Below are 57,260 nucleotides of genomic sequence, written 5' to 3'. Positions count from 1 at the left end.
CTTTTCAGCGGTGATGCCAGGCTGGCTCTGGTCAACCCATCCCCCGCTGGACGTCCGGATTCGTAAAGTTGACCCGGAATGGGATGGTAACTACCTTGAACCTCAGCCCTCGCTGCGTTCTGCTGAGGCGGATGTTGATAAGATTATCAAAGCAAACTGTCCGAATGCGGAGGTCATTGATGCGCTTATCGGTACACTGGCGGGTGCCGAGTTGATGAATGATACGGAGCAGGATCAACCCCCCGGGAGCCCGCATACATCAGACAATGATCTGTATAACCTGGCGCGAGATCCCTATGATGCCAGGATCGTTTTACTGGGCTTGCTGATGGATGGTGATAGCCGGGTCAGGGAGAAGCAGTTAACACTGATCGGTGCTGAAGATGCAGCGCTGGAGGATCGTCTGTGTACCTGTCTGAAGCGTTTTGAACAACTCTCCCGGGCTGAATATCTGCAGTTGATTGAGTTGGCATTACCTGCTCTGAAGTCGCAATCAGCGAGTCAGTATAAATCGTTTAAGCGATTGCTGCTCAGGGTGGTTCAGGCGGATCAGCAGATTGATCTGTTCGAATGGGTATTGTATCAGCTGGTGAGTCGCTACTGTGATGCCCACTTTGGCGTTAGACGTAAACGGCAAAACCGTTACGATAGTATCAAAGCACTTGGTGATCATTACGCTGTGGTTATCTCAATGCTGGCTTATCATGGTGAGATGCCGGATGACCTGACTCTGAAAGCCTTTAATCGGGGAGCTGGCGTGGCTGGACTCTATACCCTGGCCCTTTTGCCCCGCGCTGAATGTACCCGTGAGCGGTTTGCCGCATCGGTGACTGAGCTGGCTGCGGCGACTCCATTTATTCGGCAGCGGATGCTGAAGGGGATGGTACAGGTGGTGCGTCATGATGGCGAGATAGTGCCGGTGGAGCGAGAGATGATAACGGCCATTGCCGCCGTGATGGAGAGTCCGCTGATCGGCCTTGATGAGGCATAAGGCTGTTTGTTAACTGCCGTTCAGCCTTCGCTTAAGTTAATGGCTATAAAGTGATTTTCCGCCATCGACTGCGATGATCTGGCCGGTAATGTAATGCTGGCCTGCCAGAAACAGCACTGTCTCAGCGATATCTTCGGGTGTTCCTGCCCGCTGCAGCAAAGTTTTCTCCAGAATTGCGTCTTGCTCCGCAGGACTCACTGCCGCTTCCTGCTCGGGCCAGAGAATGGGGCCCGGAGCGACCCCATTGACCCGGATTGCAGGGGCCAGCTCTTTGGCCAGGCTGAGAGTCATCATCTGCAGACCCGCCTTCGCGATTGAGTAGATCGGATATCCGGGAAGTGCTCTCTGAGCGTGGATGTCCACCAGGTTGATAATGTTACCCTGCTGCTGCTTCAGAGCGTCAGCCAGCTTTGCTGAAAGAAAGTAAGCAGCTTTCAGGTTGCTGTTGATCAGATCATCCCATTGTTGGTCGCTGCTTTGTTCAAGCGGCGTTGGATAGAAGGATGATGCATTGTTGACCAGCAGATCGATCTGTCCCCAGCAAGCCAGTGTCTGATCGGCCAGTTCCGATACCTGTTGGCTGTTGTTGAGGTCAGCCTGTAATACTCTGGCGCTGCCCGGCTTTAATCCGTTGAGTTCGTCTGCCAGCAATTCGGCGGCTTCGGTGGAATGATGGCAGTGGATAATAACCCGGTAGCCTTGCTGACATAACTGTCGTGCTATGGTTGCACCGATTCTTCGGGCGGCACCGGTAATCAGTGCAACAGGCTGTGTCACTATAAAACTCCGTCGATCTGTTGTTGGCAAACAGCCAGCTGAGTGCGGTAAAGCGCTTCACCCAGTGCTTTGCCTTTGAATCCCTGATCCATCAGCGCTTTCGGGTTGATTTTCCGGAGCGACTCAAGCAGTTGGGGTAGTTGCTGTTCTACGGCCAGGGTTTCTTTGCAGATCACTGAACACCCCTGAAGTAGCAAGCTGAGGTGCTCATCGCGTCGCAACAGATCAAGCTGTCTGACCAGCTCAAGCCGTTGTTCGGCGTCCAGTTGTGAGTAGTGACACAGCTGATCTGACTGACTACAAAACTGTAATGCCAGATCCCGGTATGCATTAGGCGTGCGGTGATCGTCGCAAAACTTTTTGATGTATTGATTGCGTTGCGCCAGAGGGATTTTCGCGAATGCGCTGCGCAGTAATATGGCAAACCGGACCCGGGGGTCGACCGGCTGGCTTATCGCCGTGAGGGTTTGTGTGTCACGCGCTGCCGCTATGAGTTCAGGAAACAGTTTTATCAGTGCATTGGCCTGAAGCAGGGTAACCAAAAACTGCTGAGGAGAGTCCTCGCCCAAGGCTCGCTGAAACTCCTGCCATACCCTTTCGGCTGTGAGGTGCTCAAGTTCATCCCCTTGCGCCAGCTGTTGCATCAGTCTGAGAGTCTGCGGCGCGATCGTGAAGCCAAGGCCAGCATAACGGGCCTGAAAACGAGCTACCCGGAGAACTCTCAAAGGATCTTCGGAAAAGGCGGGTGAAACATGACGTAGCACCTTTTGTTGCAGGTCGCGCTGGCCATTGTAGGGGTCGGTGATATTGCCCTGGTCGTCCATTGCCATGGCATTGATAGTCAGGTCCCGGCGGATCAGATCCTCCTCCAGGGTGACGTCAGGGCTGGCGTAATAGCGGAAACCGGCATAGCCTTTACCGGACTTGCGCTCGGTTCTGGCCAGGGCGTACTCTTCACCACTGTCAGGGTGGATAAAAACCGGGAAGTCTTTGCCTACTGGTCGAAACCCCTGTTGCAGCATCTGCTCGGGTGTTGCGCCAACCACAACCCAGTCCCGGTCATATACCGGATAGCCCAGCAAGTTGTCTCTGACTGCGCCGCCAACCAGATAGGTCTGCATCACTCAGCTGTTGGAGCAGAGGTCAGGACGGCTGGCTTGCCAGAGTTCAAAGCCACCATCGAGGCTGTATACCTGGTCAAAGCCTTGCTGGATCAGGAAGCCCGCTGCGGACTGACTGCTGAAACCGTGATAGCAACAGACAATCAGCGGAGTGTCCATATCTGCCGACTGGATGAAATCATGCAGGGTATCGTTGCTCAGGTGAACGGCGTTTTTAATGTGGTTTTGCTGATAACTCTGTGGGTCACGGATATCAGCAATGATGGCGCCCTCAGTGATCAGTTGTTCAGCGCGGACGATATCGATACATTCAAAATTATCCATCAGTTGCCGTACCTCATTTTGCTATTTACAGAAAACAGTTGCTGATCCTCGAGTCGTAGTGCTGTCAGTTTACCGCCCCATACGCAGCCGGTATCAATAGCATAGACGTTTTGCCGGTCTGCTTTGCCTTCCAGTGCGGCCCAGTGGCCAAAGATAACCCGGCTTTGCTGAAATACTTTACCCTGATGGATAAACCAGGGCAAAAAGCCACTTGGCTGGCTGGACAGTGCGCCTTTGGCGGAAAACTCCATGCAGCCCTTGCTGTCGCAGAAGCGCATTCGGGTAAAGTAATTGGTAATAGTTCTGATGCGGTCAAATCCTTCCAGTTTACTCGACCAGCAGGCGGGCTGATTACCATACATCCGCTTGAAGAACTCCGTTGCCAGAGTGCTTTGCAGTACGGTTTCTACCTCTTTCGACCGCTTTTGAGCTTTTTTCAGCGACCATTGAGGCGGTATGCCTGCATGCGCCATGGTAAACCCCAGTTGTTCATCGGTAACCAGCAGGGGCTGAAAGCGTAGCCACTTCATCAGCTGTTTTGCATCAGGGGCCTTTAGCAGATCCTGAAAAGTGTCGGAACGTCTGGGTTTGATGGCGCCACTGTAAACGGCCAGCATATGCAGGTCGTGGTTGCCCAGCGTCACGACTACCTGATCCCGGATGCTGTAAAGAAAACGCAGGGTCTCAAGGGATTTGGGTCCCCGGTTAACCAGATCACCCGCCAGCCAGAGCTGGTCGGTATCCGTAAAACCGATATGATTCAGCAGTGCCTGAAGCTCGTCGTAGCAGCCCTGAATATCCCCGATTGCATAGGTTGCCATTTGCAGAGTCCTCAGTGCAAGGCGTTGGGAAGAGCGAGCGTAAAGGGCTCTATATCAGCATTAAATGTGTCGCCCTCACCGGTTTTCATCAGGTAGTGTCCCTGCATGCTGCCCACCCGTGTTGCCAGTACTGTACCACTGGTATAGCTGTAACTTTGCTGTGGTTCAATAACCGGCTGTTCGCCTATAACGCCTTCGCCTTCAACTTCCTGAACCTGCTCATCACCATCGACAATCAGCCAGCGGCGCCTTAACAGCTGAACTGGCTGGGGATCATTGTTGGTAATGGTGATGTGATAGGAAAATACATAGCGCTTTTTCTCGGGGTCAGATTGCTCCGGCAAATAGGCTGTTTCCACATGGATAGCGATGTTATGAGATATATCTGAGAGGATCATATAGTTTCGTTATAAATTGTTATTTACTGCTCAGATAATCACTTATCCGGATGAAGTCGATCAGGGCGAGGCGCTCCGGGCGCAGGCCCGGATCAATGCCCAGAGCTTCAATCTCATTGGCATCAAGCAGGGGTTTAAGGTTATTACGCAGGGTTTTCCTGCGCTGACCAAAGGCTGTGCGGACAACGGTCTCCAGCTTACTGATATCCTGTGCTGGATGGGGTAATTCTTTATAGGGTATCAGTCGAACGATAGCCGAATCAACTTTGGGTGCCGGATCGAATGCATGGGGCGGTACGAGAAATAGCGGTTCCACCTGGCAGTAATATTGCGCCATGATCCCGAGCCGGCCATAAGCGCTGTCGCCAGGCTTGGCTGCCAGTCGGTCCACCACCTCTTTCTGTAGCATAAAGTGCATATCTTCAATCTGATCAGCATAGCTTAGCAGGTGAAAAATCAGCGGCGTGGAGATGTTATACGGTAGGTTACCAACCACGCGTAGCTGCTCATCCTGTTGCTGCAGTGTGGCGAAGTCAAACTTAAGCGCATCACCCTCATGGATAGCGAACTTTTCGGCGTAACTGAAGAATTTAGTGCGCAGAATTGGCACCAGATCACGATCCAGCTCTACCACATCCAGCCGTTGGCACAGATCCAGTAACTCTTCAGTGATGGCGCCCAGACCCGGGCCTATCTCTACCAGGTGCTGTGTTTCACCTGGCGCAATGGCTCTGATGATCCGGCGGATAACGCCCTGATCCTGAAGAAAGTTCTGACCAAAACGTTTACGTGCTTTATGGCCTGCGGGTTTATTGCTCATTCAGTGTTCCGGTGGTGTGACGGTTAGCTGACATCTCGGCAGCATAATTAATAGCGGTTAGCAGGCTGCCGTAATCGGCGCTGCCGGTTCCGGCCAGATCGAGCGCCGTACCGTGATCCACGGAGGTACGGATAATCGGCATTCCCAGAGTAATATTCACGGCCCGGCCGAAGCCTTTGTATTTCAACACTGGCAGCCCCTGATCATGATACATCGCCAGTACCGCATCTGCTGTATTAAGCATCTTGTCGGTAAACAGCGTATCTGCCGGCAGTGGGTCGCTCAGATTGTAACCCTTAGCCCGGAGCCGGTTGATGACCGGTTGAATCACTTCAATCTCCTCGCGTCCCATGTGGCCTCCTTCTCCGGCATGGGGATTCAGTCCGGCAATCAGAATTCTTGGATTCTTCAGGCCAAAGCTCTGCAGAAGGTCCTGTTGTAATACCGTCAGAACCTCCTCTAGCAGCGGTTGGGTTATCGCTGCAGGAACCGCTGCAAGTGGCAGGTGTGTTGTTGCCAGCGCGACCCTTAGACCCTCGGTTGCCAACATCATGACGACCTTATTGCTGTGGGTCAGCTGTTCCAGAAACTCGGTATGGCCGCTGAACGGAATGCCGGCATCGTTGATCACCCCTTTATGGACCGGAGCGGTCACCAGAGCGGCGAACTCGCCACTCTGACAGCCCTGAGTGGCGCGGGTCAGGGTATCGAGTATATAGCGGGCATTAGCCGGATTCAGTTGCCCGGGCTGTGCTGTTTTAACCAGGCAGACCGGCTCTATCCATAATGTGCCGGGCGCGGTTGGGCAGACCGGCTCATCGGCATTATAGGGAATCAGGGTGATTGGCAGATTGAGCAAGCGGGCTCTGGCCTGCATCATTAGTGGATCCGCGATTACCACCAGTTGGTGGTCGTGCCCCTGTTGGGCGATCTGAATGCATAGGTCAGGCCCTATCCCGGCGGGTTCTCCCGGGGTCAGGGCCAGTCTGTGGATAGACATCTGAATTACTTAATCTCGATATATGCCTGAGAGCGGATTTCCCTCAGCCAGTTTTGCAGCTCTTCGTTAAACTTACGCTGTCGGATGGTTGCCCTGGCCTGATTGGTCTGCATCTCTTCGCCCATATCCTGCTGTCGACGATCTTCGACTTTGAGAATATGCCAGCCGAAGCGGGATTCAAACGGGGCGCTTATTTTGCCAGGCACGGTATTGAACATCACTTCTTCAAATTCCGGCACCATCTGACCGGACTGTGCCCAGCCCAGATCGCCTCCCAGTGAGCCGCTGCCCGGGTCGTCACTATGTTGTTTGGCCAGCTCTTCGAAGGGAACCCCTTGCTGTAGTTGTTGGTAGATTGATTCTATCTCGCGACGGGTCTGAGCCGGGGAGCGGATCTCATTCGGGGTGAGAAGGATATGCTTTACCTTAACCTGATCAACCAGCTGAACAGAGCCACCTTGTTTATCATTGAGCTTCAGAATATGAAAACCACTGGGGCTGCGAAGGGGGGCGCTGAATTCGCCGGGATTAAGTTTTTTAACAACGGCCGCAAACTCTTCCGGCATCTCATTCAGTTTGCGCCAGCCAATCTCTCCGCCTTTCAGGGCGTTTGGCCCTTTGGACTGAGCAACAGCCGTTTCAGCAAAATCAGCGCCGTTTTGCAGTTCTGCAGCGATCTTTCCTGCTTGCTGCTCGGCTGTCTGAATCATCTGTGGAGTCGCCTGTAACGGCACTGCAATAAGGATCTGTGAAAGGCTATAGCTTTCGGCACTCATCTGCTCTCCCTGCTGGGAGCTGAGGTAGTTATCAATCTCCTGCTGAGAGACGTTAATACGACTGTTAACGATACGCTGCTGAATACGCTGAATAAGCATTTCGTTGTGTATCTGCTGGCGGGCCTGAGCATAATCCTGCCCCTCCGCGATCAGTGCTTCACGGAACTGTTCCAGCGTCAGGTTGGAGCTGGCAGCGATCCGTTCCATTGAAGCATTCAGTTCGCTGTCGCTGATGCGGATGCCCCGCTCATCACCGATCTGTAGCTGGATGTTATCCAGAATCAATCGATCAAGAACCTGGCTCCGCAGGGTTTGTTCATCCGGCAGGGTGCGCCCCTGCGCGCTAAGGCGGGACTTTATCATCGCCTCCCGATCATTCAGTTCGCTTTGCAGAACGATATCGTCGTTTACAATCGCGATGATCCGGTCCAGAGGAATATCTGCGGCGCTGGCCGAGACAGAGAAGCCCAAAAGAAGGGCAGCCATACCTGGCTTTAGTTTTTTTATGAGATTAGTAGTCATCATTCTCTTCACGTTCTTTAAAGCCAATAATATCTTCTAGCGCTGCAGTGCCGCCGCCAACTGTGCCAAGGCCTTTCAGGATAAATTGCAGAAACACTGCACTGTCTTCCCTTCCACCGCTATCATCCTCTATCCACTTGCGGGCAGCAACCCGAACTTTCCAGCAGCAACTTGCATATTCAAATCCAAGTAGTGCTTCAGGTGTTTGAGAGTTCTCCATATCTTCCTGCCAGCGTCCCATCATCGTCCACTCTGGTGACAGTGGCCAGATAAATGAGATCTCAGCCTGGCTCCGAAGGTCTTCCCGATACCGGTAACTAAAACCGATCACTTTATTGAGCGCCGGAGTGTAGCGCACTTTGAAGTTGCTCTCTAACGGATTAAAGGCGCTCCGATCCAGCTCGGTATCGACCGATAACCGCAGATACGAATAGGGGTTCCAGTAAGCTTCAGCGGCGAAGTTAGACTGATGTTCGGTATCGACACTGGTATCACCGTTAAGTTGCACCCTGCGGTCAGCAAAATAGTATGCCTGCGCCAGTCCGACACGGGCGACTTCGCTGCCGTCGTTACGGACCAAGGCCGAGCTGAGTCCGATTGATACCTGCTGATTATCACTGACTTTATCCAGACCGGTAAAACGGTTCTCCCGGAAAAGCCCCTGATAGCTGAAATCTGCTTCAGCGGTATCGAAATCAGGGATGCCTTGCTGATCTTCCCGTTGGCTATACAGGGTGAACAGACGAGGCTCAAACGTTTGTGTGTAATTGTCCAGTTGACGTTCAAACACCAGACCAGAGTTAATACTGAAAACACCGGTTGCCCTGTCTATCTTGTCGTCCTGACCGGCGACCTGATCCTGCAGGTCGTAATGGCTTAACCAGTAACTCATTTTGGGGGTCAGGTAGCCCCAGGACCAGAGCATCGGTACGCTGATAGCGGGTTGTATATGTACCCGGCTACCGGTGACCCGGTCAATGCCACTCAGATCGTCGATTTTCCGGTCAAAGCGGGTTGCGTCGGCGAGGTAGCTGAATACGACCTCCTGTCCCAGCTCATAACCGTAGTTACCGGTTACCTGTAACTGCGGCATACGCTGGTAGGGGGATTTGCTGTCATTGATCGTCTGATAGCTATGGGCTCGCAGGGTGGCAGCCCAATGCTTGCGGCTATAAGTTGCTTCGGCTCGTTGGTCTAAATGAGTGGAACGATCAACTTCCAGGCTGGATCCGAGATCATCGAAATAGTCATCATCGCTGACTGCCGTGTAGTCCACCTGGCTGCTCCAGGCACCCTGACTTCCTGTGTGATCTACACCAAGCAGCCAGCGATCACGGTCTGCCTGTATATCATCAATTAATAGTCCGGTACTGAGAGCTTGCTGACCATAACTGTTCAGATGACGAAACTCATTTTCCAGCAACAGTCCGCGTTCGGTGAAAACCTTTGGAGTCAGGGTATCGTCGTAATTGGGTGCCAGATTGAAATAGTAGGGTGCTGCTACCTCAAGGCCATCTTCATTGGAGTACCCGAGGGAGGGGAATAAAAAGCCTGAATGTCGCAGGTCGTCAATTGGAAATTCGATATATGGGAAATAGAATACCGGTGTATCGGCCACTTTCAGGGTGGCGTGACGTGCCGTACCAAATCCCCGGTTTGGGTCCAGCACCAGAGAGCTAGAGGCAATTTTCCAGCTTTCATCGTTCGGTGGACAGGTGGTATAGCTGCTATCTTCCATCCGTATCCGATTATCCTTCAGGCGGATAATACGTTTGGCTTCACCCCGCAGAGACTGTTCATGGACTACGTAATCGGCGTTACTGACCACCGTTTCGCCGGTGATTGCATTGGTCTGTGCCTGGGAACCGCGTAGTAGCAGGCCGGGCTCGCGATACTGAATATTGCCGTTCATGGTGATCTGATTGGAGATCTGATCCACCTCAGCAGAATCGCTGCGCAGGAAGTGCCCGCGCTGGCGTAATTCAACATTACCCTCTAGCCGGGTAAGACCACCCAGTTGGGTTTCAGAGCTATCAGCATCAACCGTCAGGTTTTCGTCAGCTTCCGATGGTATCTCAGAGTCAGGTTCTATATAGACGCCATAACACGCTTTTGACGCGCCGGTTATGGGGTACCAGTCCTGAGCCGCATAACGGGTATCGTTGAGGTCTGCTTTTTTGGCCTGATCTTCGATAACCGGTTGATCGCTGTCCTGATTGACGACAGGCAGTGCTGCAGATGCGGTGCCCCGGGAACTTTGTTTCGCTGGAGGGGCTGTCGTGTGCTGATTATCGAGGCAAGACCAGCCGCCGGAGGCGTTTGCTTCGCACAGCCAGGCACCGCTGATCTGCTGCATAGGCCCCAGGTCGGGTGTCAGATCAGCAGTGTCCGATCCGGTATCGGTTGCACTACTGCTCTCTGATACCTGCTGAGGACCTGCAGGAACAATCAGATCTGTCTGTGTATCCTGATCCGCGAGCGGGTTGGTCCGATCCGGCTGATCACATTGCCAGCTCTGACCATTTTCCATGGTGCAGGTCCAAAGCGCATCGTGGATATCGGAATCCATTTCGGCGGCAAACAGGGCTGCGGGCATGGCAGCAACAACTGCCAATGTAAGTGTGTATGAAGAACGTCTTGAAAACGGCATTCAGATTGTCCATTAGGAAGCGCAGAAAAAGCGTCTATTTCCCTTATCGCTAAACCTTGATTCGAGTAACATACCCTATAGAGCATGGCATGATAAAACATTCAGCTATAACAACGCTAGGGGATTGATAGATATGGGACAAAGGCTGGCCGGGCTGAAACAGTGGGTCGTGCAGATTTTTACCGAACTGAATATAGATCTGGCTGAGGACTGGCAGTGTGTTCCGGTCTCCGGTGATGCCAGTTTCAGGCGTTATTTCCGTCTTAAAAGTCATGGTATGAGCTGGATCTTGATGGATGCTCCACCGGAGAAGGAGGACAGTCATCCCTTTGTCTGTATTGCTAAAGCGTGGGAACCGCTGGAAATACATGCACCGGTGGTACACGCCGTGGACTTTGAACAGGGCTATATGCTGTTATCCGATCTGGGGGATGATCTGTATCTGGGGCAGTTGAATGATGATAGTGCTGATGAACTCTACAGCCGGGCACTCTCTGCGCTGACCCGATTGCAACAGTGTCGGGATATTGCCGGACATCCATTGCCCTTATATGACCGGGCGTTATTGCAGCGGGAGATGGATCTGTTCCGTGACTGGCTGGTGGCTGACCTGTTGGCCATAAAAGTAGGGCCGGGCGTCACACAGCTGTTCGCAGAGGTATCGGAATATCTGATCGACGCTGCATTGGAACAGCCTCAGGTCTGCGTGCATCGTGATTACCACTCACGGAACCTGCTGGTTGATGGCGAAAACACACCGGGAGTGATCGATTTTCAGGATGCAGTGATCGGCCCGGTGACTTATGACCTGGTTTCCTTACTGCGGGATTGTTATATCGAATGGCCGGACATGCGGGTCTACAGCTGGGTGGATCAGTTTGGAGAACAGCTGGTTGCGGATGGTTTGATCGATCATTACGACCGTGAAACCTTCTACCGCTGGTTTGATCTGATGGGCGCTCAGCGGCACCTCAAGGCCGCGGGGATTTTTGCGCGGCTGTGGCTTCGGGATGGAAAACCGGGCTATCTTACCGATATCCCCCGGACGCTTAATTATATTATCCGGGTGGCGGGGCGCTATGATAGCCTGCTGACCTTTGCCGCCTGGTTGCAGGAGGTCGTTGTGCCAGCGATGTATGCCAGTGAACACTTCGATAATCGGCATCTGGATAAGTGGTTTAGCTGATGAGGGCGATGATACTGGCGGCCGGACTTGGCACCCGGATGAGGCCGCTGACGCTGACAACCCCAAAACCTCTGCTGCCGGTGGCGGGTAAACCTTTGATTGAATACCATATTGAAGGACTGGTGGCCGCCGGAGTCTCTGATATAGTGATTAACCATGCCTGGTTGGGCGAGCAGTTGGAAGCTCATATCGGAGATGGCGATCGTTTTGGTGCCAAGGTGCACTGGTCAGCTGAATCAGAACCACTGGAAACGGGGGGCGGGATATTTAAGGCGTTGCCGTGGCTCAATGAAAGTGGAGAGGCGTTTTTGCTGGTGAACGGAGATGTGTTTACTAACTATCCATTTGCACGCTTGACGAGGAAGAGCCTGTCAGATGAGTGTCTGGCTCATTTGGTTATGGTGTCAAATCCAGAGCATAATCCAGAGGGAGATTTTGCCCTGCAACAAGGGATGGTCTCTGAAACGGGCAATCAAAAGCTAACCTTCAGTGGTCTCAGTTTGCTATCCCCACAACTGTTTAATGGCTGTTCTGAGGGGAAGTTTCCTCTGACACCTCTGCTGCGCAGTGCAATGCGGTCAGGGCGAGTGAGTGGCGAACACTATTCAGGGTATTGGCGGGATATAGGAACTCCTGAACGGCTTCAGGACGTCAGTGAAGATATTAAAAAAGGTCGGGTAGATGTCATTTAGTAGTGAAAACGCAGGTTTCAGTCTTGGCAGACTGATCAGGAATAACCGTACGGCACTGATTGTTGGTGGTCTGATCGGTCTTATGAGCGGCGGCCTTGTTGGTTTAGTGTTCGGGGCAGGCATCGCTGTGGCGCTGTCATCAGCGCTGAAGAAAGCGCTGGGTAAGGCGCTTAACCCTCAGGATGCTTTTTTCCGGGCAACCTTTACGGTTATGGGCAAACTGGCTAAAGCGGATGGACGGGTTAGCGAAGAGGAGATCCGCTATGCCCGCGAAGTGATGAACCGCATGGGACTCAGTGAGGCGCGCCGGCTTGAGGCGATGGAGCTCTTTTCACAGGGTAAAGAGAGTGATTTTGATATCGCAGAGGTACTGCGTCCTCTCAGTGCGTTGATCCGTTTCCGTATCCCACTGAAACTGATGTTTGTTGAAATTCAACTGCAGGCGGCGATGGCTGATGGTCAGGTCAGCGAAGCAGAAACCATCATCATTCGTGAAGTTTGCCACTTATTGCAAATGTCGCAGGCGGAGATGGCCGCTCTGATGGCTCGCATGCAATCCCAGTTTTCTTATCAGCAGCACAGCTACCAGTCTCATCATGGCGGTTATGTTTCTGAGCAGGAACTGTTAAAAGAGTCTTATGGCGTATTGGGTGTCGCTGAGTCTGTTTCTGATGCTGAACTTAAAAAAGCGTATCGTCGTTTAATGAGTCAGCATCATCCGGATAAACTGGTCGCCAAAGGCTTGCCCGAGGATATGATGCAACTGGCGAAAGAGAAAACACAGGAGATTCAGGCGGCTTACGACCGGGTCAGAGAAGCCCGGAAAAAAAGCTGATACAGCTGAGTTTAGCTTAGTTGAACTGCCCGGAACCCGGAGTGAGTTCCATCGCTTCAGCTGCGGGCTGCGCTGGTTTTTGGGCATCGAGGATATGGGTTTTCAGAATGCCCCTGAGTTGCCGGGTGAGCCACAGCGGTTCTTTGCGAGGGTCATTACTGCGCAGGTTCAGGCGGATCTGCCGGTACCCTTGGTTGCCATTTCTGCGGGCGGTGCGTTTACGCAGCTCGGCTCGTTGCTGCCTGATGCTGTTGTTGTCAAACCACAGATCCAGTATCGGTACTTTCGCCTCAGAAATCATCTGTAGCAGGTTGGGGGCGTGCTCATCCATGACCAGAGCCGGGTCAAGCAGGACCAGAAAACGATCTGGCTGGGTTGTATCCTGCATAAAGTAATGCATCGCCCAGGTGGCACCTTCGCCAACCCCCAGAACGATTTTTATATCGCCCTCTACATCAGCCAGTTGGCTGGATGCCTGCTGACCCAGTTCAGCGACCAGTTTTTTGTAATTTGCCATGTTTTTTTCTGCGGTTGCAGCATCAGAGTTTGATGCTTCGTTCTCGCCGTTTGTCTGTGCCGGATCAGCAGTTGGCTCACTCTCACCGCCATTCGTCAGGTTTGGTGATGTCTGAATCTGGCCGTTGTCCTGCAGTGCGGGGAGTGTCCGTTGCGGAACTACTTCGGAGGGCAGGCCGGGCAGGGTGATGCTCAGTGTATTCCAGTTATATTCGGGGAGCTGAGTCCGAAGTGGGTGCACAATCGAGGGCCAGTCTGCACTGGTTGACCGGTCAGGAAAGATCAGAATGCTGCCAGCAGGACGTGAGGTGATGGCGCGCTGCAGTAAAGCCAGCTGTTTTTGTCCGCCTGACTCCAGCCAGATAACGTCTGTTTCTGAATTCTGTGCCTGGGCAATATCTTTCTGCTGTTGCTGCACCAGGTCTGGCATAACCCGATCAGCGGGATCGGTTTTACTATTAACCGCTGTGGTCTCTGAATTTTCGATACTGTTTTTATCGATACCATTTTCCTGTGCCGCAGGCAGGGCAGCAGCTGAGGTCAGGAATAGTGTGAAAATCAGCGGTTTATTCAGTTTCATGGTGGGATTATTCAAGAGCGTGATGATATTAGCAAGGGCGAAAGTCGGTTGAGTTTCAAAGCGTGCAAAGTACAATAGCCGGATTCCTCTTCCTAACACTTTCCGAGTTACGTTAATGGCTGATTATAAGATTGCTCCATCAATTCTTTCTGCAGACTTCGCCCGCCTGGGTGAAGAGGTTGAAAATGTTCTTGCAGCGGGTGCTGATTATGTCCATTTCGATGTGATGGATAATCATTATGTACCTAACCTTACGATCGGCCCAATGGTTTGTAAGGCACTGCGTAAACATGGTATCCAGGCACCGATTGATGTTCATCTTATGGTTAAACCGGTCGATCGCCTGATCGGTGACTTTATTGAAGCCGGTGCCAGCATTATAACCTTCCATCCAGAGGGTTCTGAACATATCGATCGCTCCCTGCAGATGATTCGTGATGGTGGCTGTAAATCAGGTCTGGTATTTAACCCGGCGACACCGCTGAGCTATCTGGAGCATGTCCTGGACAAGGTCGATATGATCTTGCTGATGTCGGTAAACCCGGGCTTCGGTGGTCAGAAATTTATTCCAGCCACGCTGGATAAGCTCAAACAGGCTCGTTCAATTATTGATAAAAGCGGCTACGATATCCGTCTTGAAGTGGATGGTGGTGTCGGTATCGGTAATATTGCTGAGATTGCTGCTGCTGGAGCCGATACCTTTGTGGCCGGTTCTGCAATCTTCAATACTGACGATTATAAAGCGACTATCGATAAGATGCGGGCTGAGCTGGCAGCGCTCAGTTAAGAAACCATTGGAAAGCCTGGCGCGGATTGAACCATTCTGATGCAGTTAAGCGAATTTTATAACGCCGGTTTACCCCGACTGGTTCTGTTCGATCTGGATGGTACCCTGCTGGACAGTGTGCCAGATCTGGCGCTGGCTATTGATCGTATGCTGGCCGCTCTGGCGCTGCCGTTAGCGGGCCAGTCGCAGGTGCGCAACTGGGTTGGTAACGGTGCCCAGATGCTGGTGAAACGAGCATTGGCTCACAGCGTTGCCTCGTCGGATAATGAAACTGAGTCCGATCTGTTTGATCAGGCATTTGCGCTTTTTCTGCATCATTATGATCAGTGCTGCGCGGAACAAAGTCGGCTGTATCCGGGAGTGCAGGATCTTTTATCTTTTCTGAAGGATAACCGGATTTCCATGGGGTTGGTGACCAATAAACCGATTAATTTTACTGAAAGTTTATTGGACGAATTCGACCTGCGACACTTTTTTGCTATCGTTCTCGGGGGCGACAGTCTGACGGAGAAAAAGCCGCATCCCATGCCGTTGTCATATGCGATGGAGCAACTGGACGTTTCGCCGCTGCAAACCCTGATGGTGGGTGATTCCCGCAGTGATATCAAAGCGGCGCAGGCGGCTGGCTGCAGAGTCGCTGCTGTAACGTACGGCTATAATCATGGAGAGCCTGTTTCCGCTTATCAGCCAGATCTTATCGTTGACAATCTGGCTGAACTGATCAGTTGATCAGCGGCTTCGGACAGGTCTGTTTAGCCGAATCAATTTCATCAAAAAGCGCCATTCTTGCAGCATTACACACCGCGAGCACCCCGGGATGACTCACCCGGCGCTCCAGCGATATAGCATAGAAACGTTCACGTATATCATCCATCCGTCCGATCACCTCTACGCCATATTGTCGGGTCATCTGCTGTTCAATCACAGTGGGAGCGCAAAAAATACCGGCTCCGGACAGGCCAAAAGCTTCTATGAGTGCGGTATCAGCACACTCAACCTGAATGTCCGGTTTTATTTTATATCGCTCAAACCAGCGCTTCAGTCCCATACCTCGCTCAGTATCGGCAGACGGCATCAGCATCGGGGCTCCTTCAAGCGCAGCAGGAAAGTTGGCCCGGTAGGTTGCTGCGACATCTCGGGTGGCAAAAAAACTCAGGCCGCACTCACCCAGAAGGTGGTTATACCCGCGAATATGAAAGCTGGCATCCAGTGGCCGGTCTGCCAGCACCAGGTCAAGCTTCTGGGTTGCCAGATCTGCCAGCAGGCTGGGTAATGGACCCTCTTCACAGATAAGCCGGCTGGCATCATTAAGTTTTAGCGCAGGCTCCAGCAGGTGATAAGCGATCAGCTTAGGCAAGACATCGGCAATACCAATGTTGAAACGCTGCTGTTTGAGTTTCACCGGGTTGTGAATGCTTTGCTTGAGTTCATCGCCCAGCAGGAAGATATCTTCGGCATAGTTAAGCGCGTGCTGCCCCGCTTTGGTCAACTTAAGATTTCTGCCCCGTTTTCTGAACAGCGGAGTCCCCAGTTCGTGTTCAAGCAGCTTCAACTGACCACTGATTGTTTGTGGCGTCAGATGCAGTTTCTCGCTGGCCTTGTTGATGCTGCCTTCCTGAGCTACCACGAGAAAGTATCGCAGGTGTTTGTAATTCATGGATATACCTGGCTGTTATTATAATAGATCGAATAAATCTTACTATATTGCTAGTAAATTCGTATTTTATTTGTGGTTTTGCTGACTATACTGTGACTTATCGGGTTTGTCATGATCCCTCAGGTTCTCCCCTACAGGATCACGGTGACCGAGTTGTTGATAGGTTGTTATGTAAGTTAAGTTGTAAGACTCTCCTCCAGTCTTAAGTAAATGGACTCTCATCCAAATATTCACCCGGCGCCCAAGGCCGGGTTTTTTTTGCGTGGAGATTATGATGAAGAAAATAATCAAAGAATTTTTCCAGTTTGAAGCGGCGACCGGCATTCTGCTGATCGTGGCGATGGTTCTGGCGATGATCTTTGCTAATTCGCCCTGGTCAAATGAGTATTATGAGTTCTGGCGTATCAAGGGCGAGGTACGAATTGGCTCGCTGGGACTGGAGAAATCGTTACTCCACTGGGTCAACGACGGTCTCATGGCGATGTTTTTTATGCTGGTTGGTCTGGAACTGAAGCGGGAGATTCAGGGGGGGCAGTTGTCGAGCTTATCCCAGGTCAGTTTGCCGGGGATTGCTGCTATCGGTGGCATGGCTGTTCCTGCGCTGGTTTTTTATCTGGTTAATATGGATGGCAGTGCGACTGATCTGCGGGGGTGGGCGATACCCACTGCGACCGATATCGCTTTCGCTCTGGGTATTCTATCTTTGCTGGGACCCCGGGTGCCGGCATCGCTGAAACTCTTTCTGATGGCTCTGGCGATCATGGATGATCTGGGCGCCATTATTGTCATTGCACTGTTTTATACCGAGAATCTGGCAGCCAATTCATTATTGATTGCTGCGGCAGCAATCTGCGTGCTTATATTGATGAATCGCATGGGAGTGGTTCGAGTCGCTGCCTACGTGATTGTCGGGGTCGTGCTCTGGGTCAGTGTGCTGAAGTCAGGTGTTCATGCGACGCTGGCGGGAGTGGTACTGGCCCTGGCGATCCCGAATAAAGATACTGATGATGGGGAGTCACCACTTAAAAGTCTTGAGCATGCCCTCCATCCCTGGGTTTCGTTCGCAATAATCCCGTTGTTCGCCTTTGTTAATGCGGGGGTAGATCTGTCGGGTATCTCGTTCACTCAACTCTTTAGCACAGTCCCTCTGGGGATCCTGCTGGGCTTGTTTGTTGGTAAGCAGGTGGGCGTCTTTCTGTTTTCCTGGTGCTGGATTAAGCTGGGTATGGCCGAAAAACCACAGGGGGCAAGCTGGTTGATGCTCTATGGTGTTTCAGTGCTGACGGGAATCGGTTTTACCATGAGTCTGTTTATTGATGCGCTGGCTTATGAAGGCGTAGAGGATCTGTATGGCGCTGCTGACCGTCTGGCGATCCTCGCAGGTTCAGCTATATCCGCGGTACTGGGTTACCTGATACTTATCTTTGCATTCCGCAAAGAGGCTATCGATGAAAACAGAGATGCAAACAGGCCGTCCGTTTAAAAAATAAGTCGCAGAGCAGTGGAGTCGGTTGATTCAGAGAGAGGGCTGCTATAAGGTTGGATCTGTGAATTAACGACTGTCTGGAAACATTGTGTCAGATTTGGTATCCCTGATTGAGATAAAACTCTGCGGCCTCTATGTTGGAGAGCGCTGGCGATGGCGTAACTGAGCCCTGCTTTTCAGTTATTGCGCCCGGGCAGGTATACGCTTTATAAAAATCGCCCGGAATAGATTTCAAAACTCTGTTAAACAATATGCAGAGTAGTTATGAGAACAGACCATGACACCTGAACAATTTGCTGAGCTGTCGGCTCAGAATTTCAATCGCATTCCTGTAGTCCGCGAAGTATTAGCGGATCTGGATACCCCCCTTTCCACCTATATGAAACTGGCGAATCAGCCCTACAGCTACCTGTTAGAGTCTGTCGAAGGCGGGGAAAAGTGGGGGCGATACTCAATTATCGGCTTGCCGTGCCGGACGGTCCTTAAAGTGTTTGGCCACAGTGTTCGGGTTGAGACCGATGGTGAGATTGTAGAGCAGTCAGAGGTGGCCGACCCGCTTGAATTCGTTGAGCAGTTTCAGGCGCGTTATCGGGCAGCCGAGCTACCCGGCCTGCCTCGCTTTAATGGCGGCTTAGTCGGTTATTTTGGCTATGATTGTGTCCGTTATGTGGAGCAGCGGCTGGCAAACAGTATTCCCGAAGACGTTATCGGTACGCCAGATATTCTGCTAATGGTCTCCGATGAGGTAGTCGTATTTGATAACCTCAGTGGTAAGTTGATACTCATCAGTCATGCTGACCCCGGTGAGGAGGATGCTCTGGGTCAGGCTCAGTTACGTCTGGATGAGCTTGTCAGCCAGCTGCGGTTTTCTGTGCCGTATCAGGATACCCAGCCGACGGAGCGTCGGGAGGTGTCTGAATCGGAGTTTAAATCCAGTTTTGGTGAGCAGCAGTTTAAAGACTCTGTGAATCGCATTAAGGAGTATATCCTCTCCGGAGATGTGATGCAGACGGTGATATCTCAACGGATGACCATCCCGTTTACCAGCAGCCCGTTGGATCTGTACCGCGCATTGCGCTGTCTGAATCCTTCGCCCTATATGTATGTTTTACATCTGGGGGATCATCATGTGGTCGGTTCCTCTCCGGAGATCCTGGCGCGGGTGGAAGACAATATAGTAACTGTTCGGCCAATCGCCGGAACCCGTCCCCGGGGTGAAACTGAAGCAGAAGATCTGGCGCTGGAGAAAGATCTGCTGGCAGACCCTAAAGAACTTGCAGAACACCTGATGCTGATCGATCTGGGTCGCAACGATGTTGGACGGGTTGCCGAAATCGGTAAAGTAGAGCTGACGGCTCAGATGGTGGTCGAGCGCTATTCCCATGTAATGCATATCGTCTCTAATGTCATTGGTCATCTGAAGCCTGAGGTTTCGGTGATGGATGTACTGCGTGCGACACTGCCCGCAGGCACCTTAAGTGGTGCCCCTAAAGTGCGGGCCATGGAGATCATCGATGAGCTTGAACCGGTTAAGCGTGGCATCTATGGCGGAGCTGTTGGTTATCTTTCCTGGAATGGAAATATGGATACAGCAATCGCTATCCGTACCGCTGTGATTGAAAACGGTCAGCTGCATATTCAGGCGGGCGCGGGTATCGTGGCTGATTCGGTGCCAAGTTCCGAATGGGATGAAACAATGAATAAAGGCCGTGCTATATTCCGCGCTGTAGCGATGGTAGAGCAGGGGCTGGATAATCTCTGAGCTGAGCTAATATGATATGGCCTCCGCAAGGGGGCTTTTTTATGCCATTTAAGTACTTAGCTAAAGGCTCAGAATTTCGGCTTTTGGAAATTACTCTTTTTCCCGCAGCTGTCTGGTTGGTTAACTTTACCCTGATAATTATGACGCATTGAAATTATTTTGTTATATTGTAACAAAATAAGCCATTTAAGATCTCATCGATGTTCAGTCAGATTCCTACCAATATTATTACCGGTTTTCTCGGCGTGGGTAAAACCACAGCCATCCAATATTTACTAAACCACAAGCCTGCTCATGAGCGTTGGGCGGTGCTGGTGAATGAGTTTGGCGAAGTGGGAATTGATGCCGGATTGTTAGCCAATGAGCAGCAGGCGACCGGGGTGTTTATGCGGGAAGTGCCGGGCGGCTGTATGTGTTGTGCTGCAGGCATCCCGATGCAGGTGGCGCTGAGTCAGCTGATTCGTCAGGCTAAACCCGATCGTCTCCTGATTGAACCGACCGGCCTGGGGCACCCGCTGGAGGTGGTTCGGGTGTTGCAGCAGCCACACTATCGGGATGTGCTCGATTTGCGTAGTACTATTACGCTGGTGGATGCGCGTAAACTGGCAGATAGCCGCTATACCGGGAACGAAACCTTTAATCAGCAACTGCAGGTTGCGGATCTGGTCGTTGCCCATAAGACCGATCTGTACACAGCGACTGAGACGGAGCAGTTGACCGAATATCTGCAAACACTCGGTAGTGATGCTCCCGTACTCAGCTGTAACGAGGGTCAGCTCAGTCTCCAATGGCTGGACGCGGATTCAAAACATGATCGTGTGACTGATACAGAATCGTCGCATCAACATCATGATCATTTTCAGACAGATGAGCCGATGCCGGATTGTGGCTACCTGCGTAAAGATAACTCTGGTGAAGGGTATTACAGCAGTGGCTGGATCTTCAGTGCGGAGTTTGAATTCAGTTTTACAGCCCTCGAAACGCTGCTGATGGGAGTTCCGGCGGAACGCCTTAAGGCGGTCTTTATTACCGATGAGGGAATCTTTGCTTTTAACCTGGCCGATGCCGTGCTTAAAGTGCAGGCGCTGGATGAGGTGATGGATAGCCGCATAGAGGTGATCGGTCAGCAACCGGCTGAGTGGTCTGAACTTGAGCAGCAGCTGCTTGCAATTACCGTCCGCTACTGACTATTTTTCTACGAGTTCGCGAGAAGGCGCGGCGATGTCCAGCAGTGGTGCCGCATCAAGGGATTCTGCATCCATCATGCCGGCAATCTGTTGCAGAGACGAAAAAATATGCTGTTGTTGCAGACTTTCGAGGTTTTCAAACCGCTGAATGAAGGATTCGTGCAGCAGAGACGGTACTGTTTGCAGCACCTGATTCCCGCTCTCTGTTAGCCGTGCGTTGACGATTCTTCGGTCTGTATTGCTGCGGATACGCTGCACCAGTTGACGCTCTTCCAGACGGTTCATGATGGTTGTGACTGTTGCCTGGCTCAGGGATACATCATCAGAGATTCGTTTAACCGTAACATCTCCCAGTTCTTTGATAGCACGCAGTACCATCACCTGTGGAATTGTCAGGCCGCAGGCCTTCACAACACGCTTGGATTGAAGGTCGGTTGCCCGAATGATCTTTCTCAGTTCGATCAGAACATCCTGCCAGCAGGGAATGTTGTCTGTCATCTTAATCTGTACACTCATGTTAATCCCTTAACGGGATATTTCAGAAAAACGGCAGCCTTAAAAAAGTTGAGCGAGTATAGCTCAGACTGTATGCAGTACAAACAAGTATAGAAATAATGGTTTGAGTTCTAAATATTAGAAGACTAATATATATAACTCAAATTATATTGGCTCGAAATATCATGGAGGCGTCATGAGAAAACTGTTAGCGGCATCAGTAATGGTGTTAGCCTTTGGACAGGCACAGGCGGCGGATGATTGTGGAAAAGTAACCATTGCGGATATGAACTGGAGTTCAGCAACGCTGATCGCCAATGTGGATAAGTTCATTCTTGAATATGGGTATGGCTGCGAAGCTGAGCTGGTCCCTGGGGATACCATGCCGACCGGTACTTCTATGATTGAAAAAGGCGAGCCGGATATTGCGCCTGAGATGTGGAGTAACTCCATGCGGGACGCTCTGGATAAAGGTGTTGCTGAGAAACGTCTGCGCTTTGCCGGGAAGTCACTTTCCGATGGTGGCGAGGAAGGGTTCTGGGTGCCGGAATATCTGGTTAAGCAATACCCTGAGCTGGCGACCATTGAGGGTGTGAAAAAACACGCCAAACTCTTTTCTCATCCTGAAGATGATACCAAGTCTGCTTTCTATGGTTGTCCCGCAGGTTGGAACTGTCAGATCTCTGCCGGGAATCTGTTCAGGGCGTTGCATTTAGCGGATTCTGGTTTTGAGCTGATCGATCCGGGTTCCGGGGCCGGTCTGGCAGGCTCTATCGCAAAGGCATTTGCCCGTGAAGAACCCTGGTTCGGTTATTACTGGGCACCCACCGCGGTACTGGGGAAGTATAAAATGGTCAAGGTTGATTTTGGTTCCGGAATCGATAAACAGCAATATATAAACTGTATTTCGGCTAATGAATGTGTTGATCCTAAGCCAACCATGTACCCACCTTCACTGGTGCAAACGGTGACTACTGAGAATTTTGCCGCTAACTCACCTGCAGCATATAGCTATGTAGCCAACCGTTCTTTGACCAATGATCAGTTAAACAGTCTGCTGGCATGGATGGAAGATAATCAGGCTGATGGTGAAGTGGCGGCTGAATACTTTCTGCTAGAACATGAAGACCTATGGACCCCCTGGGTTTCTGCAGAGGTTGCTGCCAAAGTTAAGCAAGCCTTGCAGTAAACGTTTAATGGAATTGTTGCGATAAGTCACTGCCCGATTGCCTCAGGTAATCGGGCAGTGCTGTTTCTGAAAGAGGTTTAATATGGCTGATTCAGGCTGGTTAAGTGAGGTACCCCAGCTAAGCAGGGGAGAGTTACGGGATATCCGGAAATTTCTGGACACCGAGTACCGGGATTTTTCACGGGAGTATGGCGAGCTGATAGAAGGTTTTTTTGACCCGCTTTTGTCATTTCTTGTCTGGTTTGAAAAACTGCTGTTAGCAACGCCCTGGTGGCTGGTGATCGCGATAATTGCTGGGCTGGCTTATCTGTCCAGCCGGTCATGGAAGCTCAGCCTGGGTGTGGTGATCTCCTTCTTTATGATCGGGTATTTCGGCATGTGGGACGATACTATGCGGACCATGAGCATTATTCTGGTCTGTACTCTGATGGCGATTGTGCTGGGGGTTCCCATCGGTATTGCGATGGCGCGTTCGGACCGGGTTCAGTCGGTGGTGACACCGTTGCTGGATATTATGCAGACCATGCCGGCCTTTGTTTACCTGATCCCGGTGGTCATGTTGCTGGGTATCGGTAAAATTCCCGGTGTGATAGCCGTGGTGATCTATGCCATACCGCCGGTTATTCGTCTCACTAACCTGGGTATCCGGCTGGTGGATAAAGATGTTCTCGAAGCCGCGACCGCCTATGGTGCCAGTTCATTTCAGCGTCTGATGGGGGTGCAGTTACCCCTGGCGATGCCAACTATCATGGCGGGTATCAATCAGACCATCATGATGGCCCTCTCAATGGTGGTTATCGCTTCAATGATCGGGGTTAAAGGTCTGGGCCAACCGGTGCTGAAATCTATCACCAATCAGTATTTTACGCTGGGATTATTAAATGGTCTGGCGATTGTCGCACTGGCGATTATCTTTGACCGGGTTTCTCAGGCATATGCCAAACGGAGTCAACGATATCTGGAGGGCATGGATAATGGCTGAAGCTAAGATCAAAGAGGCAGCAACGCCGCTGATCCGAATTGAAGGTCTGTATAAGCTCTTTGGTAATAATCCGAAGAAATTTATGCCTCTGGTGCATGCGGGTAAGAGCAAAGATGAGATTCTTGCAGAAACCGGACATACCCTGGGACTTAAGGATATTAATCTGACCATTAATCAGGGCGAGATCTTCGTCATTATGGGGTTGTCTGGCTCAGGTAAATCAACCCTTATTCGACATTTCAACCGTCTGATAGACCCTACTGAAGGGGTGATTGAGGTTGAGGGAACCGATGTGATGAAGCTCTCGCCGAAAGAGCTGGAACAGTTCCGTCGTCATAAAATGTCGATGGTGTTTCAGCGCTTTGGCCTGCTACCGCATAAATCAGTCGTCGAAAATGTGGGCTATGGGCTATCTATTCAGGGGGTTAGCAAAAGTGAGAGCCATGCGAAAGCTAAAGAATGGCTTGAGGCCGTTGGTCTGGCTGGGTATGAAGATCAATATCCCGCCCAGCTTTCCGGTGGGCAGCAGCAACGGGTGGGTCTGGCCCGGGCGCTGTGCACCGATGCTGAAATCCTATTGATGGATGAGGCGTTCTCGGCCCTCGACCCGCTGATCCGTTCAGAGATGCAGGACCAGTTGATTGAGCTGCAGGAAAAGCTTCATAAAACGATTATCTTTATCACCCATGACCTCGATGAAGCGCTACGCATCGGCGACCGGATCGCTATTCTGAAAGATGGCGAGATGGTGCAGCAGGGTGAACCTGAAGATATTCTCTTACATCCTGCCGATGACTATGTGGAAGCCTTCGTTCGCGATGTAAACCGCGCCCGGGCACTGACCGTGGAAACCGTGATGAAAGATCCCATCTCTCGGATAACGGCCAGTACCATCGAAGAAGCCCTTAAGCAGATGAAGGGCTTTAAAGAGGACTATGGTTATTACGTTAACGAGGATGGTTATCAGGGGGTACTGACAGAGGAAAAGCTGCAGGCTGTGTATAACAGTGATCATCAGGCGGCATTAACTTCAGAGCATTGCGAAGCGTTAGACCCGATCTCGCAGGGAGCCGTTTTGGAGACGGTTATCCCGGATACACTGAACTCTGAGTATTCGCTACCGGTAGTTGATGAAGATGGCGAGATGACCGGACAGCTTTCCAGAAGCACATTAGCAGAGGTATTGGGGCATGAGGAGCAAAGAAGTCGCTAGAAAGCAGTTGCTAGAACGGAGCCTTCGGCCCCTGCTAGTGGCAAGATGTCACTGCGTGACTTGCTAGACAAGCCTTAAGCATAAAGCCGCCAAATTGGCGGTTTTCCAGGCCTTTGTCTTTGCTTTCAGGTGTTGCGGGTATCTGTGTTTTGCTTAATGGCTACTCGCTTTTGTATTAGCCAGGCAATAATGATTGCGTTGAAGTAAGCGAATAAAAGCAGACCAATTTTATTCAGAACGACAGTGGCAATCATACCCCCGGTAGACTGTGCCTGAGTGATGGGCACTTTAGCGTTCATTATATTAAGAAAGGCCCACCATAGAGCCTCATTAGCTGTGTTTATTCCACCTTCATGCCCACGTTCAAGCTCCAACACTAGACTGGCGCATACTGTATATGTAACGAAGGTAATTAAAATAACAACTAAAGTAAGGCTTTGAAATTTGCTTGCTTGAATTGATGAAACAAGCAGTTTCAATGACTTTATAGTACGAATAAACCTTAATATCCTGACTATTCTTGCAAGCCTTCCCCAGCGGAGCGGATCAACCAGTGGAATAGAGGATAACAAATCTATCCACCCCCACTTTAAGTATGAAATCTTATTCTTAGCGTTATATAGATTGATGAAAAAGTCGCCGAGGAAAACAAAGCAAATGCACAAATCAATTCGTTGTAAAATAAGCGAAATTTCAGGATCCGTTATCAGGAGTGTCTCAAAGAAAACTACAATAAGAACGTAGATACTTAATGCCAGTAGAAATAGTTGATAAACGGCGCCTCCTTTCTCCTTCATCTTTAATTTCCCTTAAGACAGTTTATAACTTTATTGGCCATTTCCTTTATGTTTCGATAGTGCCAAAAGATAGTGTGGCAGACAAATACTATTGCTGCTTTGAGACTCTCCTTAAGCACTAAAAAAACCGCCGGGAGGCGGTTTTAAAAATTCTTTTCTAGCAAGCGGCGCAGCCGCGTCTAACCACTAGCAAGTCGCGAAGCGACGTCTAGCAACTGCTCTTAGGCGTAGCGACGATCTAGCGACTCAGGTTTTCAACCTGTACCGCCCCGGCCGCAGCCAGTGCCTTTTCCTTGGCATTATCGGTATCGGTTCCCCGTGCCAGTGCCACCCCCATACGGCGTTTGCCGCTGACTTCGGGTTTGCCAAACAGGCGTAGCTGAGTGTCGGGAACGGCGAGTGCTACTTCCAGGTTAGAAAAACTCAGGTTTTTCGATTCGCCTTCGACCAGTATTACGGCGGAGGCGGATGGGCCATGCTGCACGATGTTGGGGATCGGCAGGCCTAAGATAGCGCGGGCGTGCAGGGCAAACTGGGACAGGTCCTGGGAGATCATGGTGACCATACCGGTGTCATGGGGCCGGGGGGATACTTCGCTGAAGTACACATTATCCCCTTTTATAAACAGTTCCACTCCGAAAATACCCCAGCCGCCAAGGGCTGTAGTCACTTTTTCAGCGACCTCTTTAGCCCGGCTGAGTGCGGTTTCGCTCATCGCCTGCGGTTGCCAGGATTCGCGGTAGTCGCCATCCTCCTGTCGGTGTCCGATCGGCAGGCAGAAACTGGTGCCCTGAATATGACGGATGGTGAGCAGTGTGATCTCATAATCAAAATCGACGAAGCCTTCCACGATAACCCGGCCGGCACCGGCACGGCCTCCCTCCTGGGCGTAGGTCCAGCTGGCCTCGATCTCTGCGGCGGTTTTGATGGTGCTCTGGCCTTTGCCCGATGAGCTCATAATCGGTTTCACCACACAGGGCATACCGATCTCTGCCACAGCTTTGTCAAAGTCAGTGCGGTTGTCGACAAACTGATAGTTGGAGGTGGGAATCCCCAACTCCTCTGCTGCCAGACGGCGAATTCCCTCGCGGTTCATGGTCAGGCGGGCTGCATTGGCGGTTGGCACGACATTGAAGCCTTCCTGTTCCAGCTCTACCAGGGTGTCAGTGGCGATCGCTTCAATTTCCGGTACGATATAATCTGGTTTTTCCAGTTCTATTACCCGGCGCAGTTCAGAGCCATCCAGCATTGAAAAGGTATACGAGCGATCCGCCACCTGCATCGCCGGCGCCTTCTCATATCGGTCACAGGCGATCACTTCACAGCCATAACGCTGCAGTTCAATCACTAGCTCTTTTCCCAGTTCCCCGGAACCGCAGAGCAGAATTTTAGTTGCAGTCGAGGAGAACGGTGTGCCGATAGTTGCCATGGGGAATCCTGTTAACAATAGAATGACGCGTCAGACGTTGAGGCGGCTAATATTAACGTAATCTCTCGATTGAGACACAAAAAACTGCTTATTTTTTCATCACTCTTAGCTTTATTTCTACCTTTATCAAGCTTTTTTCTGAGTGATATTCTGAGAAACTTAACTGATCCAGGCGATTATTTTAAGTTTCATGGGATCAGATTCTGTATGTTTCTGCCGGGCATGTAGGGACGTTAAAAACGTGTATTCTCTTTAGCTATTAATTTATTCAACGTGTTGATTAGTAATATTAATTTTAAATTTAGACTATTAATTTTAAAAACGGATTAATATTTTTTAAACGGCTGGATATTTTTACTATCATACCAAAAATGATAATTAAAATGTGATTTATATCATTTGAATGTAATGCTATTGGCTCTTATCTTCCTTCCTGCATATTGCAAAAGTAAGACCGGGCAGGTCTTGCACCAGATCTGTTCGGTCTTCTGCCTGTTTATCTATTACTTCTCCATGGGGAGCCAACTTACATGAATAAGAATAAGAAAATGTTCACTAAGCACTTGCTGGGATCCGCTTTAGTTGCGGCCATGTTTGCTACACCGGTTATGGCGATGCCGACACTTACAGCCGGTCTTGAACTCAACCTCGATGCGATGGATACACAATCTTCAAATACTGCTTACGATGAGAGCGGTCATGTGGAGATCGGTATCTCCGGGCGCCACGATAGTGGCGAGTATTTTGTTCAGGCGGTTGGCGCGATCCGCCTGTTGTCTCAGGCTGATGGTGATGGGGATCAGATCGAGGTGCGGGATGTTTATCTGCAACTGGGAGATCCGCGCTGGGATGTTCAGATTGGCCGCTTTGAAGCGATCAACCTGTTTCCATTGGGAAAAGATACCATCGTAAGCCATGCTGGTGGTGTCCCGGTGTATGAGGCTAATATGGTTCGTGGCCGGGCCGGAACGGATGGCGGCCAGGTAGCGTTCCACCTGAACCCGAGTGATAACATCCGGCTGGAGCTGGCAACTATTTTCGGTGATGACGACCTCGCCGGCGATGATACCACGGCGATTGCCGGGGTGCGTCCGGTAGTCACCTGGGCAGGTGATGGTGTGTCCGTTAGTCTGGGTTATGAGCGGGTCAACTATGATCTGACCGGCGGTGGTGAGGTCGATAAAGATGGCTACGGTATCACCACCAGTTTTGATGTTGCCGGTGCCAGTGTGAATCTGGCCGCTTCCCGACAGACTGTGGATAGCATCAGTCAAAAAGTGAATTCATATGCTGCTAACATGGTCTACGGTGGGTTTGGTGCCGGACTGATCCATTCCGCAGAGGAAAAGGCCGGTGTCGATGCCGATGTAACAACGGCGTATCTGGCTTATACCGTGCCACTGTTCGATATTGAAGCGGCCTCGGTGACCTTCGCCGGTTCGTTTTCCCGTGCAGAAGGCGATGCGGTAACCGATGATGAAACCAACGCTCTTCGGGTTCGTTTTAACTACGACTTCTGATCGGTGGTTAGTCTGTTTTGAGTTTACCTTATGGCGGAACAGACCCCTTCCTGTTCTGTTTTTTTAAACTCATAACTATCCCGGGGAGCCTGCTCTCCCCGGAAGCTAAGGCAGAGAGTTGGCTGCTTTAAATTTTTCCACCTTCGTTATTCTTTCTTTTACTCCTGCATCTATTTTGCCTGTTTTAGTCCCTGTAAAACCAACGCTCTTAGGCGCTCCGCGGCAGGTGATAGTTGTCTTCCTTTTATTTGTATCAGAAAGTAAGGCGACATCTCGACTGGCTCTTTAAGTCTCAACACTCTCAAGCGGGCGCCAAGTTTTTCAACCAGCAATTCAGATACTTCACTTGCCAGCGGCGCGATTGCCGATGAAGAGATCAGAATCGACATCATCACCAATAGCGAAGTTGTGTTAGTGATACTTTCAGGTGGTCGCAATCCTGAGTTGAGAAAGGCGTTGTTGACCGCTTCACTCATGGGTGCGCGTTGTGACTGAATAACCCATTCATAGGCGGTCAGGTCTTTTAATGAGACCTCTTTGGCGTTGGCCATCGGGTGGTCTTCCCGAACCAACAGTTTTACTTTCTCAGACTTGGCCGGGCAGACCTCAAAGTCGTTGGTGTCAAACTGTGAAAGCAGACGTGCCAGGACAAAGTCGTTGTTACCGATAATCAGGTCGTGCACTAACACGTCACTGGTATCGACATTGACATTGACCACTGTTTTGGGCGAAGTGGCTTTAAGCTGGCGGATAGCGGGAACAACAAAGCCGACGGCAGCACCGGTCACCGCCCCAACTGAGACGATACCGCGCTCTCCCCGTTGCATCTCATCGACATCCCGTGACATATCCCGAAGCTCGACCAGCATGTTGTGTGCCCGCTGGGCCACCCGTTGCCCGATCAGGGTTAATACCATCCCCTTAGGGTGGCGTTCAAAGAGCTTAGCCTGCATCGTCGATTCGATCTCTGACAGCATACGTGAGGCGGCTGGCTGGGTAATCGCTATCTCGTTGGCAGCGAGTCCGAGTTGTCCGTGCTCTGCAATCGCACAGATAAGACGTAGTTGATTGATTTTAAGGTATTTTGACAGGCTGTATTTCATGGTGGTTTATATACTTAATTTGGTATGTCAATTTAGGATATATGGATTTTATTGCTATGTCTAAGCGATTGTTTACTGTGACTCTCAGGCGTATCAATATCCAGGTGCCTCTCGGTTGCAGTATCCCGGTGGTTGGGCTGTTGGGAGTTGCTTTCTGTTCAACCCAAAGCACTTTCTACATTTTTCCGGTTGTTAAGTTAAATCTTGTTACCAATTACGGTATCTAAAAAGTCTATATTGATAATCATTAACGACTTTTCTCTCCTTAATAGTCATATATTGGCTTAGAAATTTAACTGTATATCAAAAATGATATTTATATTGTTAATTTATCTATTTGAGTGTTATGCAGTCAGCCCCTATTCTTGATCACAGGCCTTATCAGGGTCTGAGGGTTTTAAAATAAAAATAATAGCGGTATCAGGTACAGGCAAAGAAAGATCAGTTGCCTGCTTGTCTTCCGCAAATAGGAGATCCAAATGAAACAGTTTAAGAAGATCCTGGCCACCGCAGCGATAGGTGCGGCGTTTTTGACGGCAAATGTTGCTGTGGCCGCAGGGTATGTAGGCATCGCCATGCCAACTAAATCCTCAGCCCGTTGGATTTCTGATGGTAATTCAATGGTTGAGCAGTTCAACACAGCGGGTTACAAGACCGATCTTCAATATGCTGAAGATGATATTCCTAATCAACTGGCTCAGATCGAAAATATGATCGTCAAGGGCGTGGATGTGTTGGTGATTGCGGCGATTGATGGAACGACGCTGTCGAATGCGCTGGAAAACGCCCATGCTGCGGGTATTCAGGTCGTTGCTTATGACCGCCTTATTCGTGACAGTGCTTACGTTGATTACTATGCCACTTTTGATAACTTTAAAGTGGGCGTGCAGCAGGGGACTTCCTTGATTGATGGCCTGAGAGCGCGCTATAAAGCTCCCTTCAATATAGAGCTGTTTGGTGGTTCACCGGATGATAACAACGCTTACTTTTTCTATAACGGTGCTATGTCGGTATTGCAGCCGCTGATCAATTCCGGCGAAGTCAAAGTGGTATCCGGGCAAGAGGGAATGGGCACAGTGGGTACACTGCGTTGGGATGGCTCCGTTGCCCAGGCGCGTATGGATAACCTGCTGTCAGCGCACTACACCGATGGTCGCATTAATGGTGCACTTTCACCTTACGATGGTCTCTCTATCGGTATTCTTTCGTCACTCAAGGGGGTGGGGTATGGCTCTGGCGATATGCCGATGCCTATTGTCACCGGGCAGGATGCTGAACTGCCTTCGGTTAAGTCCATTCTTGCCGGCGAACAGTACTCTACTGTATTCAAGGATACCCGCGAACTGGCCCGCGTAACCGTGGGTATGGTTGATGCATTGCTGAAAGGTGGTAAGCCTGAGATCAATGATACTAAGACTTATGACAACGGTGTGAAAATCGTTCCATCCTATCTGCTTGAGCCGGTTCTGGTTGATCAGTCAAACTGGGAGTCTGTTGTGATTGGCAGCGGCTACTATTCGATGGATCAGGTTAAGTAAGTCGCATTCCTGCGGGCTTGCTCTGGCAGGTCCGCGAGTCAGGACATGTAATATGCAAGATATTATTCTGGAGATGCGCGGCATCACCAAAACCTTTCCCGGTGTTAAAGCGTTAGACAACGTTAGTCTGAAAGTCAGACGCGGCGAAATTCATGCCCTGTGTGGTGAAAATGGTGCCGGTAAGTCGACTCTGATGAAGGTTCTTAGTGGCGTCTATCCCCATGGCAGTTACGAGGGCGAGATTCACTATGAAGGCCAGACCATGGCATTCAAAGGAATCGAAGACAGCGAGAGTAACGGGATTATCATTATTCATCAGGAGCTGGCGCTGGTGCCCTTGCTATCGATTGCCGAGAACATCTTTCTGGGCAATGAGCTCGCTGAGAAGGGGGTCGTTGACTGGCCAAAAACCTATCAGCGGACCTTCGGGCTACTGGCCAAAGTAGGCCTGGATGCTCAACCCTCCACGCTGATTGAAAAGTTAGGTGTGGGTAAGCAGCAACTGGTGGAGATCGCGAAGGCGCTTTCTAAGAGTGTGAAACTGCTGATTCTGGATGAGCCAACTGCTGCGTTACAGGAAAATGACAGTCAGAAATTACTGGATCTGTTGCTTGAGTTTAAAGCTCAGGGGATTACCTCAATTCTGATTTCTCACAAGCTGAATGAGATTAGTCGGGTCGCAGATAGTATTACGGTCATCCGCGATGGTGCGGCAGTCTCGACGCTGGACTGTCGCAACCAGGATATCAGTGAGGCGGATATTATCCGCGATATGGTGGGTCGTGATATGGCGCACCGTTACCCCCACAGATCACCGAATATTGGTGCGCCCTTGTTAGACGTTTCCGACTGGAATGTCTGGCATCCGGAATCCATTGACCGGCAGATGATTAAAAATATCAATCTGCGCGTCTCTGAAGGCGAGATTGTCGGTATTGCAGGCCTGATGGGATCGGGCCGCACAGAGTTTGCTATGAGCCTGTTTGGGCAGAGCTATGGACGGAATATTTCCGGCAAGGTGCACCTGCGAGGTAAAGAGATCGATGTCTCTGATGTACGCCATGCGGTGAATAACCGGATTGCATATGTCACTGAAGATCGCAAAGAGCTGGGGCTGGTGCTGGACGAAACGATCCTTAAGAACACCACGCTGGCAAACCTGCACGGCGTATCACATCACACTGTCATAGATGACACCCGGGAACGCTGTGTGGCTGAGGATTACCGTAAAGCGCTAAATATACGTACCCCCAGTGTTTTCCAGAAAGTCGTTAATCTGTCAGGTGGAAACCAACAGAAGGTGGTGCTGAGTAAGTGGCTGTTTGCCCAGCCAGAGGTGCTGATACTTGATGAGCCAACCCGGGGTATCGATGTCGGTGCCAAGTTTGAAATTTACAGCATTATCAATCAGCTGGCCGATGAGGGGAAAGGGGTCATTATGATCTCCTCTGAGATGCCTGAGCTGCTGGGTATGTGTGATCGTATCTACGTGATGAATGAGGGCGCGTTCGCTGGTGAATTGGTGGGGCACGAAGCCAGCCAGGAAAAGATCATGTCGATGATCGTGAATACGTGAGTGGAGAGAATAATAATGCAACCGGTAAAAACAATGATTGAAGAGGCAGGCCCGATTGCCCGCGAGCCTCAGGATAAACCCTCAGTGAAGTCCTATCTTGCAGGACATCTGAGAGACTATGGCATGCTGGCTGCGTTGGTTGTCATTATGGCGTTGTTTGAATTTCTGACGGACGGCACTCTGATGCGTCCGGCCAATCTGACCAACCTGTTCCTGCAGAACAGCTACATTATTATCATGGCAATCGGTATGTTGCTGGTGATCGTGGCCGGTCATATCGATCTGTCAGTCGGGTCGGTGGTCGGTTTTATCGGTGCCCTCGCTGCCGTGATGATGGTGAATCTGGATCTGCCGATGTTTATCGTGGTGCCGGTCTGTCTGATTTGTGGCACGCTGATCGGTGCCGCACAGGGCTACTGGGTCGCCTACTGGAAGATCCCTGCATTCATCGTCACTCTGGCGGGGATGCTGGTATTCCGGGGGCTGACACTGGCGCTGCTGGAAGGTCAGTCCGTGGGGCCTTTCCCGAAAAACTTTCAGCTGCTGAGTACCGGTTTTATTCCGGATCTCTTTGGTGTTGACCGGCCCAACGTAACGGCTGTTGCACTGGGTGTTATCGCTGCCGCAGCGATTGTTTTTCTGGCTGCCCGCAGCCGGGCTCGGGCGATGAAATTTGGCATTGAAGATGAGCCGTTTGCGTTCTTCGTGGTACGTAACCTGCTGATTGCCGGATCGATTATCTATATCTCCTGGCTGCTCTCAACCTATCGCGGCTTGCCGAATGTACTGATTACCATGGCGGTACTGATCTCGGCGTATACCTTCCTCACCAACAGAACGACTATCGGCCGGCGCATTTACGCGCTGGGGGGTAACGAGAAAGCGGCCAAGCTGTCGGGTATCCGTACCGAGCGTCTGACCTTCCTTACCTTTGCCAATATGGGCTTTCTGGCTGCGCTAGCGGGGCTGATCTTTGCCGCCCGCCTGAATACGGCCACGCCAAAAGCGGGCTTTGCATTTGAGCTTGATGTCATCGCCGCAGTCTTTATTGGCGGAGCATCGATGTCAGGAGGTGTCGGTAAAGTGATCGGTGCCGTAGTCGGAGCCCTGATTATGGGGGTGATGAACAACGGCATGTCGATACTGGGTATCGGTATCGACTGGCAACAGGTGATCAAAGGGCTGGTACTGCTGGCGGCTGTGATCTTCGACGTATACAACAAAACCAAGCATCGTTAACAGGAGGGAGTTATGTATCTGTCTCAATTGAAGGATGGCGGTGTGCTTTGCCGTGAATCGGCTACAGCCTACCGGGTTAATGATGCCGAAACGACCTATGCACTGGCTCAGGAAGCGATCAGTTCCGGGCTGGATATGAGGTCTGTTATCGACCGTCACGGGCTGGGTGAGCCTGTCGATCTGGCAGCCTTGGCGGCTGCCGGTATGCTGGACTGCCCGATCCGTCATCCGGATTCAGCACATATGTTTCTCACCGGAACCGGTCTGACCCACCTGGGTTCAGCATCGGCCCGGGATGCAATGCACAGTTCTGAAAGCAGTGATGGTCTGAGTGATTCAATGAAAATGTTCCGCATGGGCATCGAAGGTGGCAAACCCGCCCCCGGTGATGTGGGCGTGCAGCCGGAGTGGTTTTATAAAGGCACCGGGTCTGCTGCGGTAGCCCCGGGTGATGACCTGGTTTCGCCGGACTTTGCCCTGGATGGCAGCGAGGAACCTGAGATCGCCGGTATCTATGTTATCGGTGCAGACCGGGTGCCTTACCGGATCGGTTTTGCCGTGGCCAATGAGTTTTCCGACCATGTGACTGAACGGATTAACTATCTGTATCTGGCTCATTCGAAACTGCGTCAGGCGTCATTTGGGCCTGAAATTCTGCTCGGTGAGCTGCCCCAGGATATTCGCGGAACCTCGCGAATTATGCGTGGTGAAGCGGTGGTGTGGGAGAAAGAGTTTCTCTCCGGTGAAGACAATATGTCGCACACCTTCGCGAATCTGGAGCATCACCATTTTAAATATCAGCTGTTCTGTGAACCGGGTGATCTGCATGTGCATATGTTTGGCACGGCGACATTATCGTTTGCGGATAATATCCGGGTCTTACCCGGTGATGTGATTGAAGTTGATGCCCCACAACTGGGGATGGCGCTGCGAAATACCGTGGCTCAGGAGGCGCCTCGTCAGTCTGAGGTGAGAGTATTATGAGTGTCCTGAACAGCAGCGCGATCTATCCCGATCTGCAGGGGCGCACTGTGCTGATATCGGGCGGGGCGTCTGGAATCGGTCAGGCCCTGGTTGAAGCCTTTGCCGCGCAGGGGGCGAATACCGCGTTTGTTGATATTGCCGTAGAGGCCGGAATCGCACTCGAAAAGACGCTTAAGTCTGAGGGACACAGCGTTTCATTTAAGCCCTGTGATATCACAGATATTCGCGAGTATCAGTTGACCATTCGTGAATTTGCCGATCAGCTGGGTCCGATTACGGTGCTGCTTAACAATGCCGCCAATGATGTGCGCCACTCTCTGGACTCCCTGACTAGCGAACGCTTTGATGAGCTGATTACGGTTAATCTGAAACACCAGATGTTCGCCGCCCAGGCGGTAGAGCCGATGATGCGTCAGTCCGGTGGAGGATCCATTATTAACTTTGGTTCCGTCGGCTGGATGATGGCAACAGCCGGTTATCCGGTCTATGCCGCCAGTAAAGCGGCCGTGCACGGGATGACCCGCTCGCTGGCCCGTGAACTGGGTGGTGCCGGTATCCGGGTGAATACCCTGGTGCCTGGCTGGGTGATGACGGAAAAACAGCTGCAGATGTGGGTTGATGATGAGGCGAAAGCGCTGATCAAGCGCAGCCAGTGTATGCCGGGTTCGGTACTGCCGGAACACATTGCGCAGATGGCCTTGTTTCTGGCGTCGGATGCGTCATCGATGTGTTCGGCACAAAACTTTATTGTTGACGGAGGCTGGGTATGAGTGAGTTTAAGGCGGCGAAGTGGCCGCGCAAACTGAGGTCGACAGAGTGGTTTGGTGGTACCAGTCGCGACCATATCTATCACCGCAGCTGGATGAAGAATCAGGGGCTGCCCGCGGATCTGTTTGATGGTCGTCCGGTTATCGGGATCTGTAATACCTGGTCTCAGCTGACCCCTTGTAATGCGCATCTGCGGGATCTGGCTGAGCGGGTCGCCCATGGTATTTACGAGGCCGGCGGGCTGCCGCTGGAGTTTCCGGTGTTTTCCACCGGTGAGAGTTCATTACGTCCTACTGCAATGATGTATCGCAATCTGGCGGCGATGGATGTTGAAGAAGCGCTGCGGGCGAATCCGCTTGATGGCGTGGTGTTATTGGCAGGTTGCGATAAAACTACCCCGGCGCTGCTGATGGGCGCTTCGAGTGTGGATATTCCGGCGATCGTCGTGTCCGGTGGGCCGATGCTGAACGGCTGGTTCCGTGGTGAGCGGGTGGGGTCGGGAACTGCGTTATGGCAGATGTCGGAAGATATCAAAGCCGGCAAAATGACCACCGACGATTTTCTTGAAGCGGAGCAGGCGATGTCCCGCTCATCCGGTGGTTGTAACACCATGGGGACCGCCAGCACGATGGCCAGTATGGCTGAGGCGCTAGGCATGGCGTTGTCTGGTAACGCGGCGATTCCTGCCGTGGATAGTCGTCGTCGGGTGATGGCGCATCTGACCGGGCGACGCATCGTGCAGATGGTAAAAGATGATTTGAAACCCTCCGATATTATGACCCGCCAGGCCTTTGAAAATGCAATCCGGGTAAACGGTGCCATCGGTGGCTCCACTAATGCCGTGATCCACCTGCTGGCCATTGCCGGACGACTCAATGTTGATCTTACGCTGGATGACTGGGACCGCCTGGGGCGGGAGATTCCCACCATCGTCAACCTGATGCCATCAGGTAAATATCTGATGGAGGAGTTTTTCTATGCCGGCGGTCTGCCGGTGGTGATCAAGGCACTGGGGGAGGGCGGTAAACTGCATAAAGACACCCTCACGGTTTCCGGAGACTCTATCTGGGAAGAGGTCAAAGATGTGCGTTGCTGGAACGATGATGTTATCCGTCCGGTCGATCAAGCACTGACGGCAAACGGCGGTATCGTGGTGCTGCGGGGTAATCTGGCACCCGGTGGTGCAGTGCTGAAACCCTCTGCGGCAACAGCCGAGCTGTTGCAACACCGGGGGAGGGCGGTGGTGTTTGAAAATATCGACGATTACAAAGCGCGCATCAATGATGAAAACCTGGATGTTGATGAAACCTGCATTCTGGTGATGAAAAACTGTGGCCCCAAGGGCTATCCCGGTATGGCCGAAGTTGGAAACATGGGCTTGCCGCCTAAAATTCTGCGCCAGGGGATTACCGATATGGTGCGCATCTCTGATGCCCGGATGTCGGGCACTGCTTACGGTACTGTGGTGCTGCATACGACTCCTGAAGCCGCCGCCGGTGGACCGCTGGCGATTGTACAGAATGGCGACATGATTGAGCTCGATGTGGAAAACCGCCGACTGCATCTGGATATCCCCGAGGTGGAATTTTCTCAGCGGATGGCCGCATGGACGTCAACCGTTGCTGTACCCCCAAGCGGTTATGCCCGATTGTTCTTCGAGCATGTACAGGGCGCTGATACTGGTGCGGATTTCGATTTTCTGAAGGGCTGTCGGGGTGCCGCGGTACCCAAAGACAGCCATTGATCTATGCAACAATATTTATGTAAGGAGTGCGTAATGCTGACGGGTAAACATCTGATCGACGGCCAATGGATAGCGGGCGATAGCCGCTTCGAATCGACTCCGGCCCATGGTCAGGCCTATTCATTTTCGGCAGGCACGGTCAAGGACGTTGAGCGGGCTGCTGAAGTTGCAGAGGCCGCCTTTGATTCTTTTGGCAATTCCAGCCGACAACAGCGGGCGGAATTCTTAAACCGTATCGCCGATGAGATCGATATCCGCGGCGATGCGATTACCGAGATTGGTTCGCAGGAAACCGGTCTGCCAGAGGCGCGAATGATTGGCGAGCGGGGACGTACCGTCGGCCAGTTACGGTTGTTTGCCAGCCATATACTGGCGGGTGATTATCTTGACCGTCATTACGATGCGGCCCTGCCAGACAGGCAGCCAATGCCTCGCCCTGATCTGTGGCTGATGCAGCGCCCGATAGGCCCGGTTGCGGTGTTTGGTGCATCCAACTTTCCGCTGGCATTCTCCGTGGCCGGTGGCGATACCGCATCGGCTCTGGCGGCGGGCTGTCCGGTGGTGGTTAAAGGTCATTCGGCCCATCCGGGTACTGGTGAGCTGGTGGCGCAGGCAGTCGATGCCGCCCGTCAGGCGGTCGGTTTTCATCCGGGCGTGTTTTCATTTATTCAGAGCGGCGACCGGGAAGCCGGTCAGGCACTGGTGCAGCATCCACTGATCAGGGCGGTTGGTTTTACCGGCAGCCTGGCCGGTGGCCGGGCGCTGTTTGATCTGTGTGTCGGACGAGCAGAACCGATCCCCTTTTTTGGTGAGCTGGGATCGGTCAATCCGATGTTTCTGTTACCTAATGCCGTTGCAGCCCGGGGCGATGTACTTGCTGCAGGCTGGGCAGCATCACTGACGATGGGAGCAGGACAGTTCTGTACTAATCCAGGGATTGCAGTAGTGATCGAAGGCACTGACGCGGATAATTTTATCAGGACCGCATCTGCCGCATTAAGCGAAATCGGTGCGCAAACCATGCTCACTGACGGTATCGCCGCAGCGTACCGTTCCGGCGTTGAGCAGATTAAACACGACGTTAACGTGCGCGAGCTAATTGGTAGTTCCTGCAGTAACCGGGATGCCAGCCCTTACCTGTTCGTTACCAGCGGAGATGCCTGGCTGGAAAATGAAGTGCTCAGTGAAGAGGTCTTTGGTCCTCTGGGGCTGGTGGTCACCGCCCGTAATTTCGAGCAGATGCTGGAAATTGCCCGATCCCTGAAGGGGCAATTGACCTGTACTCTGCACCTTGACAGTGCCGATAACGGCGACGGGCAGCGTCTGCTACCTGTACTTGAGCGTAAAGCGGGCCGGGTGCTGGCTAACGGCTTTCCGACCGGGGTAGAGGTATGTGACTCGATGGTGCATGGCGGACCCTATCCGGCGTCTACCAACTTTGGTGCGACCTCGGTCGGTACTATGGCGATTCGCCGTTTCCTGCGCCCGGTCTGTTATCAGAATCTGCCGCAGGAGCTGTTGCCGGCTGACCTGTCTGAGCTGAGCTGAGCGATGGCGGAAACGGACTGGATAGCAGTTGACTGGGGCAGCTCTCAGCTACGAGCCTGGGCGATGGGGGCCGATGGCTCGGTGCTGCAATGGGTCTCTGCTGAGCGGGGGATGCTGACGCTGGCGCCGGATCAGTTTGAGCCGGCGTTGCTGGAATTGATAGAACGCTGGCTGCCTGCCGCCGGAGTGGTGACGGTTATCGCCTGCGGCATGGTCGGTGCCCGACAGGGCTGGAGAGAAGCGCCGTATTGCCAGGTTCCCTGTGCGCCACTTTCGGCCCGGCAGTTTGTGATGATCCCTTCACACTCTGAACAGCTGAAAGTGTATCTTCTGCCTGGGTTATCTCAGGAACTACCGGCTGATGTAATGCGGGGAGAGGAGACTCAGATCGCCGGAGTGCTTGAGAGACAGCCTGAATTTAACGGTATCGTTTGTTTGCCGGGAACTCACTGTAAATGGGTTCGCGTTAATCAGGGCAAGGTGACAGGGTTTCAGACATTTATGACCGGTGAACTGTTTGCTTTGCTGGCGGAACACTCGGTGCTGAAACATGGAATGAACGATCCGCAGGCAGATACTTTATCGTCTTCACTTCCGGAGTTTCTCAGCGCCATGCGTTCAGCTTTTGAGCAGCCGGGACAGCTATCCGCAGCGCTTTTCTCGCTACGGGCGCAGGGGTTGTTGCAGGGGATGACTGCCGATGAAGCGCGTGCCCGTTTGTCGGGGCTGCTGATCGGAGCAGAGCTGGCCGCCAGTCAGATGTTCCGGGCGGATGAGCCGGTCATTATTGTCGGTGATTCCGGCGTTGCGGAACTCTATGCTGAAGCGCTACAGAGTCTGGGAATCACGCCGCAGCGATTAAACGCTGATGCGGTCACGCTGGCAGGCTTGAAAGCGGCCCGCAGTCTGCTTGGTATCTAATCAATATAATGTTGGAGATCTGCTATGAGTCGTAACCTGATCGCTATTCTCCGGGGAATACGTCCTGACGAGGCCGAGTCAGTCACCTCGGTGTTGATTGACGCGGGGATCACCGATATCGAGGTGACGCTGAACTCCCCGGAGCCCTTGGAAAGTATTGCTATTATGTCACATCAGTTCGCGGCAGATGCGCGCATCGGTGCGGGCACAGTACTGACGGTTGATGACGTTGAAAACGTAGCCGCTGCCGGTGGACAGTTTGTCGTTTCGCCTAACTGTAACTCTCAGGTTATTGCGGCAACCCGACGTCTTGAGATGGCTTCCTATCCCGGTGTTCTGACTGCCAGTGAATGTTTTATGGCATTGCAGGCCGGTGCTACTGCGCTGAAGGTCTTTCCAGCAGTGATAATGGGGTATGCAGGACTGCAGGCTATCCGGGCCGTATTGCCGCGAGGGGCACAGGTGTTTATGGTCGGCGGTGTTGATCAGCACAATTTTACCGACTGGATCTCCGCCGGGGCCGATGGCTTTGGCATTGGTTCGGCGCTGTATAAACCGGGTAAATCCCTTACGGATATTGCCCGGGATGCACAGGCAATGGTGAGTGCTTTTGATCGGATAAGCGGTCATGGGTAGTGCTGAGGTGCGGGTTTATGATGATCGGCCCTGCGAACTCGGTGAGGGGCTGCTCTGGCATCCTGAACGCCAACAGCTGTTCTGGTTTGATATTCTTAACTGCAAATTATTGACCCGGACGGCTCAGGGGTATCAGCATGAGTGGCGCTTTGATGAGTATGTGTCTGCCGCGGGCTGGATTGATCAATCCACTCTGTTAATTGCCGGTGAAACCGGGCTGTATCGGTTTGATCTGGATGGCGGCAAAACGGAGCGACTCTGTGATCTGGAGGCGGATAATCCACTGACCCGTTCGAATGATGGGCGGGCGGATCCCTGGGGAGGGTTCTGGGTCGGGACGATGGGCAAACATGCCGAGCCTGAGGCCGGAGCTATCTATCGTTTTTATCGCGGAGAAATTCGCCGCCTGATCACCACTGTTACCATTCCTAATGCGATCTGTTTTTCGCCCCAGGGAGAGTATGTTTATTTTGCCGATACAGCAGTCGGGGTCATATGGCGGCAGCGCCTGAATGCCGTTGACGGCTGGCCGGAGGGCGAACCTGAACTGTTTATCAACTGTGCCGAGCAGGGGTTAAACCCGGATGGTGCCGTTAGCGATATTCAGGGACGATTATGGAATGCACAGTGGGGGGCTTCACGAGTCACCTGCTATGACTGCCATGGCGCTATTGAATCGACAATAACCCTGCCCGCGTCACAAATTACCTGCCCGGCGTTTGGCGGACCGGATATGCGCACGCTGTTTGTCACCTCTGCCCGTGAGCTTCTTTCTGAGCTGGCTTTGGTCCAGCAGCCGGATGCCGGAAAGGTGTTCAGCATCCAGACTGATACCATCGGGCGGGAAGAGCCGCGGGTCCGGTTTATCTGAGTTTATCTATATCTAAGTGCAGGCTCGTCACCTTTATTAAATCATTGTATCAATGGCGACGCGGGCTTTATCCTCAGACGTACCCGAATTGCCACTGGATAATGTGTTGGTAGGTTTCGCCAGGCTGGAGCTGTGCAGAAGGAAAGTCGGGCCGGTTGGGGGCGTCGGGAAAGGTCTGGGGTTCCAGTGCAATACCCGCTGACGGGTGCAGCGGTGCTCCTTCACGACTGATCATCTCAGCTGAGAAATGCTGTGCCAGGTAAAACTGCAAGCCTGCCTCTGTTGATGCAATACTCAGACAGCGGCCGCTGGCCGGATCGCTTAGCCGGGCTATTGTGCGCAGTTCCCCCCGCTGACCGTTCAGACAGAAGTTATGATCGAACCCTTCACTCTCCGTTAGTTGTTCACTGATCATCGCCGCTGAGCGAAAATCGAAACGGGTATCATCAACTATTGCCCGGCCTGGCAGAGGAATCAGTTTTTCATCCACTGGCAAATAGGCGTCGGCATCGATTTGCAGGGTGTGTCCCGCAGCACTGCTATCCATCTCTCCGGACAGATTCCAGTATGCATGATGGGTGATATTCAGTACGGTGGCTTTTTCGCTGATGGCGCTGATCCTACAGGTCAGCGTATCTTCAGCTGAAAGCGTATACGTTACCCGCGTGGTGAGCTGGCCAGGATAGCCCTGGTCACCGTCAGGCAATGTCAGTGAAAACTGTAGCGAGTGACAGTCTGCTGCATCGGTATTCCAGATATATTTATCGAACCCCCGGTCACCGCCATGCAGGTGGTTAGCACCCTCATTCGCGCTTAAGCTTATTTTATCGCTTCCCTGCCGATACTCTGCATTAGCTATACGGTTGGCATAACGGCCACAAATAGCACCGATATAACTGTCCTGTTGCTGATAGTGTTCGATGGCTGACAGGCCGACAGCAATATTGGTTTCACTGCCATCCGGATTACGCAGATACAGCGCCATTAAACGCGCACCGTAGGAACAAAACTCTGCCCGGATCAGGTCATTTTGTAAGGTATAAAAATCACACTGGGGTGTGTCGCTGGTCAGCTCAGGAACAGTCATAACAGGGATCTTCTTATTGTTATTGGAATAATATACCGGTCGTTATCTGTGCAGATATTCATGCCGATACAGAGGGTTAAACAGAGACTGACAGTGTAACTGAACTGGCATGAAATCAGTGTTTTTTTTCGATGAAAATGCCCGCTAGAAGGTTGAAGCTTAGCCGCTTCGGGCTAGCATTGCTGGGATGTTGCAGTTTATAGTCGGGTTGGGGAGCAGGTCTATCCCAGCCAGCCGATCAGCCCTTTAATGGCAACCATTAATGCTGATGCGCCGGATACCGCCAACAGCAGTGGTTTGGCTGAGGTTGCGGTTAATTTCCCGTCGATCAGACGCGCCAGAAAAAATCCCAGAAACAACCCCGGCAACATTTTCAGACTGAGCTGGGCGGAATGCCAGTCGAGGCTTCCCTTGTATATCAGCATGAGAATAGATACCGGCGTACCGATCAGCAGGAATGCGGCGATCTCACTGCGGGCGGTAATCCGGTCCTGTTGCTGATAGACCAGAGCTATAGGTGGGCCTCCTACGGAGGTGGCGGTACCCATTAATCCGGAAAAGAAACCGGCGATTGTTAATGATGTGCCAGTGGTGGGGATGCTGAAACGCCACAGACTGAGCAGTACCGCCGTGAGTACGGAAAAACCAAAAAACAGACTCAGGGCATACTGAGGCAGGGCGACTAATAGCGCTGCACCGCACCAGGCTCCGGGAACCCTGGCAAATATTGCTGGCAGCACCCGTCGCCAGCGTAATGCCCGGCGTTCGCGTATCACCATCATCAGCGCCAGTCCAAAACCGACTAACAGAACCGGGCCGGGCACATACGCCGGGTCGATCAGATATAAAAGGGGGGCCGCCACCAGTCCATAGCCGATTCCCACCACGGTTTGCAGGGCGATACCACAGGTAACGATTAACACGGCCAGCAGTTCTGGCAGGGTGTAGAGCATGATTTTTGCGCTGTATGGAGGATGAGTGGGGTAGTATGCCAGTGGATTCAGAGAACGGGTATAAGCCGATTGAAAATAACCCGACAGCAGGTGGTGCAACCTGTTGCCGGGTTAGAGGCAGGTTAAGCCCTGCATGGCAGGGCAGACCATACACAGTCAGAGGGGGGCGCTAGCGCCCTCCTGCTCCTTGACGGGAACGCTCATTATTTTCTACCAGCACGCCTGCGCCGATTCTATTGATCTCTGCCCACAGGTTTTCAACAATATCGATACCGAAATCGACGCTGTATTCCTTGTTGAGCCTGATCTGTTCAGCGCTGATATAACAGGCGTTTCGGTTGCCTTTAGACTGCTGTAGTGATGAGGTCAGATCAACCCGGGAACTACAGATAATCGTCAATGCCTGTTTATCTTGATCATTAACGGACAGATTTGTTACCGCTTCACTGTAACTCGGATAACGTTCCCCCGCCTTAATGGCTGCGGTATGTTCGGTCACCGTCTGGTTGCCATTTTGCCAGTAGGCCGTGACACTGATCCCCCGGCGGCCGCAGTCCGTCAGCGCTTTAAGGATAAACATCCGGTTGTGGCAGTTATGCACGGTCACAGTGGCGATGCCGTTTTCCAGTGCTTTGGCATGGGCCAGATCGACGGAGGCTGCTATACAGTTCAGGGCGCTGCGGCCATTGCTATCGATGATCGCCGAAGTGCTGTCTTCGTAGATCACTGTACTCAGAGGCTTGCTGCTGTCTTCACCGATATAGGGCAGGGCGCGCTGCAACTCATCCAGTCCCTTCAGACCGTGTTTTTCCAGCCAGAGGATCATATTGGCAGCATCTTCGTAGTTGCCGACATAATAACCGGTGGCTTCAAAGCAACGACGCAGGGCGGCTTTGAGTTCTATCATTGAGACATGCATCAGAGATCTCCTTGCTGCGCTGGCGCCAGAGGCATAAACCAGTCGTCATTAAATGTGTTACCGATATCTTCCAGTAGCGGAGCGCCCTGGAACATAGTGTTGCGCACCCAGAGTTTTGAGCGGGGATCAAACTTTCCTACCCCAAAAAAGGCCAGCTTAGCTCTGAGCAGATGCATCGGCAGAATATCCCGATCCAGCAGGTTGGCCTGTATATCACCGTAGATGCAGCGGTTCATGCTCTGAATCCGACGGACAATACCGCGCAACTTCGGTTGTGCAACCATAAACCGGGCGGTAGAGTGCTGCGGATATTCGGCAATATAGTCACACAGCTGGTCGTAGCATTTGCGTACCGCGTAACCCACACCCAGTGCCATCTGTTTATCTTTGCCATCCTCTTCCCGGGCATTACCCAGACGGGGTTCCATCTTCTCTTCGGAGCGGTACCAGAAGGTATCTTTCGCCCCCTCGGTATCAAAATCGTAACTCAGTGCCCATTGATACCGGTCTTCGATGACCTGTTTCAGCTGTTGCAGCGGCATCACCGGATCCAGATCAAGAAACTCTTCGGCAGTATGGTAATCTTCCAGTTCATCTACCAGTTCGGGGTAGAGTTCCAGCAATATAGACACCAACATCTCCTGCCCCTGTAGTGAGCAGTGTTGCTCACTCCATTTGAGCAGGGTATCCCAGCTATCGATACCCTTTGCGGTGTAGACCCGGATGGCCTTGAGGTCTTCCAGAACCTGCCGGTTGTTATTCGTTTGCCATTCATCTTCGGTAACGGTTTGTTCGGTATGAATAGCACAGCGATCCAGTAGTTCCGGGAACTGCTGAGTAATACGTTTGTTGATGTTGCCGAGAACCCGCACCCGGGCCAGCGCCAGTTCACGCATCTCCACCCACTGATTTATCAGCAGAGGATGGTTGATCAGGTAGGGGGCCATGCCCAGACCGGTCGAGTTACCAATACCAAAAAAACGCTTAATTTCAGGTTTCATTGGATTGTAGCTTTCGGGTGCCCGGTGCTGTGCAATATGCTCCGCCTGCAGCAGACTGAAATTCCGCAACATCAGACAGACAAACATCTCTGCGGCAAAAGGACGGTTGAAATCGGGGTGGCGGGTAGATACTTTTTCCCAGTCGGCCATTCCCAGCTTACCGCTACCGTATACCGCAGTGGTTCGATACAGATACCCTACGCGGGCTATCTGAGCGACATCGGGTTGTTTACCACGGGCTAACTGATCGACAACATAGTCGAAATTCCGGGCACTGCGATTGGCACGGGATAGAACAAAAACCCGGGCATCGACACGACCGGCTTCCTGTTTGGGTACATTCTGGCGTAGCTTCTCCAGGTAGATATCATCAACCTGTCCATCCACAAGCGCCATGGTCAGATCCCACTTAGTGGCGATCACCCGGTCGTTGCGCTCATCCGGGGAAAGGTAATCGGAAAACAGAACAAAGCTATAGCACTTATTGGGTGTTGTGATTTCGTAGATGACAGTACCGTAGCCCTGCGGATCAAGTTCAAAGCGAACCGGTTCGATTTGCCAGCGCTCGCGCATAATCCGGCGTACCAGGGTGCGCATAAAACTGAGTCGGCTCTGATGAAGAGCTCCCAGGCGCTCCAGGTCCATAACCTGATTAACCGGGCGCAGTGGCAGTGCATTATCGCCTCTCAGGGCAGCCTGTATTGCAGCAGACGTGGTCATTATTGTTATCCTCATAAATTGCAGCACATCTTTTATTGTTTACAGCATAGATGTGTCCGAAACCTTCAGGAGCATTCGCTCCTGTCTGTGCACTGCGGGTTTCGTCTGTAATTATTATATGCAGGGCACGCGACAGGGAGGGGGGGAAGCAACGATTATTGTCTGTGTCACGCCCTGCCTGTATGCGATTTATCATGGGGTATAAAAGGGATTGCATACAAATCAGAAGGTTATATCGCTTAATAAGCAAAACTTATCAATCTGGCTCAAGCTATTATTTTTTCTATATATCCAGGCTGTGCTGCAGACAGCAAAGCCGGGAAATATTTTCCCGAATACGCTTACGCAGGAGTACTCCTGGCCAGAATAAAGTCCACCAATGCCTGTGCAGGCGGCGTCAGGGATTTATTGATCAGTGTAACGATACCTATTCGACGCACCACCACCGGGGTACTCAGTGGAATAAAACATAATGTTTCACTCTCTTTGGGGACGGCATATCGGGGCAGAGTGGTAATGCCAAAACCCGCCTCCAGCATGGCGATCAGGGAGATCATGTTGGATATGTAGAATTGCGAGTGCCCTATTAAGGGTCTCGCTTCGCTGTCTTCCAGCAGGCGGGAGGTGCCGTTGCCGATTAATCGGTGGTTACGTAACTCTTTCCAGTGTAGCTCTTTAGAATCAGCTAATGGATGATCCTTCGGACAAACCACCCCTATCTGATCTTCCCAGATCGGAATGAAGTTTTTATCGCTGTGTTCCTGCTCATGGAACAGGTGAGCAATGCCGAAATCCACCTGCTGATTCTCCACCATCCGGTAAACCGCGGCAGAATTATCGTCAAAGAAGCTGATATGCAGATCGGGTGTATCGTGAACGAACTCCAGTAATAGCTCAGGCAAAACCTGACTGGCAATCGAAGGCACCGAAGCCAGTCGCAGATGGCCTGTTTTGTGTTCCGCTAACAGAGTCATATCTTCCGATATCCGATCATGATGCTCGATCAGCTCTTTCGCTTTAGGCAGAAAATATTCGCCAAAGGGTGTCAGCTCCGTCTTGGCGGTTTTGGCATTACGTTTTTCAAACAGCGATTCGCTGAGTTTATTTTCAAGGTCACGAATAGACAGCGAAATGGCCGGTTGAGTGCGATGGGCTTTTTCGGCAGCCGCATGGAAGCCTTTCAGTTCAGCAACCCAGACAAAGTGACGTAGTTGAGCAATTTTAAATTCTGGCAGCATGGTTCACCCCTCTGATGAATCGGGAGTAGTTGATAAGCCCTGATAAGGAAGTCTTATCAACAGATATTATTTATTAATTATTTTTATTAAAGCACAGGGCCTATGATTGATCCATCTACATTCAGGAGGTCGATATGTCTGATTCAGTTTTTCGTAATTACATTGCAGGTGAGTGGGTTGAGGGTAATAAAGGTCAGGTGGCTAACATCAGCCCTGCCGATATCAGCGATGTGGTTGGTTACTATGCTCAGGCCGACATGGCGCAGACTGAAGCGGCGATTGCTGCGGCGGCTGTCGGTCAGACCGAGTGGGCTAAGAGTGGCCTGGAGCAGCGCTATTCGGTGCTGATGGCTATAGGCGATGAACTGATCGCCCGTAAAGATGAGCTCGGAGAGCTGCTGGCCCGGGAAGAGGGGAAGACACTGGCAGAAGGTGTTGGTGAAACCTATCGTTCAGGTCAGTTTTTCCATTATTACGCGGCAGAAGTGCTACGTCAGATGGGTGAAACTGCCGACTCTGTGCGCCCCGGTATTGAGATTGAAACCCGCCGTGAGCCGGTTGGGGTGGTCGGTATCATTACTCCCTGGAACTTCCCAACCGCAACCGGCGCCTGGAAGATCGCTCCGGCGCTGGCATTTGGTAACGCTGTTGTCTGGAAGCCTGCCAATCAGGTACCGGCATCGGCCTGGGCACTGACTGAGATTATCTCTCGTCAGGGGCTGCCCGCCGGCACCTTTAATCTGGTGATGGGACCGGGTTCAGAAGTGGGGGATGTGCTGATCAACTCCCGCAATATCAACGCACTGACCTTTACCGGTTCACTTGAAACGGGTCGTAAGGTTGCCGCGGCTACTGCGATAAATCTGGTCAAGTGTCAGCTTGAAATGGGCAGTAAGAATGCGCTGATTGTTCTCGATGATGCGGATCTGGATAACGCTGTAGAGTGTGCTGTTGGTGGTGCTTTTGGTGGCACTGGTCAGAAGTGTACCGCCTCTTCCCGCCTGATTGTGACCGAAGGGATCCATGATCGCTTCGTTGACGCAATGGTGGAACGGATGAAGAAACTGGTGGTCGGGCACCCGCTGAAAGCAGGGGTTCATATCGGTGCTGTGGCGGATGCCCGGCAGATGGAGCAAAACCTCCAGTATCTCGAAATTGCTAAAAAAGAGGGCGGCAAACTGATATTCGGTGGTGAAGTGCTGACTGAGGAGACTGATGGTTATTACATGCAACCGGCGCTGTTCACTGAAACCACTAATCAGATGACCATTAACCGGGAGGAGGCGTTCGCCCCGATCGCCAGCATTATAAAGGTTAAGGATTACGATGAAGCGCTGGCAACCCTGAATGACACCAATTTTGGTCTCACCGGCGGTATCTGTACCGAATCACTGAAATATGCCACTGACTTTAAGCGTAACGCCAAGACCGGTTGTGTGATGGTGAATCTGCCTACAGCGGGTACTGATTACCATGTGCCGTTTGGTGGCCGTAAAGATTCCAGCTTCGGACCCCGTGAACAGGGCAGCTATGCCAAAGAGTTTTACACCGTAGTAAAGACTACCTATATCCGTGGTTAACGGAGACGACTAATGCAATCAATACAAAAACAACAAGCTCAGGAATTTCATTCAGAGCTGATCGTTATCGATGGCCTGCAGTACTCCAGCTGGAACCGGAAAATCTTCGAACAGCTGCATGAAGGTGGCGTAACGATGGTGCATGCCACCATCGTTTACCACGAACAGATTAGGGAAACGCTGATGCGTATTTCTGAGTGGAATCGTCACTTTGAGATGCACAGCGATCTGATCATGCCGGTACGTAGCGCCGGAGATATCCGCCTGGCAAAGCAGTTGGGTAAGGTCGGAATCATGTTTGGCGCGCAAAACTGCTCTCCGATTGAGGATGATATCGGCATGGTGGAGGTGATGCGTGAGCTGAATCTGATGATCATGCAGCTGACCTACAACAACCAGAGCCTGCTGGCCTGTGGGTGCTATGAGGCAGAAGACAGTGGTGTGACCCGTTTTGGTCGTCAGGCGATCAAAGAGATGAACCGGGTGGGCATGATCGTGGATATGAGTCACAGCGGAGAACGCAGCACACTGGATGCGATTGAGATTTCTGAACGTCCGATTGTGATCTCCCATGCGAATCCGCTCAGTTTTCATGAAGCGAAGCGGAACAAGTCTGACCGGGTACTTCGGGCGCTGGGAGAGTCCGGAGGTCTGTTGGGTTTCAGTCTCTATCCATTCCATCTGAAGAACGGTCCGGACTGCACGCTTGAAGAGTTCTGCGACATGGTTGCCAGCACCGCCGATATGATGGGCATTGATCAGATTGGTATAGGCACCGACCTGTGTCAGGAACAACCCTTGTCTGTACTGGAATGGATGCGAAACGGACGCTGGTCGAAGTCGATGGATTACGGCGAAGGCTCAAAAAATAATGCTGACTGGCCGCGACCTCTATCCTGGTTTCGTGATAGCAGAGACTTCCCAAATCTGACGAATGGCCTGTTGGCGCGGGGATTCAGCAATGACGATGTTGCCAAAATCATGGGATTGAACTGGCTCAGCTTTCTTGATGCCGGGCTTAAACCACAGTAATGCCAACTTAAAACATCGATGGTCCCGGAATTGAGAGTTCTGCCGGGGCCATAGATTTACCTGATAACGAATAAATATAAAGATCCATCAGGAGGTTACAATGAGTAACACAACGCAAGCGGCTGTTGCCGGGCAACAGATACGCAATAACGAGGCCGAGACGGCCGGGAAAAAACTACTGGCAGGGGTTGATCTGCCAGTATTCCTGATCAGTGGTGGCGTGCTGGTGCTGTTTGCAGTATTAGCGCTCTACGATATCGAGATAATGTCTGGCTGGGTAAATGCTGCCTTCGCTACCTCAACAAAATATTTCGGTGCTTACTGGCAAATTTTGCTGTTACTAACCTTTGTCATCGGTTTGTTTCTGACTCTGGGGCGCACCGGTTCTGTGGTACTGGGCGGCGTGAAAGTACCGGAGATGCCGACCTTCCAGTGGGTCTCTGTGATCATGTGTACGTTACTGGCTGGTGGCGGTGTGTTCTGGGCCGCCGCTGAACCGATGGCGCACTTTACCTCTGCCCCGCCGCTATTCGCTGGCACTGAAGCGGGTACCGCTCAGGCTGCCTATAACGCCCTGGCACAGAGTTTTATGCACTGGGGTTTTCTGGCCTGGGCGATTCTGGGCAGTCTGACCGGCATCGTCTTTATGTACCTGCACTATGAGAAAGGCTTGCCGCTGAAGCCCCGTACGCTGTTGTACCCGGTATTTGGTGACAAGGTCATGACGGGGCCGCTAGGGGCGATTGTTGATTCCTGTTGTGTGCTGGCGGTGGTTGCCGGTACGGTAGGGCCGATCGGATTTCTCGGGCTGCAGGTGAGTTTTGGTCTGGAAAAGCTGTTTGGGATTCCCAATACCTATTCGACTCAATTGATGATCCTCGCAGGACTGATCGGTATCTATACCCTGTCTGCGGTTAGTGGTGTCACTAAAGGAATCCAGATACTCAGCCGGGCTAACGTTATTCTGGCGGTCATTTTGATGGCGTTTATTCTGGTTTTTGGCCCGACAGCATTCATCATTGATGGTTTCCTGCAGTCTTTTGGCGTCTATCTGGATCAGTTTATTCCGATGGCTACCTTCCGTGCCGACACCGGCTGGCTGGACTGGTGGACTGTGTTCTTCTGGGGCTGGTTTCTGGGCTATGGTCCTTTGATGGCGATGTTTGTTGCGCGAATATCTAAAGGCCGCACTATCCGCGAAATGATCCTGCTGATTTCCGTAGTGGCACCGGTAATCACCTGCTTCTGGTTTACGATTGTTGGTGGCAGTGGACTGGCTTACGAGCTGGCGAATCCCGGGGTGATCTCTGAACCGTTTACCGGATTTAATCTACCAGCGGCATTGCTGGCGATTACTGAACAGCTGCCGATGGGCTTTATGATCTCCGTACTGTTTCTGATTCTGACAACTATTTTTGTGGCGACTACCGGTGACTCTATGACCTATGCAGTTTCCATGGTGATGACCGGTACCGATCACCCTCAGGCTTCTGTCAGAGTTTTCTGGGGCATCATGATGGGTATCGTTGCGGCATTGCTAATCTCCATCGGTTCCGGCGGTATCTCTGCGCTGCAGTCATTTATCGTAGTGACGGCGGTTCCGGTATCTCTGGTTCTGCTGCCCTCGCTGTGGACTGCTCCCCAGATCGCTCGCAAGATGGCTGACGAGCAGGGGCTTTAATCAACGAAGTATGATCGTTTCACTGGTCCGAACACTGTGTTTGTCCGAGTTCCGAGAAAGCGGACAGGCACAGTGCCTGAATTTGATTCTTGCTCTTATCGGACAAGTTGCCACGGGCAACGCTCGGACAAGCAAAGCGTTCGGACTTCAGATCTCTATCTTTAATATAAGTGACTTGCTAATGAAACATGCTGTAAAAACTGATCTCTTTGCATCCAAAGCACCTCTTGAGTGGGCAGTGATCGCCAATGGCCAGCTGTCGACCGCACAGATTCCTATTAACGCTGAAGGTCAGGTAGTGGAAGGCGGTATTGAAGCCCAGGCGCGTCAGACGATGGAAAACTTTAAACACACTATTGATGCAGCTGAACTGACGATGGCTGATGTGACTCAGGTGCTGATCTATGTCACCGACCGCGAGTATTTGCCTGTGTTCAATCAGGTCTATGCTGAATACTTTGAAGCACCCTATCCGAATCGCGCAGCGATGGTGGTGGCGGGATTAGCCCGGAAAGAGATGCTATGTGAAGTTGTTGCTTACGCAGCGGTTCCTGTCGCATGAAGCCAAGAAAGACCAGTTGAGCCCTGCTTAGCTGAAAAAAAACCGCCTCCGCAGGCGGTTTTTTTTTAACTGTTTACTCTACTTTCTCCACTTAGCCCATGGATCGTCATCGTTATCGGATGAGCCGCTTTGAGAATCAGGTGCTTTTTTTGCCGGTTTCCAGCGATCTTGCTTATCCCGGGCGTTTTCCTGTTTGCTGGAATAGCCGCCCGGCTTACTGCTGCGATAGCTTTTTGTTTTACCATGTTCAGCTGCTTTTAGTGCCTGTTTTTCTCGCATGCGCTCAGCATCTTCCAGGCTCAGTTCTGCCGGTTCGCGGGGTGTCTGGCCTTCGGGAATAACCCGGTCTCTGGGTGACAGGGCAAACTGCTCGGATGAAACCCGTGGCAGATTTTTAAACTTATACAGATAGAACAGTTCGACCTTCTCCCGTGCCCAGTCGGTCTTCTTGAGAAACTTTACACTGGACTCAATACTGGGATTGGTTTTGAAGCAGTTAATGTTCAGATAGGCGTAGAGAATCTCAAAACCGTAGTGATCAACTATCTGGGTTAACAGCTCTTTCAAACCCAGCCCGTGCAGCGGGTTATTCTTATAGTTGATCTCATCACTCATGGTTGTAATCCTGCGTCAGCCTGTAAATATGCCATCATACCTGTCATGAGCGATACAGAATATAGCACTGCGATCTTTAGAGCCGATTAGACGAGGTTCTGCTCTGCTACCGTGAACCAACCCGGGCTGAGGTGCGTACGAGTATGTCATTCAGGAATGCCGGTGTGTCGTCATATCTGGCGACTTAAACTGGTTCTGATAGACTACTGAACCCCACTGATAAAAATCGACAAGGACCCAGAAATGCCATCAGTCAGCAATGCCATTATCCGAATTAAAAATCTGCGGTTGCGTACCTATATCGGATTTAACCCGGAAGAGCGCGAAAAGCTACAGGATGTGGTGATCAATATTGAGATCCACTATCCGGCGGTGAAAGCGGCAATGAGTGATGATGTGGAGAAGGCGCTGAACTATAAAGTGGTGTGTAAGGAGATTATTCAGCACGTTGAAGAGGGACACTTTCTGCTGCTGGAAAAGCTGGTCGCCGATGTGTTGGAAATCGCGACTGACCATCCCTGGGTGACCTTCGCCAGTGTCACTATTGATAAGCCTCATGCGTTGCGCTTTGCGGATTCAGTGTCACTGACCCTGGAGAAGTATTGCAGCTGATCATTGTCCTGTTTAGTGCCAGCCGGGCAGTATTTCTGTTAATGATTTATCTGCGCTTGGTTTCACTGGGGCGTTCGCCAAACATACGTGAATAATCCTGACTGAAGCGGCCCATATGGGTGAACCCCCAGCGGATGGCGATTTCGGTGACCGATGAATCGGGATCCTGCCTCTGTAGTTCTTCCCGGGCTCTCTGTAAGCGGATTGTACGCAGATACTCCATCGGGCTGGTCTGACGAAAATCTTTAAAACCCGCATACAGTGTCCGGACGCTGACGCCCGCCATTTCGGCCAGCGCTCCCGGCGTCAGCGCCTCGTCAGCGTGACTCTCAATATACTCTTCGACTTTTTTCACATGTCGCGGTGCCAGAGCCCGGTCAGGCTTGTTCATGGCGTCGGTGTAGTTATGGGGTTGGATTGAGATGAGGGTGTTGATGATCAGTTGTTCAAGTTGGTGGGTGATGGTCGGTTGTGTGGTGATTGAGGGCTGATCCTGTAGCAGGTGCGCCAGGTACATCATCATGTTGCGCCAGACCGGGTTTCGGTGCCAGTTCATATCGGGCTTGAATCGCAGGGGCGTGCGAACGGATCGTCCCAGTATCTGGCTGCAGGCTAATTCCACCGAGTGCCGGTCAATTCTGAACATCAGCTGGTCGCAATCCTCGCTCCAGATCATTCTCAGCGGGTCGGAAGGGTTGATAATGGAGGCGGTATCCGTATCCGATGAGATAAGGTGATTGCCGCTATAGATGTCGGCCTGACCACAGACCGGCATCTGAATCAGATAAAACTGTTCGAGGTTGCCGGGGTCGATGACGACTTCGGCGCCATACTTTAGCCGGTTAAACCGGACATTCCCCAACGCCACAGAGTGCAAACGGGCATCGAGGTTGGATCCCCTGCCTTTAATATCCAGCAGATGGGGTTTATACATCGCTGAGACCTCTTCCCTGACCTGCTCCAGCGTACCCGAACTGAAGACTAAGCGCCCGGGATCACCTTTAAGTGCGTCTCTCAGCCAGGGAGACAACGTTAAGTCAGAAGACATAGATTACTACCTTATTTTTATTAATCTAAATCAATGCATCGCCTCTTATATATTGCATATTGTTGCAATTATGTATACCGCCGTTTGCCCGTTCAGTTGTGCATTTTTTACTCAGTGTTAAATAAGCTGCGCTATCTGGATAGTGGGCGCGCTGACCGGATGGCCAGTGTTTGCAGGGCGTGAACCTGTTTCAGAAATCATTGAGCCAGATCATCTTTTAGCACCTTGTGGATAGTCCCCGCATTTTTCGGAGCGTAATTGCCTGCCTGATATTCGAGGATGAATAACGATTCGAGAAAAACAAAAACATTCAGGAGGCGTGCTATGGGCACAATGATTGATATCCAGGCAAAAGATGGCAGCGGCGGGTTTAAAGGTTATCTGGCGGTGCCTGCTTCGGGTGAGGGACCGGGTATTGTCCTGCTGCAGGAGATATTTGGTATCAACGATACCATGCGAAAGGTGGCTGATTACTATGCAGAGGAGGGGTATGTGGTACTGGCGCCCGATCTGTTCTGGCGTCAGGAGCCCGGTGTGGAGCTGGAATACAGCCCGGCAGAGTGGGAGAAGGCGTTCGGTTTTTATCAGGGCTTCGATCAGGACCTGGGCGTTGAGGATATCGACGCGGCGATCAGTGTTCTGAAAGGACGACCTGAGTGCAACGGCAAGGTCGGCGCACTGGGGTTCTGTCTGGGCGCCCGCTTGTCCTACCTGACAGCCTGCCGCTGTGATGTTGATGCTGCCGTCGGTTATTACGGCATGGGCATTGAAAATCATCTGGATGAGGCGGTCAATATTAATGGCCGGCTGGTGCTGCACTTTGCCGGTAATGATGAATATTGCCCCGAAGCCGCGCGCAACGATATCTGTGCGGCGCTGGGTGATCAGGAGCATGTGGAGCTGTATACCTACCCGGGCGTTGACCATGCGTTTGCCCGTGAGGGATCGGAACATTATCACAAGCCTTCTGCACTGATGGCTCATCAGCGTTCGGTGACGGCGTTCCGTAATGCAATCGGCCCGCACTACGATCTTTCCTACCTTTGGGATAAACATTGTGAGTATGAATTTGATACCCGCAATGTGGATGACACTATGGCAACCATGGTGGCTGAACCCTACGTCAACCATATCCCTAATATGACGGGTGGGGTGGGCTATAAAAATCTCTATCGCTTCTACAAAAATCACTTTGTTGATGTGAACCCTGCCGATACGGCGCTTATCCCTATCTCCCGCACCATCGGCGCAACTCAGATTGTTGATGAACTGCTCTTCACCTTTACTCATGACCGGGTCATCGACTGGATGCTGCCAGGCATTGAACCGACCGGAAAATACGTTGAAGTACCGCTGGTGGCGGTGGTCAAGTTCCGTGGCGATAAGCTGTATCACGAGCATATCTACTGGGACCAGGCCTCTGTACTGGTTCAGATTGGCAAGCTTGATCCTCAAGGCCTGCCGGTTGCCGGACGGGAATCGGCGGCCAAGCTGCTGGATGAAACACTGCCTTCCAATACGCTGATGCCGAACTGGCCCGACAGTGAAGGGCTGGATCAGGGAGGTGCAAAATGAGCCTGTTTAACGACCGCAGTGTCATTGTCACCGGTGGCGCAACCCTGATCGGTGCGGCCGTTGCCGAGGTGTTTATCGAGGCGGGTGCGAGTGTCACGGTGATCGATATCGATGCTGAAGCGGGTGTTGTTCTGGCCGATCGTCTTGGCGCCAGAGCACAGTTTCTTGCAGCGGATATCACCGACGATGCTCAGTTAACCGCCGCGATCAACCGTGCTGAAAGCCGCTTTGGAGGCGTTGATTATCTGATCAATCTGGCCTGCAGCTATCTGGATGAAGGACAGGCCTCTTCCCGGGCAGACTGGCTAACCGCTCTGGATATCAATGTGGTGAGTGCCGTGATGGCGGCCAATATCGCCCGTCCGCTGATGGTTAAACGGGGTGGCGGCGCGATCGTCAACTTCAGCAGCATCTCATCGCAGGTTGCTCAGACTGGTCGCTGGCTCTATCCCGTCAGCAAGGCGGCGATCCGTCATCTGACCCGCAGCATGGCGATGGACTTTGCCGAAGATGGCATCCGTGTGAACTCGGTTTCTCCGGGCTGGACCTGGTCCCGGGTGATCAATGAAGTCAGTGGTGGCAACCGGGCTAAGGCGGATCAGGTTGCCGCTGATTTTCATATGCTGGGGCGTCTGGGGGACCCCCGCGAAGTGGCCGAAGTGGTGCTGTTTCTCTGTTCTCCGCAGGCCAGCTTTGTAACCGCCGCTGATTATGCGGTTGATGGTGGCTATGCCGCGATTGGTCCGGAACAGCGCACCCCGGCAATCCCCAAACTCGCTGAGTAAGCCAGCCATAAAAATAACATCTGGAGTAAATTTTATGTCACGTAAAATCGCAATTATAGGTGCCGGTCAGTCCGGTCTGCAGACGGGTATTGGCCTTTTAAAACAGGGCTATCAGGTCACTATGTTATCCAACCGGACGCAGGAGGAGATTCGTTCCGGCCGGGTCACTTCAAGTCAGTGCATGTTCGATATGGCACTGAATACCGAAAGAGAGCTGGGGCTTAATTTCTGGGAAAACGATTGCCCGCCGGTCGAGGGTATCGGCCTGACGGTGCCCAACCCCGAACGTCCCGGTGAGAAACTGATCGACTGGGCGGCGCCTATCGACCACAAAGCGCAGTCGGTGGATCAGCGTCTGAAGATGCCGGTATGGATGGATGAGTTTGTCCGTCTGGGTGGCGATCTGGTGTT

The 57,260-nt window shown here is 51.9% G+C and carries 53 protein-coding genes (2 of these 53 cut by a window edge); 31 read left to right on the top strand and 22 right to left on the bottom strand.

Annotation, left to right across the window (positions count from 1 at the left end):
- Positions 1-991, top strand: partial view of a M48 family metalloprotease gene (locus KDX31_15280; protein ID UTW02696.1) — the 3' portion only. 914 nt of this gene lie to the left of the window's left edge; only the last 991 of its 1,905 coding nucleotides appear in the window; its start codon lies beyond the left edge, outside the window; its stop codon occupies positions 989-991.
- Between the two features lie 36 nt (positions 992-1,027).
- Here KDX31_15280 and KDX31_15275 read toward each other — a convergent pair whose 3' ends face one another.
- From KDX31_15275 to KDX31_15235, 9 genes are read right to left on the bottom strand one after another with little or no spacing between them, the layout of a single operon-like run.
- Positions 1,028-1,768, bottom strand: a complete 741-nt coding sequence (locus tag KDX31_15275) for a pteridine reductase (protein ID UTW02695.1) — start codon at positions 1,766-1,768, stop codon at positions 1,028-1,030.
- On the bottom strand, positions 1,768-2,889 hold the full coding sequence (locus KDX31_15270) for a hypothetical protein (protein ID UTW02694.1): 1,122 nt from the start codon (positions 2,887-2,889) through the stop codon (positions 1,768-1,770). The genes KDX31_15275 and KDX31_15270 overlap by 1 nt, the downstream gene beginning before the upstream one ends.
- Before the next feature lie 3 nt (positions 2,890-2,892).
- Positions 2,893-3,213: a thiosulfate sulfurtransferase GlpE gene (glpE, locus tag KDX31_15265; protein ID UTW02693.1), complete on the bottom strand. Its 321-nt coding sequence runs from the start codon at positions 3,211-3,213 to the stop codon at positions 2,893-2,895.
- Positions 3,213-4,034 (bottom strand): symmetrical bis(5'-nucleosyl)-tetraphosphatase, encoded by an 822-nt coding sequence (locus tag KDX31_15260; protein ID UTW02692.1) that lies wholly within the window; start codon positions 4,032-4,034, stop codon positions 3,213-3,215. The genes glpE and KDX31_15260 overlap by 1 nt, the downstream gene beginning before the upstream one ends.
- 11 nt (positions 4,035-4,045) lie before the next feature.
- The gene (apaG, locus tag KDX31_15255; GenBank protein ID UTW02691.1) at positions 4,046-4,432 is read right to left on the bottom strand and encodes a Co2+/Mg2+ efflux protein ApaG; all 387 of its coding nucleotides are present in this window, start codon (positions 4,430-4,432) and stop codon (positions 4,046-4,048) included.
- A gap of 19 nt (positions 4,433-4,451) precedes the next feature.
- The gene (rsmA, locus tag KDX31_15250) at positions 4,452-5,252 is read right to left on the bottom strand and encodes a 16S rRNA (adenine(1518)-N(6)/adenine(1519)-N(6))-dimethyltransferase RsmA (GenBank protein UTW02690.1); all 801 of its coding nucleotides are present in this window, start codon (positions 5,250-5,252) and stop codon (positions 4,452-4,454) included.
- On the bottom strand, positions 5,242-6,252 hold the full coding sequence (gene pdxA / locus KDX31_15245; protein UTW02689.1) for a 4-hydroxythreonine-4-phosphate dehydrogenase PdxA: 1,011 nt from the start codon (positions 6,250-6,252) through the stop codon (positions 5,242-5,244). Before pdxA ends, rsmA begins: the two co-directional genes overlap by 11 nt.
- Positions 6,253-6,257: 5 nt before the next feature.
- Positions 6,258-7,550 (bottom strand): peptidylprolyl isomerase, encoded by a 1,293-nt coding sequence (locus tag KDX31_15240; GenBank protein ID UTW02688.1) that lies wholly within the window; start codon positions 7,548-7,550, stop codon positions 6,258-6,260.
- Complete coding sequence (locus tag KDX31_15235) at positions 7,540-10,200, bottom strand: LPS-assembly protein LptD (GenBank protein ID UTW02687.1); 2,661 nt, start codon at positions 10,198-10,200, stop codon at positions 7,540-7,542. The genes KDX31_15240 and KDX31_15235 overlap by 11 nt, the downstream gene beginning before the upstream one ends.
- 133 nt (positions 10,201-10,333) lie before the next feature.
- Here KDX31_15235 and KDX31_15230 point away from each other — a divergent pair, with 133 nt between their 5' ends.
- From KDX31_15230 to djlA, 3 genes are read left to right on the top strand one after another with little or no spacing between them, the layout of a single operon-like run.
- Entirely contained in the window at positions 10,334-11,386 is a 1,053-nt protein-coding gene (locus KDX31_15230) for a phosphotransferase (protein ID UTW02686.1), read from the top strand.
- Positions 11,386-12,078 (top strand): nucleotidyltransferase family protein, encoded by a 693-nt coding sequence (locus KDX31_15225; GenBank protein ID UTW02685.1) that lies wholly within the window; start codon positions 11,386-11,388, stop codon positions 12,076-12,078. The genes KDX31_15230 and KDX31_15225 overlap by 1 nt, the downstream gene beginning before the upstream one ends.
- Complete coding sequence (gene djlA / locus KDX31_15220; GenBank protein ID UTW02684.1) at positions 12,068-12,913, top strand: co-chaperone DjlA; 846 nt, start codon at positions 12,068-12,070, stop codon at positions 12,911-12,913. The genes KDX31_15225 and djlA overlap by 11 nt, the downstream gene beginning before the upstream one ends.
- 16 nt (positions 12,914-12,929) lie before the next feature.
- On the opposite strand, the gene KDX31_15215 is transcribed toward djlA, so the two are convergent.
- Positions 12,930-14,009, bottom strand: a complete 1,080-nt coding sequence (locus KDX31_15215; GenBank protein UTW02683.1) for a DUF3530 family protein — start codon at positions 14,007-14,009, stop codon at positions 12,930-12,932.
- Between the two features lie 115 nt (positions 14,010-14,124).
- Here KDX31_15215 and rpe point away from each other — a divergent pair, with 115 nt between their 5' ends.
- Positions 14,125-14,796, top strand: coding sequence for a ribulose-phosphate 3-epimerase (gene rpe, locus KDX31_15210; GenBank protein ID UTW02682.1), 672 nt, complete (start codon positions 14,125-14,127; stop codon positions 14,794-14,796).
- A 39-nt stretch (positions 14,797-14,835) separates the two neighbouring features.
- Entirely contained in the window at positions 14,836-15,525 is a 690-nt protein-coding gene (locus tag KDX31_15205) for a phosphoglycolate phosphatase (GenBank protein UTW02681.1), read from the top strand.
- Here the strand turns inward: KDX31_15205 and nhaR are convergent.
- Positions 15,518-16,453 carry a transcriptional activator NhaR gene (gene nhaR, locus KDX31_15200; GenBank protein UTW02680.1) on the bottom strand — a complete coding sequence of 312 codons (936 nt, stop codon included), beginning with the start codon at positions 16,451-16,453 and terminating at the stop codon, positions 15,518-15,520. The two genes, KDX31_15205 and nhaR, sit on opposite strands and share 8 nt — an antisense overlap.
- Positions 16,454-16,727: 274 nt before the next feature.
- Here nhaR and nhaA point away from each other — a divergent pair, with 274 nt between their 5' ends.
- From nhaA to KDX31_15185, 3 genes are all read left to right on the top strand, one after another.
- Positions 16,728-17,936, top strand: coding sequence for a Na+/H+ antiporter NhaA (nhaA, locus tag KDX31_15195; GenBank protein ID UTW05412.1), 1,209 nt, complete (start codon positions 16,728-16,730; stop codon positions 17,934-17,936).
- A gap of 280 nt (positions 17,937-18,216) precedes the next feature.
- Entirely contained in the window at positions 18,217-19,701 is a 1,485-nt protein-coding gene (locus KDX31_15190; protein ID UTW02679.1) for an anthranilate synthase component I, read from the top strand.
- A gap of 200 nt (positions 19,702-19,901) precedes the next feature.
- Positions 19,902-20,888, top strand: a complete 987-nt coding sequence (locus tag KDX31_15185) for a GTP-binding protein (GenBank protein ID UTW02678.1) — start codon at positions 19,902-19,904, stop codon at positions 20,886-20,888.
- Here KDX31_15185 and KDX31_15180 read toward each other — a convergent pair whose 3' ends face one another.
- A complete protein-coding gene (locus KDX31_15180) occupies positions 20,889-21,386 on the bottom strand; it encodes a MarR family transcriptional regulator (protein ID UTW05411.1) in 498 nt (165 codons plus the stop codon). It lies immediately after the preceding gene.
- 193 nt (positions 21,387-21,579) lie between these two features.
- On the opposite strand from KDX31_15180, the gene KDX31_15175 reads away from it, so the two are divergent.
- The 3 genes from KDX31_15175 to KDX31_15165 all read left to right on the top strand — a co-directional run bounded on the left by KDX31_15175 (position 21,580) and on the right by KDX31_15165 (position 24,767).
- Entirely contained in the window at positions 21,580-22,572 is a 993-nt protein-coding gene (locus tag KDX31_15175; GenBank protein UTW02677.1) for an ABC transporter substrate-binding protein, read from the top strand.
- Between the two features lie 82 nt (positions 22,573-22,654).
- Positions 22,655-23,554 (top strand): proline/glycine betaine ABC transporter permease, encoded by a 900-nt coding sequence (locus KDX31_15170; GenBank protein UTW02676.1) that lies wholly within the window; start codon positions 22,655-22,657, stop codon positions 23,552-23,554.
- Positions 23,547-24,767 carry a glycine betaine/L-proline ABC transporter ATP-binding protein gene (locus KDX31_15165; protein UTW02675.1) on the top strand — a complete coding sequence of 407 codons (1,221 nt, stop codon included), beginning with the start codon at positions 23,547-23,549 and terminating at the stop codon, positions 24,765-24,767. The genes KDX31_15170 and KDX31_15165 overlap by 8 nt, the downstream gene beginning before the upstream one ends.
- A 125-nt stretch (positions 24,768-24,892) precedes the next feature.
- Here KDX31_15165 and KDX31_15160 read toward each other — a convergent pair whose 3' ends face one another.
- Together KDX31_15160 and purT are read right to left on the bottom strand one after the other, a co-directional pair.
- On the bottom strand, positions 24,893-25,564 hold the full coding sequence (locus KDX31_15160) for an ion transporter (protein UTW02674.1): 672 nt from the start codon (positions 25,562-25,564) through the stop codon (positions 24,893-24,895).
- A 238-nt stretch (positions 25,565-25,802) separates the two neighbouring features.
- Entirely contained in the window at positions 25,803-26,993 is a 1,191-nt protein-coding gene (purT, locus tag KDX31_15155) for a formate-dependent phosphoribosylglycinamide formyltransferase (GenBank protein UTW02673.1), read from the bottom strand.
- Positions 26,994-27,523: 530 nt separating this feature from the next.
- Here purT and KDX31_15150 point away from each other — a divergent pair.
- A complete protein-coding gene (locus KDX31_15150; GenBank protein ID UTW02672.1) occupies positions 27,524-28,513 on the top strand; it encodes a carbohydrate porin in 990 nt (329 codons plus the stop codon).
- A 170-nt stretch (positions 28,514-28,683) separates the two neighbouring features.
- Here the strand turns inward: KDX31_15150 and KDX31_15145 are convergent, their stop codons facing one another.
- Positions 28,684-29,616: a LysR family transcriptional regulator gene (locus KDX31_15145; GenBank protein UTW02671.1), complete on the bottom strand. Its 933-nt coding sequence runs from the start codon at positions 29,614-29,616 to the stop codon at positions 28,684-28,686.
- 479 nt (positions 29,617-30,095) lie between these two features.
- Here KDX31_15145 and KDX31_15140 point away from each other — a divergent pair, with 479 nt between their 5' ends.
- Genes KDX31_15140 through KDX31_15095 form a run of 10 tightly spaced genes read left to right on the top strand, consistent with a single transcriptional unit; the run spans position 30,096 to position 41,441 of the window.
- Positions 30,096-31,154, top strand: coding sequence for a sugar ABC transporter substrate-binding protein (locus tag KDX31_15140; protein ID UTW02670.1), 1,059 nt, complete (start codon positions 30,096-30,098; stop codon positions 31,152-31,154).
- 52 nt (positions 31,155-31,206) lie between these two features.
- Positions 31,207-32,730, top strand: coding sequence for a sugar ABC transporter ATP-binding protein (locus KDX31_15135; protein ID UTW02669.1), 1,524 nt, complete (start codon positions 31,207-31,209; stop codon positions 32,728-32,730).
- A gap of 33 nt (positions 32,731-32,763) precedes the next feature.
- On the top strand, positions 32,764-33,969 hold the full coding sequence (locus KDX31_15130; GenBank protein UTW05410.1) for a sugar ABC transporter permease: 1,206 nt from the start codon (positions 32,764-32,766) through the stop codon (positions 33,967-33,969).
- A gap of 12 nt (positions 33,970-33,981) precedes the next feature.
- Positions 33,982-34,953: a GguC protein gene (locus tag KDX31_15125; GenBank protein ID UTW02668.1), complete on the top strand. Its 972-nt coding sequence runs from the start codon at positions 33,982-33,984 to the stop codon at positions 34,951-34,953.
- Positions 34,950-35,723 (top strand): SDR family oxidoreductase, encoded by a 774-nt coding sequence (locus tag KDX31_15120; GenBank protein ID UTW02667.1) that lies wholly within the window; start codon positions 34,950-34,952, stop codon positions 35,721-35,723. The genes KDX31_15125 and KDX31_15120 overlap by 4 nt, the downstream gene beginning before the upstream one ends.
- Positions 35,720-37,465 (top strand): dihydroxy-acid dehydratase, encoded by a 1,746-nt coding sequence (locus KDX31_15115; protein ID UTW02666.1) that lies wholly within the window; start codon positions 35,720-35,722, stop codon positions 37,463-37,465. The genes KDX31_15120 and KDX31_15115 overlap by 4 nt, the downstream gene beginning before the upstream one ends.
- A gap of 33 nt (positions 37,466-37,498) precedes the next feature.
- Positions 37,499-39,013, top strand: coding sequence for an aldehyde dehydrogenase (NADP(+)) (locus tag KDX31_15110; GenBank protein ID UTW02665.1), 1,515 nt, complete (start codon positions 37,499-37,501; stop codon positions 39,011-39,013).
- Between the two features lie 3 nt (positions 39,014-39,016).
- Complete coding sequence (locus KDX31_15105) at positions 39,017-39,934, top strand: 2-dehydro-3-deoxygalactonokinase (protein UTW02664.1); 918 nt, start codon at positions 39,017-39,019, stop codon at positions 39,932-39,934.
- A 24-nt stretch (positions 39,935-39,958) separates the two neighbouring features.
- Complete coding sequence (locus tag KDX31_15100; protein UTW02663.1) at positions 39,959-40,570, top strand: 2-dehydro-3-deoxy-6-phosphogalactonate aldolase; 612 nt, start codon at positions 39,959-39,961, stop codon at positions 40,568-40,570.
- Positions 40,571-40,577: 7 nt separating this feature from the next.
- Positions 40,578-41,441, top strand: coding sequence for an SMP-30/gluconolactonase/LRE family protein (locus KDX31_15095; GenBank protein ID UTW05409.1), 864 nt, complete (start codon positions 40,578-40,580; stop codon positions 41,439-41,441).
- Between the two features lie 73 nt (positions 41,442-41,514).
- Here KDX31_15095 and KDX31_15090 read toward each other — a convergent pair whose 3' ends face one another.
- The 5 genes from KDX31_15090 to KDX31_15070 all read right to left on the bottom strand — a co-directional run bounded on the left by KDX31_15090 (position 41,515) and on the right by KDX31_15070 (position 47,359).
- The gene (locus KDX31_15090; GenBank protein ID UTW02662.1) at positions 41,515-42,528 is read right to left on the bottom strand and encodes a galactose mutarotase; all 1,014 of its coding nucleotides are present in this window, start codon (positions 42,526-42,528) and stop codon (positions 41,515-41,517) included.
- A gap of 221 nt (positions 42,529-42,749) precedes the next feature.
- Positions 42,750-43,481: a sulfite exporter TauE/SafE family protein gene (locus tag KDX31_15085; GenBank protein ID UTW05408.1), complete on the bottom strand. Its 732-nt coding sequence runs from the start codon at positions 43,479-43,481 to the stop codon at positions 42,750-42,752.
- 169 nt (positions 43,482-43,650) lie between these two features.
- Complete coding sequence (locus KDX31_15080) at positions 43,651-44,400, bottom strand: DUF3726 domain-containing protein (protein ID UTW02661.1); 750 nt, start codon at positions 44,398-44,400, stop codon at positions 43,651-43,653.
- The gene (locus KDX31_15075; GenBank protein ID UTW02660.1) at positions 44,400-46,121 is read right to left on the bottom strand and encodes a hypothetical protein; all 1,722 of its coding nucleotides are present in this window, start codon (positions 46,119-46,121) and stop codon (positions 44,400-44,402) included. Before KDX31_15075 ends, KDX31_15080 begins: the two co-directional genes overlap by 1 nt.
- A 341-nt stretch (positions 46,122-46,462) precedes the next feature.
- The gene (locus KDX31_15070) at positions 46,463-47,359 is read right to left on the bottom strand and encodes a LysR family transcriptional regulator (protein ID UTW02659.1); all 897 of its coding nucleotides are present in this window, start codon (positions 47,357-47,359) and stop codon (positions 46,463-46,465) included.
- Between the two features lie 134 nt (positions 47,360-47,493).
- Here KDX31_15070 and KDX31_15065 point away from each other — a divergent pair, with 134 nt between their 5' ends.
- The 4 genes from KDX31_15065 to KDX31_15050 all read left to right on the top strand — a co-directional run bounded on the left by KDX31_15065 (position 47,494) and on the right by KDX31_15050 (position 52,214).
- Entirely contained in the window at positions 47,494-48,939 is a 1,446-nt protein-coding gene (locus KDX31_15065; protein UTW02658.1) for an aldehyde dehydrogenase family protein, read from the top strand.
- 12 nt (positions 48,940-48,951) lie between these two features.
- Positions 48,952-49,971, top strand: a complete 1,020-nt coding sequence (locus tag KDX31_15060) for a dipeptidase (protein UTW02657.1) — start codon at positions 48,952-48,954, stop codon at positions 49,969-49,971.
- A gap of 100 nt (positions 49,972-50,071) precedes the next feature.
- Positions 50,072-51,652, top strand: a complete 1,581-nt coding sequence (locus KDX31_15055; protein UTW02656.1) for a BCCT family transporter — start codon at positions 50,072-50,074, stop codon at positions 51,650-51,652.
- Positions 51,653-51,833: 181 nt separating this feature from the next.
- Positions 51,834-52,214, top strand: coding sequence for a RidA family protein (locus KDX31_15050; GenBank protein ID UTW02655.1), 381 nt, complete (start codon positions 51,834-51,836; stop codon positions 52,212-52,214).
- A 78-nt stretch (positions 52,215-52,292) separates the two neighbouring features.
- Here the strand turns inward: KDX31_15050 and KDX31_15045 are convergent, their stop codons facing one another.
- A complete protein-coding gene (locus tag KDX31_15045) occupies positions 52,293-52,829 on the bottom strand; it encodes a VF530 family DNA-binding protein (GenBank protein ID UTW02654.1) in 537 nt (178 codons plus the stop codon).
- 243 nt (positions 52,830-53,072) lie between these two features.
- Between KDX31_15045 and folX the strand changes: the two genes are divergently transcribed.
- Positions 53,073-53,441, top strand: a complete 369-nt coding sequence (folX, locus tag KDX31_15040; GenBank protein ID UTW02653.1) for a dihydroneopterin triphosphate 2'-epimerase — start codon at positions 53,073-53,075, stop codon at positions 53,439-53,441.
- A 46-nt stretch (positions 53,442-53,487) separates the two neighbouring features.
- Here the strand turns inward: folX and KDX31_15035 are convergent, their stop codons facing one another.
- Positions 53,488-54,489 carry an AraC family transcriptional regulator gene (locus KDX31_15035; protein UTW02652.1) on the bottom strand — a complete coding sequence of 334 codons (1,002 nt, stop codon included), beginning with the start codon at positions 54,487-54,489 and terminating at the stop codon, positions 53,488-53,490.
- Between the two features lie 324 nt (positions 54,490-54,813).
- Here KDX31_15035 and KDX31_15030 point away from each other — a divergent pair, with 324 nt between their 5' ends.
- The 3 genes in view from KDX31_15030 to KDX31_15020 are tightly spaced (at most 34 nt apart) and all read left to right on the top strand, a layout consistent with a single transcriptional unit that may run on beyond the window.
- Complete coding sequence (locus KDX31_15030; protein UTW02651.1) at positions 54,814-56,064, top strand: dienelactone hydrolase family protein; 1,251 nt, start codon at positions 54,814-54,816, stop codon at positions 56,062-56,064.
- A complete protein-coding gene (locus KDX31_15025; GenBank protein UTW02650.1) occupies positions 56,061-56,849 on the top strand; it encodes an SDR family oxidoreductase in 789 nt (262 codons plus the stop codon). The genes KDX31_15030 and KDX31_15025 overlap by 4 nt, the downstream gene beginning before the upstream one ends.
- A gap of 34 nt (positions 56,850-56,883) precedes the next feature.
- Positions 56,884-57,260, top strand: partial view of an FAD-binding oxidoreductase gene (locus tag KDX31_15020; protein UTW02649.1) — the beginning only. Its footprint extends 865 nt past the window's final position; 377 of the gene's 1,242 nt are visible here — the first part of the coding sequence; the start codon lies at positions 56,884-56,886; its stop codon lies beyond the right edge, outside the window.

The sequence above is a fragment of the Amphritea atlantica genome (genome assembly GCA_024397875.1).
GTDB classification, from domain to species: domain Bacteria; phylum Pseudomonadota; class Gammaproteobacteria; order Pseudomonadales; family Balneatricaceae; genus Amphritea; species Amphritea atlantica_B.
This window is presented reverse-complemented; position numbering and strand designations above follow the sequence as displayed.

Excerpts from the sequence above, each read along its gene's own strand:
- KDX31_15030 (UTW02651.1), top strand. The coding sequence starts at position 54,814 with ATGGGCACAATGATTGATATCCAGGCAAAAGATGGCAGCGGCGGGTTT.
- KDX31_15150 (UTW02672.1), top strand. The coding sequence starts at position 27,524 with ATGAATAAGAATAAGAAAATGTTCACTAAGCACTTGCTGGGATCCGCT.
- KDX31_15035 (UTW02652.1), bottom strand. The coding sequence starts at position 54,489 with ATGTCTTCTGACTTAACGTTGTCTCCCTGGCTGAGAGACGCACTTAAA.
- KDX31_15205 (UTW02681.1), top strand. The coding sequence starts at position 14,836 with ATGCAGTTAAGCGAATTTTATAACGCCGGTTTACCCCGACTGGTTCTG.
- KDX31_15190 (UTW02679.1), top strand. The coding sequence starts at position 18,217 with ATGACACCTGAACAATTTGCTGAGCTGTCGGCTCAGAATTTCAATCGC.
- KDX31_15090 (UTW02662.1), bottom strand. The coding sequence starts at position 42,528 with ATGACTGTTCCTGAGCTGACCAGCGACACACCCCAGTGTGATTTTTAT.
- KDX31_15180 (UTW05411.1), bottom strand. The coding sequence starts at position 21,386 with ATGACAGACAACATTCCCTGCTGGCAGGATGTTCTGATCGAACTGAGA.
- KDX31_15170 (UTW02676.1), top strand. The coding sequence starts at position 22,655 with ATGGCTGATTCAGGCTGGTTAAGTGAGGTACCCCAGCTAAGCAGGGGA.
- KDX31_15140 (UTW02670.1), top strand. The coding sequence starts at position 30,096 with ATGAAACAGTTTAAGAAGATCCTGGCCACCGCAGCGATAGGTGCGGCG.
- KDX31_15175 (UTW02677.1), top strand. The coding sequence starts at position 21,580 with ATGAGAAAACTGTTAGCGGCATCAGTAATGGTGTTAGCCTTTGGACAG.
- KDX31_15160 (UTW02674.1), bottom strand. The coding sequence starts at position 25,564 with ATGAAGGAGAAAGGAGGCGCCGTTTATCAACTATTTCTACTGGCATTA.
- rpe (UTW02682.1), top strand. The coding sequence starts at position 14,125 with ATGGCTGATTATAAGATTGCTCCATCAATTCTTTCTGCAGACTTCGCC.
- glpE (UTW02693.1), bottom strand. The coding sequence starts at position 3,213 with ATGGATAATTTTGAATGTATCGATATCGTCCGCGCTGAACAACTGATC.
- KDX31_15075 (UTW02660.1), bottom strand. The coding sequence starts at position 46,121 with ATGACCACGTCTGCTGCAATACAGGCTGCCCTGAGAGGCGATAATGCA.
- KDX31_15230 (UTW02686.1), top strand. The coding sequence starts at position 10,334 with ATGGGACAAAGGCTGGCCGGGCTGAAACAGTGGGTCGTGCAGATTTTT.
- djlA (UTW02684.1), top strand. The coding sequence starts at position 12,068 with ATGTCATTTAGTAGTGAAAACGCAGGTTTCAGTCTTGGCAGACTGATC.
- KDX31_15165 (UTW02675.1), top strand. The coding sequence starts at position 23,547 with ATGGCTGAAGCTAAGATCAAAGAGGCAGCAACGCCGCTGATCCGAATT.
- folX (UTW02653.1), top strand. The coding sequence starts at position 53,073 with ATGCCATCAGTCAGCAATGCCATTATCCGAATTAAAAATCTGCGGTTG.
- KDX31_15145 (UTW02671.1), bottom strand. The coding sequence starts at position 29,616 with ATGAAATACAGCCTGTCAAAATACCTTAAAATCAATCAACTACGTCTT.
- KDX31_15085 (UTW05408.1), bottom strand. The coding sequence starts at position 43,481 with ATGCTCTACACCCTGCCAGAACTGCTGGCCGTGTTAATCGTTACCTGT.
- apaG (UTW02691.1), bottom strand. The coding sequence starts at position 4,432 with ATGATCCTCTCAGATATATCTCATAACATCGCTATCCATGTGGAAACA.
- nhaA (UTW05412.1), top strand. The coding sequence starts at position 16,728 with ATGAAGAAAATAATCAAAGAATTTTTCCAGTTTGAAGCGGCGACCGGC.
- KDX31_15055 (UTW02656.1), top strand. The coding sequence starts at position 50,072 with ATGAGTAACACAACGCAAGCGGCTGTTGCCGGGCAACAGATACGCAAT.
- KDX31_15100 (UTW02663.1), top strand. The coding sequence starts at position 39,959 with ATGAGTCGTAACCTGATCGCTATTCTCCGGGGAATACGTCCTGACGAG.
- KDX31_15050 (UTW02655.1), top strand. The coding sequence starts at position 51,834 with ATGAAACATGCTGTAAAAACTGATCTCTTTGCATCCAAAGCACCTCTT.
- KDX31_15270 (UTW02694.1), bottom strand. The coding sequence starts at position 2,889 with ATGCAGACCTATCTGGTTGGCGGCGCAGTCAGAGACAACTTGCTGGGC.
- pdxA (UTW02689.1), bottom strand. The coding sequence starts at position 6,252 with ATGTCTATCCACAGACTGGCCCTGACCCCGGGAGAACCCGCCGGGATA.
- KDX31_15235 (UTW02687.1), bottom strand. The coding sequence starts at position 10,200 with ATGCCGTTTTCAAGACGTTCTTCATACACACTTACATTGGCAGTTGTT.
- KDX31_15080 (UTW02661.1), bottom strand. The coding sequence starts at position 44,400 with ATGCATGTCTCAATGATAGAACTCAAAGCCGCCCTGCGTCGTTGCTTT.
- KDX31_15215 (UTW02683.1), bottom strand. The coding sequence starts at position 14,009 with ATGAAACTGAATAAACCGCTGATTTTCACACTATTCCTGACCTCAGCT.
- KDX31_15260 (UTW02692.1), bottom strand. The coding sequence starts at position 4,034 with ATGGCAACCTATGCAATCGGGGATATTCAGGGCTGCTACGACGAGCTT.
- KDX31_15065 (UTW02658.1), top strand. The coding sequence starts at position 47,494 with ATGTCTGATTCAGTTTTTCGTAATTACATTGCAGGTGAGTGGGTTGAG.
- KDX31_15105 (UTW02664.1), top strand. The coding sequence starts at position 39,017 with ATGGCGGAAACGGACTGGATAGCAGTTGACTGGGGCAGCTCTCAGCTA.
- KDX31_15070 (UTW02659.1), bottom strand. The coding sequence starts at position 47,359 with ATGCTGCCAGAATTTAAAATTGCTCAACTACGTCACTTTGTCTGGGTT.
- KDX31_15025 (UTW02650.1), top strand. The coding sequence starts at position 56,061 with ATGAGCCTGTTTAACGACCGCAGTGTCATTGTCACCGGTGGCGCAACC.
- nhaR (UTW02680.1), bottom strand. The coding sequence starts at position 16,453 with ATGAATTACAAACACCTGCGATACTTTCTCGTGGTAGCTCAGGAAGGC.
- KDX31_15060 (UTW02657.1), top strand. The coding sequence starts at position 48,952 with ATGCAATCAATACAAAAACAACAAGCTCAGGAATTTCATTCAGAGCTG.
- KDX31_15120 (UTW02667.1), top strand. The coding sequence starts at position 34,950 with ATGAGTGTCCTGAACAGCAGCGCGATCTATCCCGATCTGCAGGGGCGC.
- KDX31_15185 (UTW02678.1), top strand. The coding sequence starts at position 19,902 with ATGTTCAGTCAGATTCCTACCAATATTATTACCGGTTTTCTCGGCGTG.
- KDX31_15125 (UTW02668.1), top strand. The coding sequence starts at position 33,982 with ATGTATCTGTCTCAATTGAAGGATGGCGGTGTGCTTTGCCGTGAATCG.
- purT (UTW02673.1), bottom strand. The coding sequence starts at position 26,993 with ATGGCAACTATCGGCACACCGTTCTCCTCGACTGCAACTAAAATTCTG.
- KDX31_15240 (UTW02688.1), bottom strand. The coding sequence starts at position 7,550 with ATGACTACTAATCTCATAAAAAAACTAAAGCCAGGTATGGCTGCCCTT.
- KDX31_15115 (UTW02666.1), top strand. The coding sequence starts at position 35,720 with ATGAGTGAGTTTAAGGCGGCGAAGTGGCCGCGCAAACTGAGGTCGACA.
- KDX31_15135 (UTW02669.1), top strand. The coding sequence starts at position 31,207 with ATGCAAGATATTATTCTGGAGATGCGCGGCATCACCAAAACCTTTCCC.
- KDX31_15225 (UTW02685.1), top strand. The coding sequence starts at position 11,386 with ATGAGGGCGATGATACTGGCGGCCGGACTTGGCACCCGGATGAGGCCG.
- rsmA (UTW02690.1), bottom strand. The coding sequence starts at position 5,252 with ATGAGCAATAAACCCGCAGGCCATAAAGCACGTAAACGTTTTGGTCAG.
- KDX31_15110 (UTW02665.1), top strand. The coding sequence starts at position 37,499 with ATGCTGACGGGTAAACATCTGATCGACGGCCAATGGATAGCGGGCGAT.
- KDX31_15045 (UTW02654.1), bottom strand. The coding sequence starts at position 52,829 with ATGAGTGATGAGATCAACTATAAGAATAACCCGCTGCACGGGCTGGGT.
- KDX31_15130 (UTW05410.1), top strand. The coding sequence starts at position 32,764 with ATGATTGAAGAGGCAGGCCCGATTGCCCGCGAGCCTCAGGATAAACCC.